57 protein-coding genes (1 of these 57 cut by a window edge) are annotated in these 55,213 nt (G+C 66.6%); 14 read left to right on the forward strand and 43 right to left on the reverse strand.

All coding sequences use genetic code 11. From position 1 onward, the window contains the following. Positions 1-185: 185 nt before the first annotated feature. Together F0L46_RS04820 and F0L46_RS04825 are read right to left on the reverse strand one after the other, a co-directional pair. A complete protein-coding gene (locus F0L46_RS04820) occupies positions 186-869 on the reverse strand; it encodes a DUF4336 domain-containing protein (protein ID WP_149815904.1) in 684 nt (227 codons plus the stop codon). 49 nt (positions 870-918) lie between these two features. Beyond that, the gene (locus F0L46_RS04825) at positions 919-1,101 is read right to left on the reverse strand and encodes a DUF7696 family protein (RefSeq protein ID WP_149815905.1); all 183 of its coding nucleotides are present in this window, start codon (positions 1,099-1,101) and stop codon (positions 919-921) included. Between the two features lie 243 nt (positions 1,102-1,344). On the opposite strand from F0L46_RS04825, the gene F0L46_RS04830 reads away from it, so the two are divergent. Beyond that, positions 1,345-1,875, forward strand: a complete 531-nt coding sequence (locus tag F0L46_RS04830; protein ID WP_149815906.1) for a hypothetical protein — start codon at positions 1,345-1,347, stop codon at positions 1,873-1,875. 958 nt (positions 1,876-2,833) lie between these two features. Here the strand turns inward: F0L46_RS04830 and F0L46_RS04835 are convergent. The 3 genes from F0L46_RS04835 to F0L46_RS04845 form a co-directional block, all read right to left on the reverse strand. After that, complete coding sequence (locus F0L46_RS04835; RefSeq protein ID WP_149815907.1) at positions 2,834-4,342, reverse strand: hypothetical protein; 1,509 nt, start codon at positions 4,340-4,342, stop codon at positions 2,834-2,836. A 264-nt stretch (positions 4,343-4,606) separates the two neighbouring features. Then, positions 4,607-4,843: a hypothetical protein gene (locus tag F0L46_RS04840; RefSeq protein ID WP_149815908.1), complete on the reverse strand. Its 237-nt coding sequence runs from the start codon at positions 4,841-4,843 to the stop codon at positions 4,607-4,609. A 423-nt stretch (positions 4,844-5,266) separates the two neighbouring features. After that, positions 5,267-5,644: a hypothetical protein gene (locus F0L46_RS04845; RefSeq protein ID WP_149815909.1), complete on the reverse strand. Its 378-nt coding sequence runs from the start codon at positions 5,642-5,644 to the stop codon at positions 5,267-5,269. Positions 5,645-5,747: 103 nt separating this feature from the next. Between F0L46_RS04845 and F0L46_RS04850 the strand changes: the two genes are divergently transcribed. Continuing rightward, entirely contained in the window at positions 5,748-6,143 is a 396-nt protein-coding gene (locus F0L46_RS04850) for a DUF2513 domain-containing protein (RefSeq protein WP_149815910.1), read from the forward strand. A 397-nt stretch (positions 6,144-6,540) separates the two neighbouring features. On the opposite strand, the gene F0L46_RS04855 is transcribed toward F0L46_RS04850, so the two are convergent. Together F0L46_RS04855 and F0L46_RS04865 are read right to left on the reverse strand one after the other, a co-directional pair. Further along, positions 6,541-7,233: a DUF3800 domain-containing protein gene (locus F0L46_RS04855; protein WP_188311859.1), complete on the reverse strand. Its 693-nt coding sequence runs from the start codon at positions 7,231-7,233 to the stop codon at positions 6,541-6,543. Positions 7,234-7,792: 559 nt separating this feature from the next. Further along, the gene (locus F0L46_RS04865) at positions 7,793-8,743 is read right to left on the reverse strand and encodes a hypothetical protein (protein WP_149815913.1); all 951 of its coding nucleotides are present in this window, start codon (positions 8,741-8,743) and stop codon (positions 7,793-7,795) included. Positions 8,744-9,251: 508 nt separating this feature from the next. Between F0L46_RS04865 and F0L46_RS04870 the strand changes: the two genes are divergently transcribed. After that, positions 9,252-9,602 carry a response regulator gene (locus F0L46_RS04870; protein WP_240539871.1) on the forward strand — a complete coding sequence of 117 codons (351 nt, stop codon included), beginning with the start codon at positions 9,252-9,254 and terminating at the stop codon, positions 9,600-9,602. A 158-nt stretch (positions 9,603-9,760) separates the two neighbouring features. Further along, on the forward strand, positions 9,761-10,165 hold the full coding sequence (locus F0L46_RS04875; RefSeq protein ID WP_149815915.1) for a response regulator: 405 nt from the start codon (positions 9,761-9,763) through the stop codon (positions 10,163-10,165). Between the two features lie 604 nt (positions 10,166-10,769). On the opposite strand, the gene F0L46_RS04885 is transcribed toward F0L46_RS04875, so the two are convergent. The 5 genes from F0L46_RS04885 to F0L46_RS04905 form a co-directional block, all read right to left on the reverse strand. Further along, on the reverse strand, positions 10,770-10,970 hold the full coding sequence (locus F0L46_RS04885; RefSeq protein ID WP_149815917.1) for a hypothetical protein: 201 nt from the start codon (positions 10,968-10,970) through the stop codon (positions 10,770-10,772). A gap of 121 nt (positions 10,971-11,091) precedes the next feature. After that, positions 11,092-11,568, reverse strand: a complete 477-nt coding sequence (locus F0L46_RS27580; RefSeq protein ID WP_149815918.1) for a DUF7696 family protein — start codon at positions 11,566-11,568, stop codon at positions 11,092-11,094. Between the two features lie 29 nt (positions 11,569-11,597). Then, positions 11,598-11,966: a hypothetical protein gene (locus F0L46_RS04895; RefSeq protein WP_149815919.1), complete on the reverse strand. Its 369-nt coding sequence runs from the start codon at positions 11,964-11,966 to the stop codon at positions 11,598-11,600. 44 nt (positions 11,967-12,010) lie between these two features. Further along, positions 12,011-12,340, reverse strand: a complete 330-nt coding sequence (locus F0L46_RS04900; protein WP_149815920.1) for a hypothetical protein — start codon at positions 12,338-12,340, stop codon at positions 12,011-12,013. Positions 12,341-12,405: 65 nt separating this feature from the next. Next, positions 12,406-14,091, reverse strand: a complete 1,686-nt coding sequence (locus F0L46_RS04905) for a methyl-accepting chemotaxis protein (protein ID WP_149815921.1) — start codon at positions 14,089-14,091, stop codon at positions 12,406-12,408. Between the two features lie 328 nt (positions 14,092-14,419). On the opposite strand from F0L46_RS04905, the gene F0L46_RS04910 reads away from it, so the two are divergent. Together F0L46_RS04910 and F0L46_RS04915 are read left to right on the forward strand one after the other, a co-directional pair. After that, entirely contained in the window at positions 14,420-15,190 is a 771-nt protein-coding gene (locus F0L46_RS04910) for a Crp/Fnr family transcriptional regulator (protein WP_149815922.1), read from the forward strand. Positions 15,191-15,947: 757 nt separating this feature from the next. Continuing rightward, complete coding sequence (locus F0L46_RS04915; protein ID WP_149815923.1) at positions 15,948-17,213, forward strand: TadE/TadG family type IV pilus assembly protein; 1,266 nt, start codon at positions 15,948-15,950, stop codon at positions 17,211-17,213. A gap of 137 nt (positions 17,214-17,350) precedes the next feature. Here F0L46_RS04915 and F0L46_RS04920 read toward each other — a convergent pair whose 3' ends face one another. The 20 genes from F0L46_RS04920 to F0L46_RS05015 all read right to left on the reverse strand — a co-directional run bounded on the left by F0L46_RS04920 (position 17,351) and on the right by F0L46_RS05015 (position 34,123). Beyond that, positions 17,351-17,806, reverse strand: a complete 456-nt coding sequence (locus tag F0L46_RS04920) for a hypothetical protein (RefSeq protein ID WP_149815924.1) — start codon at positions 17,804-17,806, stop codon at positions 17,351-17,353. A 2-nt stretch (positions 17,807-17,808) separates the two neighbouring features. After that, positions 17,809-19,029: a hypothetical protein gene (locus tag F0L46_RS04925; RefSeq protein WP_149815925.1), complete on the reverse strand. Its 1,221-nt coding sequence runs from the start codon at positions 19,027-19,029 to the stop codon at positions 17,809-17,811. A 149-nt stretch (positions 19,030-19,178) separates the two neighbouring features. Beyond that, positions 19,179-19,322 (reverse strand): hypothetical protein, encoded by a 144-nt coding sequence (locus tag F0L46_RS26040; protein WP_188311861.1) that lies wholly within the window; start codon positions 19,320-19,322, stop codon positions 19,179-19,181. Positions 19,323-19,324: 2 nt separating this feature from the next. Next, positions 19,325-19,540: a hypothetical protein gene (locus F0L46_RS04930; RefSeq protein WP_149815926.1), complete on the reverse strand. Its 216-nt coding sequence runs from the start codon at positions 19,538-19,540 to the stop codon at positions 19,325-19,327. A gap of 15 nt (positions 19,541-19,555) precedes the next feature. Continuing rightward, positions 19,556-19,834, reverse strand: coding sequence for a hypothetical protein (locus tag F0L46_RS04935; RefSeq protein WP_149815927.1), 279 nt, complete (start codon positions 19,832-19,834; stop codon positions 19,556-19,558). 936 nt (positions 19,835-20,770) lie between these two features. Further along, the gene (locus tag F0L46_RS04945; protein ID WP_149815928.1) at positions 20,771-21,040 is read right to left on the reverse strand and encodes a hypothetical protein; all 270 of its coding nucleotides are present in this window, start codon (positions 21,038-21,040) and stop codon (positions 20,771-20,773) included. Further along, positions 21,037-21,378 carry a hypothetical protein gene (locus F0L46_RS04950; RefSeq protein ID WP_149815929.1) on the reverse strand — a complete coding sequence of 114 codons (342 nt, stop codon included), beginning with the start codon at positions 21,376-21,378 and terminating at the stop codon, positions 21,037-21,039. Before F0L46_RS04950 ends, F0L46_RS04945 begins: the two co-directional genes overlap by 4 nt. A 180-nt stretch (positions 21,379-21,558) precedes the next feature. Beyond that, positions 21,559-21,981: a DUF5681 domain-containing protein gene (locus F0L46_RS04955; protein ID WP_149815930.1), complete on the reverse strand. Its 423-nt coding sequence runs from the start codon at positions 21,979-21,981 to the stop codon at positions 21,559-21,561. 399 nt (positions 21,982-22,380) lie between these two features. After that, a complete protein-coding gene (locus F0L46_RS04960; RefSeq protein ID WP_149815931.1) occupies positions 22,381-26,028 on the reverse strand; it encodes a hypothetical protein in 3,648 nt (1,215 codons plus the stop codon). After that, positions 26,025-28,517 carry a hypothetical protein gene (locus F0L46_RS04965; RefSeq protein WP_149815932.1) on the reverse strand — a complete coding sequence of 831 codons (2,493 nt, stop codon included), beginning with the start codon at positions 28,515-28,517 and terminating at the stop codon, positions 26,025-26,027. Before F0L46_RS04965 ends, F0L46_RS04960 begins: the two co-directional genes overlap by 4 nt. An 8-nt stretch (positions 28,518-28,525) precedes the next feature. Then, a complete protein-coding gene (locus tag F0L46_RS04970; RefSeq protein WP_149815933.1) occupies positions 28,526-29,317 on the reverse strand; it encodes a hypothetical protein in 792 nt (263 codons plus the stop codon). A 2-nt stretch (positions 29,318-29,319) separates the two neighbouring features. After that, positions 29,320-29,526 (reverse strand): hypothetical protein, encoded by a 207-nt coding sequence (locus F0L46_RS04975; protein WP_149815934.1) that lies wholly within the window; start codon positions 29,524-29,526, stop codon positions 29,320-29,322. Positions 29,527-29,617: 91 nt separating this feature from the next. Continuing rightward, positions 29,618-29,848, reverse strand: coding sequence for a hypothetical protein (locus tag F0L46_RS04980; RefSeq protein WP_149815935.1), 231 nt, complete (start codon positions 29,846-29,848; stop codon positions 29,618-29,620). Further along, on the reverse strand, positions 29,841-30,137 hold the full coding sequence (locus tag F0L46_RS04985; RefSeq protein ID WP_149815936.1) for a hypothetical protein: 297 nt from the start codon (positions 30,135-30,137) through the stop codon (positions 29,841-29,843). Before F0L46_RS04985 ends, F0L46_RS04980 begins: the two co-directional genes overlap by 8 nt. Beyond that, a complete protein-coding gene (locus F0L46_RS04990; protein ID WP_149815937.1) occupies positions 30,134-30,412 on the reverse strand; it encodes a hypothetical protein in 279 nt (92 codons plus the stop codon). The genes F0L46_RS04985 and F0L46_RS04990 overlap by 4 nt, the downstream gene beginning before the upstream one ends. 164 nt (positions 30,413-30,576) lie before the next feature. Beyond that, a complete protein-coding gene (locus F0L46_RS04995; protein ID WP_149815938.1) occupies positions 30,577-33,186 on the reverse strand; it encodes a DUF3987 domain-containing protein in 2,610 nt (869 codons plus the stop codon). Further along, positions 33,186-33,398 carry a hypothetical protein gene (locus F0L46_RS05000; RefSeq protein WP_149815939.1) on the reverse strand — a complete coding sequence of 71 codons (213 nt, stop codon included), beginning with the start codon at positions 33,396-33,398 and terminating at the stop codon, positions 33,186-33,188. Before F0L46_RS05000 ends, F0L46_RS04995 begins: the two co-directional genes overlap by 1 nt. Further along, a complete protein-coding gene (locus F0L46_RS05005) occupies positions 33,391-33,621 on the reverse strand; it encodes a hypothetical protein (RefSeq protein ID WP_149815940.1) in 231 nt (76 codons plus the stop codon). Before F0L46_RS05005 ends, F0L46_RS05000 begins: the two co-directional genes overlap by 8 nt. Next, entirely contained in the window at positions 33,614-33,847 is a 234-nt protein-coding gene (locus F0L46_RS05010) for a hypothetical protein (protein ID WP_149815941.1), read from the reverse strand. Before F0L46_RS05010 ends, F0L46_RS05005 begins: the two co-directional genes overlap by 8 nt. 72 nt (positions 33,848-33,919) lie before the next feature. Further along, on the reverse strand, positions 33,920-34,123 hold the full coding sequence (locus tag F0L46_RS05015) for a helix-turn-helix domain-containing protein (protein WP_149815942.1): 204 nt from the start codon (positions 34,121-34,123) through the stop codon (positions 33,920-33,922). Between the two features lie 333 nt (positions 34,124-34,456). On the opposite strand from F0L46_RS05015, the gene F0L46_RS05025 reads away from it, so the two are divergent. Next, the gene (locus F0L46_RS05025; RefSeq protein ID WP_149815944.1) at positions 34,457-35,122 is read left to right on the forward strand and encodes a hypothetical protein; all 666 of its coding nucleotides are present in this window, start codon (positions 34,457-34,459) and stop codon (positions 35,120-35,122) included. On the opposite strand, the gene F0L46_RS05030 is transcribed toward F0L46_RS05025, so the two are convergent. From F0L46_RS05030 to F0L46_RS05040, 3 genes are all read right to left on the reverse strand, one after another. Further along, on the reverse strand, positions 35,119-36,339 hold the full coding sequence (locus F0L46_RS05030; protein ID WP_149815945.1) for a tyrosine-type recombinase/integrase: 1,221 nt from the start codon (positions 36,337-36,339) through the stop codon (positions 35,119-35,121). The two genes, F0L46_RS05025 and F0L46_RS05030, sit on opposite strands and share 4 nt — an antisense overlap. A 232-nt stretch (positions 36,340-36,571) precedes the next feature. Beyond that, entirely contained in the window at positions 36,572-37,117 is a 546-nt protein-coding gene (locus tag F0L46_RS05035) for a hypothetical protein (protein ID WP_210247602.1), read from the reverse strand. 126 nt (positions 37,118-37,243) lie between these two features. Next, positions 37,244-37,453 carry a hypothetical protein gene (locus F0L46_RS05040; protein WP_149815947.1) on the reverse strand — a complete coding sequence of 70 codons (210 nt, stop codon included), beginning with the start codon at positions 37,451-37,453 and terminating at the stop codon, positions 37,244-37,246. A gap of 137 nt (positions 37,454-37,590) precedes the next feature. Between F0L46_RS05040 and F0L46_RS05045 the strand changes: the two genes are divergently transcribed. From F0L46_RS05045 to F0L46_RS05055, 3 genes are all read left to right on the forward strand, one after another. After that, on the forward strand, positions 37,591-37,944 hold the full coding sequence (locus F0L46_RS05045) for a hypothetical protein (RefSeq protein ID WP_149815948.1): 354 nt from the start codon (positions 37,591-37,593) through the stop codon (positions 37,942-37,944). 168 nt (positions 37,945-38,112) lie between these two features. After that, the gene (locus tag F0L46_RS05050; RefSeq protein ID WP_149815949.1) at positions 38,113-38,961 is read left to right on the forward strand and encodes an SDR family oxidoreductase; all 849 of its coding nucleotides are present in this window, start codon (positions 38,113-38,115) and stop codon (positions 38,959-38,961) included. 506 nt (positions 38,962-39,467) lie between these two features. Continuing rightward, positions 39,468-39,830 carry a VanZ family protein gene (locus F0L46_RS05055; RefSeq protein ID WP_149815950.1) on the forward strand — a complete coding sequence of 121 codons (363 nt, stop codon included), beginning with the start codon at positions 39,468-39,470 and terminating at the stop codon, positions 39,828-39,830. 22 nt (positions 39,831-39,852) lie between these two features. On the opposite strand, the gene F0L46_RS05060 is transcribed toward F0L46_RS05055, so the two are convergent. Genes F0L46_RS05060 through F0L46_RS05075 form a run of 4 tightly spaced genes read right to left on the reverse strand, consistent with a single transcriptional unit; the run spans position 39,853 to position 44,488 of the window. Continuing rightward, entirely contained in the window at positions 39,853-40,512 is a 660-nt protein-coding gene (locus F0L46_RS05060) for an ATP-binding cassette domain-containing protein (RefSeq protein WP_149815951.1), read from the reverse strand. Then, positions 40,509-42,191, reverse strand: a complete 1,683-nt coding sequence (locus F0L46_RS05065; RefSeq protein ID WP_149815952.1) for an ABC transporter permease — start codon at positions 42,189-42,191, stop codon at positions 40,509-40,511. The genes F0L46_RS05060 and F0L46_RS05065 overlap by 4 nt, the downstream gene beginning before the upstream one ends. A gap of 4 nt (positions 42,192-42,195) precedes the next feature. Next, positions 42,196-43,401, reverse strand: a complete 1,206-nt coding sequence (locus F0L46_RS05070; RefSeq protein WP_149815953.1) for an ABC transporter substrate-binding protein — start codon at positions 43,399-43,401, stop codon at positions 42,196-42,198. 16 nt (positions 43,402-43,417) lie between these two features. After that, positions 43,418-44,488: a radical SAM/SPASM domain-containing protein gene (locus F0L46_RS05075; protein WP_149815954.1), complete on the reverse strand. Its 1,071-nt coding sequence runs from the start codon at positions 44,486-44,488 to the stop codon at positions 43,418-43,420. A gap of 240 nt (positions 44,489-44,728) precedes the next feature. Here F0L46_RS05075 and F0L46_RS05080 point away from each other — a divergent pair, with 240 nt between their 5' ends. Together F0L46_RS05080 and F0L46_RS05085 are read left to right on the forward strand one after the other, a co-directional pair. Next, positions 44,729-45,970 (forward strand): metallophosphoesterase family protein, encoded by a 1,242-nt coding sequence (locus F0L46_RS05080; protein WP_149815955.1) that lies wholly within the window; start codon positions 44,729-44,731, stop codon positions 45,968-45,970. Beyond that, positions 45,967-49,554 carry a YhaN family protein gene (locus tag F0L46_RS05085; RefSeq protein ID WP_149815956.1) on the forward strand — a complete coding sequence of 1,196 codons (3,588 nt, stop codon included), beginning with the start codon at positions 45,967-45,969 and terminating at the stop codon, positions 49,552-49,554. The genes F0L46_RS05080 and F0L46_RS05085 overlap by 4 nt, the downstream gene beginning before the upstream one ends. 309 nt (positions 49,555-49,863) lie before the next feature. Here the strand turns inward: F0L46_RS05085 and F0L46_RS05090 are convergent, their stop codons facing one another. Then, a complete protein-coding gene (locus F0L46_RS05090) occupies positions 49,864-51,489 on the reverse strand; it encodes an alpha-D-glucose phosphate-specific phosphoglucomutase (RefSeq protein ID WP_240539872.1) in 1,626 nt (541 codons plus the stop codon). A 186-nt stretch (positions 51,490-51,675) separates the two neighbouring features. Between F0L46_RS05090 and F0L46_RS05095 the strand changes: the two genes are divergently transcribed. Next, complete coding sequence (locus tag F0L46_RS05095; RefSeq protein ID WP_149815958.1) at positions 51,676-52,323, forward strand: class I SAM-dependent methyltransferase; 648 nt, start codon at positions 51,676-51,678, stop codon at positions 52,321-52,323. Here the strand turns inward: F0L46_RS05095 and F0L46_RS05100 are convergent. Together F0L46_RS05100 and F0L46_RS05105 are read right to left on the reverse strand one after the other, a co-directional pair. Next, complete coding sequence (locus F0L46_RS05100; protein WP_438646661.1) at positions 52,320-52,784, reverse strand: DUF192 domain-containing protein; 465 nt, start codon at positions 52,782-52,784, stop codon at positions 52,320-52,322. The genes F0L46_RS05095 and F0L46_RS05100 overlap by 4 nt on opposite strands. Before the next feature lie 10 nt (positions 52,785-52,794). Next, complete coding sequence (locus tag F0L46_RS05105) at positions 52,795-53,400, reverse strand: cold-shock protein (RefSeq protein WP_149815960.1); 606 nt, start codon at positions 53,398-53,400, stop codon at positions 52,795-52,797. A 412-nt stretch (positions 53,401-53,812) separates the two neighbouring features. Between F0L46_RS05105 and F0L46_RS26045 the strand changes: the two genes are divergently transcribed. Next, positions 53,813-54,766, forward strand: coding sequence for a heparan-alpha-glucosaminide N-acetyltransferase (locus tag F0L46_RS26045; protein WP_188311862.1), 954 nt, complete (start codon positions 53,813-53,815; stop codon positions 54,764-54,766). A gap of 13 nt (positions 54,767-54,779) precedes the next feature. On the opposite strand, the gene F0L46_RS05115 is transcribed toward F0L46_RS26045, so the two are convergent. Then, positions 54,780-55,213: the 3' portion of a glycosyltransferase family 2 protein gene (locus tag F0L46_RS05115; protein WP_240539873.1), read on the reverse strand. The gene runs 367 nt beyond the window's last position; the window shows 434 of its 801 coding nt (coding positions 368-801); its start codon lies off the right edge, out of view; its stop codon occupies positions 54,780-54,782.

Consider the following 55,213-nt stretch of genomic DNA (forward strand, 5'->3'; position numbering starts at 1 on the left):
CCGCACCTTGCTATTGTTTCGCATCAAAAACTGCGGGACCGCCGGAAGGTATGACCATGACGGTTATACCCTAGGGGATATGCAGGCCGGGGTATGGCCATCATGGCTATGCAGGCGCTCCTGAACAAGGCTGCCAACCGGGCGGATAACGACGCCGCGCGGAGAACTTTCTTGGAAGGCGCGGATCAGATCAGTAACCAGCGGAAGACGCGCGAGATGAAGGCGCGGCCATCCCGCTCCACGGGGTCGGCGTGCGCCATCACGACCTTCTCGGCTGGCCAGGCAAGAATGCGCCTGAGCGAGTCGCGAGCGGCAGGCCGATCAACGAAGGCGAGGCGGAACTTTCGCGGGACCTCTGGCTCAGGGGCGGCCATCAGGTCGAGCCGAGCAACCAGAGCTCGCCACCCGATGAACCAGCCAGGCTTAAAGTGCTGGATCAGGTCGGTGAACAGCACGGTTCGGCTCGCACGGTGGAAGAACACCACCTCCGTGGCGATAAGGTTTGGAACGTGGACCTGATCAAGGTCGCCGGCCCACGCGGCGTCGGGCGCATCGCCCAGGTCGATGTCGAACCTCAGGTCCTTGCGCCGCCGCGGCAGCCCCGGCGGGGCGTAGAGCTTCGCGGTCGGATAGGCGCGCTGCCAGTCAGCAAGAAACAGGTGGTGGTGTGCGTTGGGCGCGATCAGGTGGCGCACCTCCCCGAGCGCATCGACCGCTTCCCGAAGCCGTTCCGAGAGCGCCACGGGCGACCAGATGAACAGCCCGCCGTCCATCAGCCGGATGACCGCCATGCGGGTCGGGTAGCGGAAACCCGCGACGTCCACAACGGGGCCGTCAGCTAGCCAGATGTTGTCAGCAAATGTCAGCATTGCAATGACCAGGGGTACACCGAGAGCGAGCGGTGGCCAAATGATTCCTTCAAGGCGCGCCCACGGCCGTGCCGGGGCGGCCCTCGCCGTCGGTCGAGCCGTCGAAGAATGACTTCCGCTGGGTCGGGCTCATGGCGAGCACGGCCGCGACCTCGCATTCGTGGCGCCATTCTTCGGACCAGGTGGAGACCTCGCGGCCGGCGAGGTGGGAATAAGCGGTAGGGTGGTTCATGCCCCAGAGCTAGGGCGGTCCATGCGCCAGGGCTATCGCGCCGCTGCAACAGATCCCCTCCATTCCGTGGAGGGGTGCACCATGCGGGACACTCCTCCCTCGCATTTCCGTCGCTAAAAAAAATAGCGGGACAGCGGGGATCCGGTGCCCTGCCGTTCGAGGAAGGCCATGGGTAGCGTCCGTTCAGCCGGAACGTGACGAGTGGGCGTTGATTGCCTATGTTGAGCCAGAGGTGCCGATCCGATGATTGCCGACCCGACGCTCATTGAGCTCATGAAACATCTCGCATGGACGCCGCCGGCGATCGTACGAGAAGCGGGCGATATGAATTTCGCGAGCGAGGCCGCGTCATACGAACGGCAAATCGCTGAGAGCGAGAAGGAGCTTCAGATCTGGATCGACACCGGTCGCCGGATCCGCGAAAGCCTCTGGAACATGGGTTTCGAAAGCTCTGACCGGGCCTCAACGGTGGAGTTCCTTACTAGCCTGATCGACACATTCGAGAAAGGCCGGAAGGCGGAATTCAGGTTACTTGAGCGCCTTCAAAAGCGAATGAGGCGCGTCGAGAAGACCTTCCCGCCTGCACTCCGCCCGCGTGTTAAAGCGCAGCACGACAGGATGTTCTCAATTGGGCGCCGCTTCTATGAGGAGGGGCTGGATTACGCTGCCTTCCTCAGGGCGGCACGAGCAGAGTTCGATCCGGCGTCGCGTAGTGGACCTACGTTCGACAACCCCGACGACCTCGAGCGGTATCTGACCCAAGCCATCGCATGAAGGTCCGTCTAACCCCTGCGGACACATTTACGAAGGCGCTGAAACGTCTGCCCCCGGATAGGCAGAAGGCCGCGATCCGAGCGCTTACGAAGTTTCAAACAGAGCCGGCCCTCCCGAGTTTAGACTTCCGGCCGCTGGCGGGGGCGCCTGGGTACTTCATTATTGATCCACAAGCAGGGGACCGGATCATCCTGCGGAAAGAGGCAGCCGACTTGTACGTAGCCGTCGACGTCGGGCCGCATGATAATGTCTACAGGCGTTGGGGCAGATAGGCCCCCTTCGCGCGGCCCTTTCCCTGGGCTCAGCAGATTGGCTTTCTGTCATCTCGCTCGTGAATGATCGGAGTCTGGTGTGGGCGGCGGAGGCGACGCAGCGAGGCTCTAGACTCAAACCACGCGCAGCAATCCATCATCAAACGCCAGGGCGAACACACCCACCACGCGCCCGACCAGCTTCTCGGACAGGCGCTCGGGCATGAGGAGGTCTTCGCTCGTCACCATGGGTCGGCGCGAGGCACGGGTGCCGCCAGGGTTTCACAGACGCCCCACACGGGGAGATCTAAACGGCTGGCACATGCACCATCCACCTGTATTTCACCTGTATTTTCAGGTGAGCGCGCGGTCGGGGGCACGTCGCGCTGACATGCTTCCCCCCTGCGAAACTACTAAGTGTGGGAGGCTGGCGACGGGCATCGATAGAAGCGCTTGCCGCGATCTCTCGCACCTAACGAGCGCTCCCCAAGTGGCTCTCGGAAGCGTGTCGTGCTAATCGAAGAACGGAAGGTCACCCGCGAGGGTATCCGTATGCTCTGGATCGCTCTTGGGCTCAGCCTGTTCATATGGGGCGCTTGGATGGGTGTCCGCCGCGGCACGGACTGGGACAGACGTTATGGCTCAGCGATCTGGGTCGTTGCCGTCGTGCTCGTCTATCTCGGGGTCACCTCGACTGACCAATGGTTCTAGGCATTGCCCGCCTGACGAGCGTCGAAGCGGAACTTCCCGACGAAAATGCGAAGCGGCTCGTGCGCTCGAAAAGAAAGCCAAGCCACCGCCGCGACGAACTGTGAACCGAAGAAGCTCCACCCCTCCAGAGCAAAACCGCCCACGCAGAAGATCAAGAACACTGCCAGAGTGAGCAGGCGCACCGGGCCGGGCCAGTGGTGACCGACATAGCGGTAGTTCAGATAGGGGACCCATCGGACCAGAGCGTGAGCGAGCAGCAGCTGCACACCGAGGAGGTTCAAGGGCACAAGCACGCCATAGCCGACGGTGCGAAATATCTGGAGCACAGGATACAGATACGTCCGTGGCTGCGTAGCAACCCTGTTGTAGACCCAGTATGCGGCCCGCGACGCCAGCAGGTATGCGCTCCAGATGGCGAATGCAGCCATGAAGGCGAGTGGCACGCTCTCAATATCGGACACGAGCGGCAGGGCTGATCTGTTCTCGACGATGAGGAGCAGGATCGCCGGCGCGGAGGCGAGCAGGGCCGTCAGCCAGGCCATGCCAGCATGCATGCGCTTGCCCTGCTCAGCCGCCGTCGGAGGTAGGTTCGGTTTCGCCTCGTACTTGGTCGAGACAAGATCGTTCTCGGCATAGCCGATCTCGTACACAAGCCAGAAGCAAAGATGGAGGATGAGAAGGCTGATCGCGCCAGGTAGCGGGTGCGGCATGAGCCAGGCCGACGCGATGCACAGCAGCGCCACGTCTTCGAGCACGACATGGCGCAGGATGTAGCGCTGGCCTGCCCGCTTGCCGAGTTCCGTATAGGCGAAGGGGAGGTATGAGTGGGAGAAGGCCGGTTTGAAGCGAGCCTCTGGCCATCGGATCAGAAACGGCTGGGCGCAAGCTGAAAGGAGAGGAGCATCTTCCTCGCTGTTCGTGATGACGATGGCACGGCTGATGCGCTCGGGTCCGACCGACGCCTGGGTGGCGTTGAACTTGCCGCCATCCCGGGCGCGCTGCACGGACCAGAGCCGGTCACAGGCGCCCAACCGTGCTGTTGGCAGGATCCTCCGCAACAGCGGATTGACGAGGCGGTCGAAGCCGAGCGTCACAACCTGGATGTCGAGATCGGCTCTCGTCGCAAGCGCCGCAACGAGCGTCCGGTTCGCCAAGGCAGCAGCACGCGTCCGGGCCGCGGAGCGCCAAAGCAGCAAGCTCCAGGGCAATAGGATGCTGGTCGTTGCGACGCGGATCCAATCGCGGTGGAGACGGCGCTTGTCGGCGCCGTGCATCATGAGCCATGGCCGGAGCAGGTCGATGATCCCGAGGATGAGCACGGCAAGAAGGCGCGGGCGCAGTGCCCTGAGGTACTCCTCTGTGGAGTTGCGCAGCCATAGGGTCTCATCGAAATTGACCAGGACCAGCGTCCCGGGCTCCGCTTGCGCCACGGCAGCCCTCACGGCGTCCTCGGGTCGAACCTCGCTCGACGGTGGACCGATCTCTCGGGAGAGGCTGGTTTGCATACTCACGTCCTAAGCTACAGAAAATCGTTGAAGCCGTGGGTCTAGGCCGGAATCAGCTTGTCCGCTTATGACATGCGTCTGCGTCATTCCGATGATGGATGACCAGCGAGCACATGGGCAGAGACTTTTTTGGGGCCAAGCGGCCGATGATGTGTGGAGATCGGATGAAAGAACGCTCTAGACGCCTCGATGGCGCTCCGACCTATCCAGCGCCAGGCCTCCCCCTACTATGGTTGTGATCTGATCCTATGGGCGGCCCTGGCCTCAATCAGCCTCGTTGCGCCCTTCGACCAGAATGCCGATCAGCCTCAGGAGCGCCTGCTGCTCCGGCGTATGGCCTGAGCGCGCAAGGAACGCTGCTACCTCGATGTGGGCCCTCCCGCCGCCAGACGCGGCGTTTGGAACATGCAGAACGTAGACCTGATGAGACGTGAGTTGGCGGGCGAGGTACCACCGGTCACCGTTCGGGCTGGCGTAAAGCTCTCGCGACTCGGTTGCCATGAACGCGCTCCTTGATGTGCGGGGAGCATATCGGCGGCCGTATGAACGTGCGAGAGGGTGAACCTCGGTCGGGATACAGACTAAGAGGCCGCACGCTGAACGCGCTCACTTCGCCCCCAGCGGTGTCCACAGGTCGACGTAGTAGGCCCCGCACAGGTCATAGAGCTCGACGGACTGGCCCTTGGTGCAGCTCGTGGCGAAGGGCTACGGACCGCCCCTCCCCTATTGTTGTCTCGCAACGCCTCCAACGTGCCGAGCGGGAACGCGACCCATACGTGGTGAGCCCGAACTCGGAAGCCGCCTGCTCCTCAGACGAGACGCGGACATAGCCCACCGCCTTGGACGCGACGACGGCCCGGGCATCCTCGACCTTGCGGGCTTGGCGCTGGAGTCGCTGAACCTTCTTGAACCCGTTCCGCGTCCTCACTCGGGTTTTCCGTTCACGAGAAAGCCGACTGTTGCAGGCCTATCTCCTCGCTTCGGTAGGGCCGTGAGGGTGACGCTCAGTTGGCTGTGATGCTGCATCAGCTCGATCGCGTAGCCGTCTGCGTCGAGGCCCCGGAAGATGAGCATATCCGGATTGGAAAATGACACCTCCTCGACGTAGAAGGCGCCCCCTCCCCCACCTGCGATAATTCCGATGTCGCAGTCGTCCGACAATTGGAGGCGAAACAGCTTGATCCGCTCCCGTAGGCGGTCAAACAAATACCCTGCCGGGTTCGCCTTCAGGTGCTGAATTTCGGCCATTCGCTCCATTGAAGCCATGGCGCTCATATTCAGTCGGTCGAGATCTGATGTCACCGCTGGCTCCTGACGGGGCTTCCTCCGTCCCTGTAAAACTCACGGGTGAAGCTATAAACGGGTCTGGGGTAGACTCGATGGGACATCATAGGACGCAGCCCGCATGAAGCGCGACAAGGATCTCATCAGGGCCCTCCTGATCAAGCTGGAGGATCTGAACGTCCCGCCGCTCGGGCTGGTCTCGTTCCCCTACGGTGACGAGGAGCTTGCCGTAGAAGGCTACACGGTTGAGCAGGTCCTCTATCACCTCGAGCTCATTGCCGAAGCTGGGCTCGTTGAAGTTCAGGGGAGCGGGTTTGGTGCGGACGGGACGTTCCTGTTTCGGCGCCTCACCTGGAACGGCCATGAGTTCCTCGACGCTGTCAGAGACCCCGAGATCTGGCGGGAAACGAAGGGGCGACTTTCCAAGGTTGGGGCTTGGAGCCTCGACGTGGTGGTGGGGGTCGCCAAGGCCCTTGCCAAGCAGAAGGCGAAGGAGTTGTTGGGGTTGGAGCTGTGACCATGGGTGGGTCAAAGCGCGTCCAGCATCTGCGCAGACGGGCCCGGAAATTTGAGGAGGCCTCAGTCGGCGGCGCCTAGAAATCGAGCGCGGCATGGAGGGTGCGTAACAGCACTACGGCAAGCAGCGCCTGCATCGTTACTTGGCTGCATTGATTTTCGCTATAACAATCGTTCTGCGCTCGGTGTTGAGGATGTGTAGCGTACTTGGAAAGCGCTTCGCGCCGTGATTGGCAATCGTCTAAAATACCGGGGAACCAACATCGGCGCGGCGCGTTGATGGGCTGAAGACTTGACAGTAGGCACTGCGGCGCCTATATTGAGCTTGCAGCGCTCGCGCCAGCGCAGGTTGGTAAGCGGCATTGCCTAGGCCCCGGGTTTCGCGACCCGGGGCCTCATCATGCATAGACAATTCCGAAACGGTCCTTCCTATTCGCGTCCTTCACCATGGCGCGCTCTAACAGGAGGAATGATTTATCGACCCCATATTTTGTGAGCTTCTCAGTCGGGTGCTTGAAACGCAGCAAAGAGAAAGCTGCCAGATCAGCAGCTTGAATGAAGTAAGAGGCTTCTGATTTTTTGTAAACGATGTCCTCGACAATCCGAGTAAGTGGCACATTCCGGGGCGCGCCATATCGTGAAGGTATGTAGTTGACGCGCCTAAGCTTGCGAAGCATTGAGTCGTAACTCTTTCCTTCGTCGCTGAATATAAGCGCTTGGCTACCAGCGTTTTCCATATTCTTTTGTATTCTATTCATCAGATACTCGAAAAGCTTTTCTTCCTTCTTCTTGTGTGCGTACCCGTTGAAGATCTGAACCCCGGGTATCCTTGTGATACCTGTGAGCGTGAAATCAAAGAGGCGGGCGCGCGCGCCCATAGGGATGAATGTCGGGGCAATGCGGCCACGCCCACCCAACCATTCCGTCGCGTGCATCTCCTTCGTCATATAGATTCCGTCTGACTTGTTCAGTTGGCGACGCACCCCAAGCATGTGGTCCAGTGCCTCTTGCCAGTGGAGTGCAGGAAAGCAGATCGCCGAGAAGCAAGCCTGCCGCTCGCCTTTCGAGTCATCAATGTAGACAAAGTGCATGATCGGACGAGAAAGCCGCCAGAGAAGCCCGGGGAGAAGTCCAAACGGTTCATCGATGCCTTGCGCGAGCTGGGCTGCGACGAATCAGAGGAGCGCTTTGATAGCGCACTACGAACGGTAGCAAAGCACAAGCCCGCCGATGCAGAGGGGCAGTTATCCCGCCCCTCTGCGGAGCGCGGTGTGTCAGAGAAGAAGACGTAGTAGGAGCGCGAGTCGGGCGAGCTCGTTCGCGATGCGAAGAGTAGCCATCAGCCTGCGCTCGAACCGACGCCATGCACGGATGCGCATGCCAACAGTTCCTGTTGCACAAAGGGTGATGGCAGTCGGCGACTCTGCCCACGGTGGACGAGCCGCATCTTACGCCGTACGTCCACCGACACGGTAACACACGGCTGGAGGGCGGAGAAGCCTCAGCCCGTCCCACTTGCTAAAGCTGCTAATCTGCTAAGGCCAAGGCAGATGGCAATGGTGCTGCCCCCCTTGGTTCGCGTGAACCCCACAATAGGTGTGGCCTCCCTGGACGCGACCATCTCGGATCCGCTCACGCGATCAAAGGCCGTTACAGCGCTTCGCTTTGCCCGCTCTGATCATGATCGCTCAATCGGTCATCGAGATCGCGTGGCACGTGCTCCAGTTCGCTGAACACGTCAGTCTCGATCCTGATCTTGTCGCTGACCCTGTGCGCGTTCTCGACCAAGAGCTTACGGACTGCCTCGACTGCCTCCTCGCGTGTCGTGCAAAGCACCTCGATGCAGTCGATCTCCCTAATCACGTGCTTGTCCTCTTCCTCCATGAAGAGCGTCAGACAGGCGTACCAGCGGCCTCGTCCGGTCCTACGCCGCGCTTTGATCTCGCGATACCGGTCAGCTTCACCGGCAACAACGGCCCATATGGGCCCGCCCTCGATGGGATACGCCGTTGCAAGCCTGCGAGCCTCAAAAGCCAGTCCCTTAAGTGCGTGCTCGGACAGATCCTCCAGGGAGCTGCCGATGTCGCTGATCTTGCCCATGATCTCCCGGATGGCATCTCGCGCGTCGTGGCTCAGGGCGGGTCTGCGAGGAGCCTTGCCCTTCACGACTGTCACCTCCGGTGAGTCGACCAGGTTGGGCCAGAGGTCGGCGGCGACGCGGTCGAGATCCTCAGAGCTCACTTCCCATCGGTGCTCGTTCTGGAACGCCTTACGCTTCAACTCTGGGCGCAGGTCGACAATCTTCCCACGCGATCCTTTCTCACCTTCGAAGGCGAACTGCATCGCGGCCCAAGCGGACTTCTCGAGGTCTTTATCGATGCATCCCCTGTGGTCGAACGTCCAGAAGCACCCCTTCGCATCAAGGATCCGAGCGGGTCGGCCGTCCTCGTTTTCGACGACGACCTCTATGACTCTCTGGCGCGTGCCCGCGTACTCGGGAATGGCATCATCTCCGAACACCAGCCCTTCGGAGATCCGACGCGGCACGCGCTTGAGCCGCCCACTGTCATCGAGAATGTATGTCCGGAACCGGATCGCCATGGGCTGTCCTCCATGCGCGAGTCTAGGCGGGTGTCACGGGCCACGCCTAGGGGAATGTGGCTGAGTTCATCCCAACCGCGCTCCATGGCACTCCGCCTACGGGTGTCGTCCCCCTAGGCCCTTCCCGCAGTTTTTCGCAGTCGTTTATTCGGGACGGGTGGGGGTGCTGCCATGAAGACAACAGCCTGGGGTGTGGCCACGACGGCCATACCTTCGAGGTGTGTGCATGACACCCACACCCTGGTAGGGCGCAAAGGGATGTCCACCATGGTTGCCCTACCGCACCCACACATCGCTTTTTGGATGGCGAAGTAGGGGGCACCATCCGCAGATCGGACCGAATCAATTAGGGCGCACCTACATTCCATGACATAGTCAAAGTCACTCTTGAGGACGACGCTCCTCATCGGCTTCTTGGCGCTTCAACGGTTGTCCCGCCCGGATATTTTCCAGCGCCTGGGGCAACCTAATGTCCAACCCAAATCTAGGCGATAGTTGTCTCGTCCTTTTGGCCGAAGACAACTTGATGGTTGGGATCACTCTTGAGGAGGATCTCACCAACGTCGGCTACACCGTCGCTGGTCCGTTTGCGAGCTGTTCGGCAGCGACTGCGTGGTTGAAGACCTCGACGCCCAACATCGCGATTCTTGACGTAAAGCTGAGTGACGGACCATGCATCGAGCTGGCCCATGAATTGAAGAAGCGCGGTGTGCCGTTCATCGTCTACTCGGGCGCAGACAGCACACACCGGGCACCCGAGTTCGCGCAGGCGACTTGGATCGCGAAGCCCTGCCATCACCACCTGATCCTTGACGCGGTTTCGGCGCTGCGGCCCGAGCCCAGACAGCGGCGTGGGTGACCAGGGGAAAGGCGAGCTGCCGGAGCGGCATCCGTAATTCCACGGTTCGCATATGTCATTTACTCGACTATGGTGATCTTTCGCCGCCTGCTGCCCGGCGATCCACAGCCCAGCCCTGAGCACACGGCTCCCGACTGCGCCGGTCGAGGAGACGGTCTATGTCGGACAATCAGAATGTGGTCGTCCTCCTGGTCGAGGACGAAACCCTCGTGCGCGTGTTCACGACCGAACTGCTGACTGACGACGGAGGCTTCAAGGTCGTCGGGGCGACGAACGCCGACGAGGCTCTGACCATACTGCGGGCGCGACGGGATGTGCGCGTGCTGTTCACCGACATCACCATGCCGGGCTCGATCGATGGGCTTCAACTCGCCCACGTCGTTCACACGCAATGGCCGGGCCTACCGATCATCGTCACGTCGGCACGCTGCCCAGACGGGCCCCTGCCTAATGGCGCACGCTTCCTGGCAAAGCCCTATTTGCCCCATGTTCTGATTGAAACCATTCGAGAATTTGTCAACGCGCCAGCGGGGCAGAGCGTCGTGAAGCTAGTCGTCGCTTGACCTGCTGCCGGCACAACACCTGCGGTCACCGCGCGTCGCCCCGACCCCTCGGGCTCAGCTCAGCGTTACCGAGCCACTCAACCAGTTCCTCAAGGGTCCGGAACTCGTGCTCGTCCTCGGTGAATGGCGGGGGCCGGGTCGCATCGGACGCGAGAAGCTCAGCGTGCCACCTCGCATGGTTATCCTGGCCGGAGCGGACCACGCTGCCGATCACCTCGTCTCCGAGCTCTAGGTCGTAGCTGCCAGGGGCCAGCCGTTTGACGCGGTACAAAGGCGTTTCCATCGTTGTCGATCCATCTGGCGGCCACTCACGGCGCTGGCGCGAACGGCGCAAAGCCACCCGCGATGACGAATGCGAGCAGGAGGAGGGCAGCCCCGGTCAGGACCGCGCTCAGTGTGGCGTTCGTACGCTGATCTGGCTTCACTGCCGCCCTACCCATTCCCCGCAAATCCGCCCTCTGTCTTCATACGCAATCGTTCGGCGTCAACGCGGGCCACCGTCGACTGTTCGACCATGGCAGTTCACCCCTTCCGGCTCACACCAGACGATGGCGCGCGACACGCCCTTTCTCGTGCCTGGGAAGCGGGGAAGCGCGCTGAGAGTTCAGTTGTTGCTCTCAGCGCTGAGCCCATCGGCGCTTAACGTCGGCTCGTCGGCTTTCACCTTCGGCTCACGCTCGATAGCGAGCTGTTCCCAGGTCTCGGCCATCTGGATGAGCGCAGCCCGGTGGTCCTCCCGGCTCGTCAAAGTGGCAAGTCGCCTGCACTCCCGCGCATGCCCCCGATAGTCGTTCAGCTTCTCCAACACGCGTCTCCAGATCGCCAGGACAGTGAGGCCAAGATAACGCTCAAGGGTCGCGAGCTGCCGCATGCCGACGCGGCAATTTCAGGTGCTCGATTGACCTCGCACCTGCCGTGATCGGGGCTCACCGCTTCGGCGCCCGCCGCAGCTCCTCAAGGCGGTACATGTCCTGCCTGATCTTCTCGGCCGCGTCGGCGCCCCGGATGTCGACCACCCCACGCTCCTTGCGCCCGTCCTCCATGGTTTTGCCCTCGAAGAACGACTTGCGCTGCGTTGGGCTCATGGCGAGCACGGCGGCCACCTCGCACTCATGACGCCACTCCTCAGACCAGTTGGAGACCTCGGCGCCAGCGAGGTGTGAGAAGGTGGTTCCATCGCGTATGTTGATACGCTGAAATAGGAAGCCCCACCGCGAAGGCCGGGACGCGGCGGGGCTCAGGGCCTGATACGCAACGAGGCCTTCACCGCCAGTAGCGCTCGAGAGTGTGAACGCCGGGTTACTCGCGTGAAAAGATGGCCCTGAACAACGCGATCTCGGATGCGCCGCGAAAGCATTGCGTTGACGATGGCGCGGACAACCAAGCCGCCGGAGTGGCGGCATCAAAGTGCGGACGCAACTTGATCGTGCTCTCACGGCCGGGAGGAGAGCAGGACCTCGTCATCCGACTTGAACGCCAAGAGGTGCTCCGCTCCGAGCACGTTCAACAGCGCAGCATTGATCATCTGGCTAGCGCGCGCCTGATCACCTCGCAAGTTGGCGAGAGCACCCTCATGATCGCAGCTCTGAGTGGAAACCGCTCTAGCCGCCGCAAGCTCACGCCCAAGGACAGCCGCCGTCGCTGCTGCAGCCTTGACCGCGGAAAGCGTGTCGGCGAGCCGGCAACGGGCGGTCCCGAGATCCTGGATCAGGGCGGCAGAAAGGTGCTCGAGCGAGGTCACCGAAGAACAGCCAGCCTCAATCGACTCCTCATCTATTGGAATGACGGCGTGCTTTGTCATGATGCGTTCCTGATCCGGGAAAAAGAAGAGTCTTCCGGCTGCTTTCAGTCACGCGTTGATGGCGTCATAGGAGGCAACGAGCGTCCGGTCTCGTCGGCTTGCGTGATTACGATGCAGCGCATTGCTTCCGCGAGCTCGACGGCGGCAGCATCGAGCCACTGATGCAAGCGGGCATAGTCCTGCCGAAGCGTTGTAAACGCGGCCTCTGCCGGACTTCGCAGCAGTGGTGTCGCACCGGACGCCTGAAGTCCCAGCCGCATGTCCTCACTTACCTCGGCGGCCCGCTCGACCGCCCGGCTCATCTCGTCCAAGCGGCCGCGTGCGGCCAGAAGGTCGTCGGCCTGCGCACTGAGGTGCTCGTACAGCAAGAACATGGGATCGCGCTCCACATCGCCAGATCTAGGCGGGGGTGACATGGGAAGGAACTGAGTGCTCACCGTCACGCAGCCCGGATCCCGCCTAGAAAGCCGGAGACCTCGCGGTTTAGATCAGCGGCGTTGCGGGATAGCTCCCCGGCGGCCGAAAGGACCTGCGCGGCGGCATTGCCAGCTTGCGACGCGGCCTGCTGCACCTGGCCGATGTTCTGCGTCACGCCCTCTGTACCCTGCGCCGCCCGCGAGACGTTGCGGGCGATCTCCTGCGTGGCAGCCTGCTGCTGCTCCACCGCAGCCGCCACGCTCACGGCCATGGTGTGCATGCTCTCGATGGCCGAACCGATGCTCCTGATCGCTTCAACCGCCTCGCTCGTCGCTCCTTGGATCTGGCTAATCTGCGCCGAGATCTCGTTGGTGGCCTTGGCGGTCTGGTCGGCTAGCGTCTTCACCTCCGCCGCGACCACCGCGAAGCCCTTGCCCGCCTCGCCGGCGCGGGCCGCCTCAATCGTCGCGTTGAGCGCCAACAGATTGGTCTGGCCAGCGATGTCGCTGATGAGCTTCACGACGTCGCCGATCTTCTGGGCACCCGCTGCGAGCGTCTGGACGGTCTGATTGGTGCGCCGCGCGTCGTCCATGGCCCGCGATGCCGCCTTGGCCGTCTGAGAGACCTGCCCACCCACTTCACTCGCTGACGACGCGAGTTCCTCCGTGGCCGTCGCCACAGCCTGAACATTCGCCGCCGTCTCCTCCGCGTTCGCCGCAACGATCCGGGATTGCTGGTTCGTCTGCTCGGCCGTGGACGACATCGACCGAGCTGTCGCTTCCATCTCGTTCGCCGCGGCCGAGAGGTGCTCGACAAGCCCGCCGACCTTCGCCTGGAAACTCTGGGCCAACTCGTTCATCAGGCGGCGCTTCTCCGCGGCGTCGCCCAGCTCCTTGGCTTTCGCCGCCTCTTCCAGTTGACGGCGCTCGATCAGCGCCTCCTTGAAGATCTGCACGACCGCCGCAATCGTCCCGATCTCGGTCTTTTGGCCCTGATGAGGAACGTCGACCTTGAGGTTTCCGCCAGCCAACGCCTGCATCGGCCCAACCACGGACGCGATGCCGGAGGCGACGCTGCGGACGATGAGATAGGCCATGGCAGCACTCATGAGAGCGGTTGCCGCAAGCGCTGTGATCACCAATGTCTGTGTCGAGGCGAAGACGCCTTCGCCCTTCTGAGTTGCCGCCTCGGCGTCGTGGTTGTTGATCTCCACCAAGCGCGCGAGAGACGCGTCCACCCGTTGCGCAAAGGGCAAGGCCTTGGCCATGTTGTGATCTCGCGCCTGCTCCGTCTGGTTCTTGCGCGAGAGTTCGATCACGATCCTGCTCTCAACGAGAAAGCTCTGCCAGCTGCGGACAAACTCGTCGTAGACGGAGCGCTCCTCCGGGGAGGCGGCCAGGCGCTCGACCGCTCGCTGCGCCTTCTCGAGCTCGGTCAGTACTTCGGCCATGCGATCCTCAATCGCCCGCCTAGCGCTAGGATCCGTGTTCAACACGTGTCGGAGCATGGCGAGGCGGTAGCTCTTCTGAAAGCCGTCCAGGGCCCCCGCCCAGCGTACACCCGGGAGGCTGGTACCGCTGATTTCGGTCTTCACCTCGTTCAGGCCTCGAAGACCATGGATGCTGAGCAGGCCGAGGCCGCACATCAGTGCGATCAGGATGGCGAAGGCGCCGATCAGTTTGGCACGGATCGAAAGAGACTGCAGCATGGCCCTACCCCCGAGGCAATATGTCGGGTAGCGTGCACATGATTTCCTTACGAGTGGTTAAGAACAGGTCAGTGAAGCTTAACCTTTGAGAGGAACAACGGGGACTTACTCTCGACGTAAAGCAAGCGCCTCAAAACTCCCCTGTCGCGCGAGGCGGGCGGCAATTCAACCCTTGCAGACCAAAGTAACATGGATTATTGTAACGCTTTCTTATACTCTACCCGGAGTGGCGAGGCCGGTGAAAGCGTCCGCTGGTCCTCAAGGAATCCGGCTTCGCCGCCGATGAGCGCAGCCGCGGTTGCAGGAACAACAACCAGGACATCCGGTAATGCTGACCGCCGCCGCGCTCCTAAAATTCCGGAGCAATCGTGTCCTGGCGCTCCTTTCTGACGGAGCACTTGCCTCGATTGCAAGCGAATGCGAGCTGCTTGATCTCGTCGTAGATGAAGTTCTGTACGACCGCGGCGATCTCCTCACCCATGCGATCTTCCCACTGACCGGCGTCATCTCCCTGGTCAATGTACTTGATGATGGGTGTCGTGCCGAGGTGGCGACCATCGGCAACGAGGGTCTTGTCGGGTGGGCGGCCTTGATGGGGCAATCAAGAGCTCTGGCACGGTCTCATGTTGCGGTCGCTGGGACCGCCTGGCGTGTTCGCATTGAGCGGCTCAATGCGCTGCTAGAGGGCTCCGAGGAGGCGAATGCGGCCCTTCTGTCGTACCTGAAAGCCATGCTCGCGCAGTCTCTTCAGAACACCGCGTGCAACAGTGTGCACTCGGCTCGTCAGAGGTGCTCCAGTTGGCTCCTCAAGGTGCACGACCGAGTGGAGGGAGAGACATTTTACCTTCGCCAGGACACGCTGGCAGAGGCCGTCAGCCTTCGTCGCCAAACGGTCAGCGAAGTCTGCGTAGCGCTCCAGGAGGTGAAAGCGATCCGATACAGTCGCGCATGCATCACGATCACGGACCGTACCCGGCTCGAAGCGGAAAGCTGCGAGTGCTATTTCAAGAACCGACAAGCGCTCTCGGTCTTCATGACCGCCAGAGAAGCACGCCCGGTGTGTCTCGATACTGATGCTGTCGTTCAGAGAGAACAATAGTGACCCGAACAGACGTTAATGCACCGCCCGGGGCTGCCCCAAACTCACGGGCCTGCGCAGGATGAACTTCGCCGACCTGAGCCTCCGAGCCCTGTCGATTGCTCGTCACCCAGATCAGCGTTGACCCAAAGCGAGCGTACGTGTGCCTGCCGTGCGAGGTGCTCGAGCAGGCGTGCTGCCTCGAATAACGTTGCGTCGGCCGCCTCGCCGATCCGACGCATTCTCGCAAGAAGCTGATCGGTCGGGGACGAATCAAAGGAGGGCTTTGGCACAGGGCGCCTGAACGGGACGACGTTGCTCATAGACACAGCGTCACGCGAACGGGTTAACAAACCCTTGCCGCGACAGGCACAGGTGATCGCCCAAACCGCTCCGGGCAGCCTCGGTGGAGGCGCAGTAGGCATCACAACATGCCTTTCTATCGGCATCGGTGCGCGCGAAGTGTCAACGCGCGATTGGGCCGGCTGGGCAATACAGTGTCTGCGTCGCTGGGAGCAGACGGCTACAATCACCTGTGCCGCCTTACTACAGAGCCGTGCCGGCAGGGCACATCTTACGTCATGGTGACCAGAGAATTGCTCCATTCTGAGCGGAACGCTCCACCCCATTGGGGGAATTCCGTGTCCCCTGCCTCACTCGCACTGCCGCCAGACATATTGCTTAGATTTGCAAGTTGAGTGCGTCACTTTCATCGAATGAATTCACAAATTGGCAGGATTTCGCGACACAGGTTCCGTTGCGTCAACGGGGTCTGATCATGAAGAACGGCACACATATCCGCTCTCTCCTGCAGCCTGCCGCACCCAAGCGGTTTCAGGCATTCGCCTCCGATCAGGCGGGCGCCACGGCCATCATATTCGGCTTGGCTAGCCTCGTGATGGTGACCGCCGGGGCTGCTGCGGTGGACTACACGTCCTTATCCCGCAAGCGTACTGAACTCCAGAGAACCGCCGATGCGGCCGCCCTGGCAGGGGCACGGGCGCTTGCCCTTAGTGCGGGGTGGACCAATAGCCAGCGGGAGCAGGCCGCCGTGCTGGACGCTGCAGGTGTTGTTCAGGGCCTCGCGAGCGGTGCCCAGAAGGTGATTACGCCTTCGCTCACCAGCCGCACGGTTCGTGTTGACGTCACCTCTGATCAGGTCCTCGCATTCGGCGGCGTTCTTGGGCGGCCCACCCAGGTGGTGGCTGTGACCGCGACCGCCACCTATGCCGATGTCAGCTCAGCCTGCATTCTGGCCCTGGCAGTCGGCCAGCCCACCGGTATCGCGACCTCAGGCGCCAGCTCACTTGAAGCGCCCAAGTGCACCGTCTGGTCCAATGCCACCAGCAGCACGTCCGTGAGCTTCCGGGGCAAGTCCGTTGTCGCACGCAGGATTTGCGCGGTCGGTGGTGCGAGTGGAAGCAGCCCCCCCTCTGCGCAGACGGGCTGCCAGAGCTACTCGGACCCGTTTGCCAGCCTCGACATCAGCTCGATCAGCACGACATGCCAATACCCCGCTCAGAGCGTGACCGGAGGTGCAACAGCGACATTCCAGCCGGGTGTCTACTGCGGGAGCATTCGGATCGCCGGCACCGCGACGTTCCAGCCCGGAATTTACGTGATCAAGGATGGTGTGTTCACGATTGATGGCAGCGCAAATGTGAGTGGCTCGGGCGTGTCGTTTCTGCTGATGGGGACCTCGTCTCTGGCGTGGACCGGCAAAGGGCGGATCAAGCTATCGCCGATGACCTCAGGGCCGCTCGCGGGTCTTGTGATCGCGTCGGATCCTACAGGCCCCAGCGTGACGTCCGAGCTGAGTGGCGACGGTGATCTGGCCACGCTGGAGATTGAGACTACAGGGTCGATTTACCTGCCCCGTCAGATGCTGCGGATCTGGGGCAATGGGTCGACGACCCTGAGCGGAGCGCAAGACAAGCTCGTGGTGCGTCAGATTGAAGTGGGAGGCAGCGCGAAGCTCGCCACGAGGGCAGACGATCTGGCCCAAATGAAAGCTGCAGAAAGCACTCTGCGGTTGTCTCATTAGAGTAACCTTCTTGCGCTGAACTGGCGGCCTCCGCGGAAGCGCCGTAGTGGGATCGGCGAGTAAGACAGCCCAAAGGGGCTCTTGCCTGTGACCGAGCGCGGTTCAAGGGGTTGAGCCGAGCCGGACCGAGAACTGCGTCATTCGGCTTCCGGGCCGACGCGCTTGAGCGAAGGGTCGAAGGCTGGAGCGAAGATCCCGGCCACCCGGCCCACTAGCTTCTCCGACAAGCGCTCAGGCCTAAACGGCCCCTCGCTCGTCACCATAGGACGCCCAGCCTCCCGCCACTCGGCGAGCTCCGCCAGCGATCGCGGCCGGTTGAACGGCGCCACCGCCCAAGGGATCGAGCCGTCAGCCCGAGGCGAGCGGCGCAGGAGATAGGTCTCCACAACCTCCCGGCGCCCGCTCGACCACTCGATGACGAACAGCTCCCCGACCGCCGGCACCCGATCGGCCGTGTCGATGACGGCGAACTCCCCGGGGCAGAGGTGAGGCCACGAGGCCCCGTCCGTGATCAGGTGCAGCGCGTGACCGGGCAGAAGGCTGTCCATCAGAGGCAGGGCGCGCAGGTCGGGCAGGGCAGGAACAGGAGCCATCGTCATACCTCCTGCCGGATGGAGGCAACCGAGGTGTTCAGCGTCTTGAGGAACGCGTTCAGCTCGTCACCATCGAAGTTGTGCTCGCTCACGTACTGAGTGGTCGGCAGGTAGGCCAGGAGCGCCGTGAGGCCGGCAAGCGTCGTCGGTGCCGTCGAGACCATCTCCCAGAGCGCGTCCTTTTCCGCGTCGTTCAGGTTGTTGGTCCGGGCGTGGGCGACCTTGCCGTCCGGGGTCTCCTCGCGAAGCGGGGACGAGATCGCGACCGCAGCAAGCCACTCCCGTTCCGCCGCCTTGTGCGCCTCAATGGCCGCAAAGATCGGATCAGGCTTGGGAGCTGCAGCGAGGCCCGCCCAGATCGCGTTATGCGTCTCGACGGCAGGCCGCTCGGGCTGCAGGCCGGCCCGCTCTGCCAGCCGCACGAGATCGCGGAGGATGGCGTGGGTCAGGCCCATGTCGCCACCCGGCGAGCCGACACCCAGGATCGTGCGGACCGCTTCCACATACTCGTCAGCCGCGCCGCCGTAGATGTGCACCACGGCACGGGCCTTCACCAACAGGCCGTCGAGCGTGCTGGCTTGAAGCGCGGAGATAGCGGCCCGCAGCGCCGTGGCCTCGTCCTCGAGGTCATTGGATAGGGTCTCGGCCTGCGTCAGGCCAAGAGCGTCCTCCAGGCGGCACTTATCAGCCTCGTACTGTTCCGACGCGGCAACGATCTCGTCAACGCGGGCCTGGGCCTCGGGCCAGGGCTCACGACCGACACGAGTGTGAGCGTCATGGGGGAGGTTACCGCGGTTCAGGTCGGTTATAGGCGTGCGCACATCCCGCGTGCGAGGGCTAGCCCGAAGCTTTCGCACCAACCCGGCATCATACCGGTCCGAGGTGACCTTCGGCAGGCCGAGCGCCACATCGTTCTCACGCGGCCGCAAGGCCTCTGGCACGACGAGCGCGGCATGCACCCGTTCGCAGGCTTCCCGGGCCATGTCGCTGGCCTTCCGGCATTTGCGCTCGTGCGCCTCATACACACGCCCGAGGGCGAGGAGAGCCGCGTCGGGGTGGGTGTCCCCCTCACCGTCCCCGAAGCCGGGAAGGTCCACGGGCGCCGGGACGATAGCCGCGCGGGGGAAATGCAGGATGCGCGCGGTGGCGGCCTTCGCGGCCTCCATGCGCTCGCGGAGGGTACGGCGGTGGCTGCGATCGAAACGGGGGAGACGGAGAGCCATAGCTTGCATCTTTCGTATGGCGCTAGCGACGTAGCGCCGAAGGGACGTTGCGAGGTGTCAGAGGACGGAGGCGGCGCCGACGAGCCAAGCGCCGCCGATGACGAGGGCGAGGCCGGTGGCGACCTCGAAGGCGAAGGAGAGAGCGCGGATCACGGGAGCCTCACGGGCGGGAGTTGACGAGCGAGGGCGAGCCAGAACCGGGCGCGCGCCTTGTGGGTGGGAGCGAGCACCGGGCAGGCCAGGGCCATGAGGCGGGCCTGCCGGGCAGTAGCGAGGTAGGTGAAGGCCTCCACGGTCAGCCCTCCACCCGGGCGAGGAGCTTGCGGGTGTCCTCGATGGCGGCCTCAAGCTCGCCCATGCCGAACCGGCAGCCCTGCGCCTTCATGGCGGCAAGGGTGCGCAGGAGGGTGGAGAGGTTCACGCGGTGGAGGCGGATTGCGTCGTCGGCAGCATCGGTGATGCGCTCGGCACGGTCCCAGGCGGCGGCGTAGAGAGCTTTGGTGAGGCCCATGGTGCGCTCCCCGGATCAGGCGGCCAGACGGCCGTCGGTGGCGCACTGAGCCCAGGCGCGCTGACCGGCAGCGAAGAGGATGGGGTCGGCGGCGCGCTCGGCCTCCTGCTTGGCGGCAACCCAGGCGAAGGCGAGAGCGGAGGCGAACGCTTTCCGGTAGTCGAAGCGGGCGAGGGCCTGTGCGGGCTCGGCGAAGCCCTTAGCGGCAAGGCTGGCGAGGAAGGCGCGGGAGGCGGCGACGCGGCTGTGCGCGGCCTTCATGACGGCGGAGCGGGAGAAAGTGGGGCGGGCCATTTGCTAGTTCCCTTGCCTAGTCCGATAGGTATGGAAACTAGCGAACCGGTTAGGGCTTGTCAACAGCCGTCTAGGTATGAAAAATAGTCTGGTAGTTCAGCGAGGGAATGGCGGTGCTTTCAACCGGAAACCAGCTCAAGGCAGCACGCGCGCTTATCGGCATGGATCAGAACGCCCTCGCCGATAGAGCGGGCGTCAACGTGAACACGATCAGGAATATGGAGGCCAGGGGCCCACAAGGCCTCACGAGCGGCCTCGACACCGTGCGGAAAGTGCAAGCTGCCCTAGAAGAGGTCGGTGTTGAGTTCCTGAACCACGGTAGACCCGGCGTGCGCCTGCGAGGCTTGCCCACGACTGAAATTGCATGAAGCGGCGGATCATCGAGGCCGCTGCGATCCTCGCCCTTGCCGGGTTGGGGCTCGTCGTCGCGGCTCCCCTCATCATGCGGATGTTCTAGGGTCGATCCGAAGCGTTCGGTGCGCCCCGGCAGGACCTCGCCGAGGCCTGAAAACGGCCACTCCCGGGCGTGTTTCACAGCCCGCCAGAGACGCCGATTTTTATCTATAGGAGTGGCGTGCCAAAACAGCCAAAACGGACATTACATCTCATATTGCGAGAATAACGCATCTATTCGACAACCAGGAGGGGTACGAGGCTGACCGGCGCGGCCACTCTGTTTCACGGCCTCACGCCGTCCGCCGCATTCGCCTTTCCAGGCGCTCCAGGACGATCACGGCAGTCATGAGCGCGGCGAAGCCCGCGCCCGCCACGAGCCGGCGTTGGGCAGGTCTCGCTGTATTTTCGCTGTATTAACAGCGGGGCGACCGGCATGGCGCCTCTGTCGCCCGAGGAGTCTAGGGCTGAAAGCCGGGACGGGAGGCGGCAGATCAATGCTCGTGAATGTTAGCATTTGTTAGCATCAGCCGACGTGACGGCTCATGGCACGAGCGCCGCGACACGCTGCCAGGCCGCCACGTCCGCACCGCCCCGCCGCTCCTGCGCCCACCAGCCGAGAAGGTGCGCCGCCTCCACGTCCCCAGCCTCGGCACAAGCCGCAGCAGCCGCCTCTAGGCTGCCGTGAGCAGCCGTCACGTCGGCCTCCATGCCGGCGAGCACCGCATCGAGCTCGTCGGCCGAGAAGGCGAGCGGACGCCCTCCCTGCCGGCGCTCCAGCTTCACCACGCGCGAGAGCGTTGCCCGGTTCATGCGACGGCATCCCGGAACGCGAGCGCCACAAGCGCCTCGTCGGAGAGCATCGCCAGCCGAGCCCGTGCCGCATCGCTAGTCCGCTCGGCGCGAAACGGCAGGCCGCGCCGCTCCACCTCCAGCGTGAGGGCGTCGAACTCGGCCAGGGAAAGCCCGCGGGGCTCCACCCACCGGGACGCAGGCGCGGCGCCTGGGCCGGGCCACGGGGCCCGAACCACAAGGGCGCCAGGCCCGACCGGAGGGGCCTCGGCATTGTCCCAAGCCATGAAGAACAGGCCGGCGCCGTGCCGAACCGCCTCCAGGCGGGCGAGGCGCTTATCGTTGATCCTGAGGGCCACAGAAGGTCTCCACCCATTCGCGTTCCGACATTGGCTCGTGTCGCATCGAGGGCCGCCCGTCGGCCGCAGCGTGCGCGCGATCGGCGCCGTCGTCAGGCGGGTAGTCGAGGACCACGGGTCGGGCCTGAGCCCCGCGCGTGCCGTCCTCGATGCGCTCCAGGCGCCTCAGGGTGCGGATGGTCACTGGTCCCCCTCCAGCCGGCGCAGGCGCGCGTCGATATCGTGCACGTGAATGGCCTGCGTGAACCCGTCCACAAGCTTTTGCAGCTCGGCGGCCTCGCTCGGAGTGAGATCCCCGCCGGCAACGGCCTCCAGCAGCGCAGCAGAGGCTTTCACGGCGTCGGCGGGGGTTTCCAGCTTCGGCAGCGTGAAGGCAACGGGGCGGTCTTTGCGAGGAGGGATCAGCCGTTCCAAGCACAAGCGGAGTGCAACCGTATCGCCGTCTTTTGCTAGCTCGATAGCTTTCTTGACGATCACCTCGCCCTCGCCATCGAGAAGCGCGTCGAGGGCGACCAGCGCCTTGTTGCGCGCACCCTTGGGCCGGCCGGACGGATTGCCACCTCGTCCTTTGGGAAATGCTTTGCCCCGAGGAGGTGTCGTCATGCTCTGGACTCCCCCGGACTGACGAGGGCGCCCGGTTGCGCTAAGATCCTCATGCGAGCGGTGGGGGCGACGGTGGAAACTTGGTTCGTCGGGATAGGGCTGGCCTTGATGGCGCTCGTCCCAGTCAAGATGGTCTGGAACGCCGTCCATGGCCGCGTGACGGGCCGCAGGATCGACAACAGCGCGTTCCTGGCCCAATACCGCCGACCCGAGGCGCCAGCCCTGCCGACGCGGCGCGGCGGCGCCTGGTGGCTTATCGCAGCCCTACAGGCCGCAGCGATCATCGGCATGACATACGGCATGGTAACGCAGCCCACGAGCGGGCCGCCCCCGCCCGTTGGTCCGCTCCTGTTCATGAACATTGTCGTCGTCGCGTTCGCCACGGCGCTTTTCACCAACCTAGCGGCCCGCCTGGCCCGCCGCGTTCGGCGAGTTGGCGGCGCGCTCCCCAAAGAAGGTCAGGCGCAGCGCGAGCCCCTGAGCCTTGGCGGACCCCACCGGGGCCCTAGACAGCTCCCGTAGCAGCCCCTCCGCGGCAGGGTTGGTGAAGATCTCCGCCAGCTTCGTCGTGTTCTGCCCGAGGCGCGCCTGCTCGTAGAAGTCGGATAACCGCCGACCCACCGTGGTCCCGCCCGAGCGGATGACGTTCCCCACCTCGGCCAGGGGGCTTCCCTGCTTTAGCTGCGTGCGAATGGCCTCGTTGGCCGAGGTCGAGGAGTTGGCCGGCAGCCGTTGGCCTGTGGCCTCCATCACGTCGAGGAAGCGCCGGAAGCCGTCCCAGCGGTTATGCCCGTTCGGGAGCGCCCGTACCGCGGCCTCGAGGTTGCGCGCCTGCTGCGGGTTGCCGACGATCGCCGCCGCGAACCCCGCCCCGCCGAACGCATTGGGGCCGCCCTGGAGGTTCTGCGTCGCCTCGTCAAAGACCGTCTTGGCGTAGATCCGGACGAGGTTCTGAGCTGCGTCCGGGTCCTTCGCCACCACTCGCCGCACCGTTTGGGACACCGTTCGGTCGATGCCCGCCGCCGGCTGGTTCGGCAGCAGCGCCCGGGCCTGCTTCAGCACCTCGTTCTGTGCCGCGACCTGCCCGAGCGGACCCGCCTCCACGGGCGCCAGCCCGCGCCGCGCCGTGGCGATCTCGTCCACCCGGCGCGTGACGCCCGGGAACTGCCGCACCACGTCCTCGCTGTCCCGCAGGGCCCGCATGAGGCCATCGGCCGAGATGTTGCCGCTCGCGTCCGTCGCCGCGTCGAGGATGCGCGTCGTCAGGTAGTTCTCGAACGACTGCCGGGCTGCCGGCGTCGCCACCTCGTTGAAGTCCCGTGCCGCGGACGCGCCGCCCCGCTCCAGGGCTTGCGGCGCTTGTTCTCGCGGCATGGTGAAGTCACGGCCGTACTGATCGCGCTGCACGATCTGCCCAGGCACGCGGCTTTCCCCGAACGGCTCCAGGGGGCGAGAGGCAGCCGCGAAGTTGCGGGAGGCTTGACCATAGGCCGGAACCGCCTCCAGGGCCGTATCGAGCTGCCCCAGCACGTCCCGGAGCTGCGTGACGGAGTTGCCGGCGCCCGCCTGCTTGGCCTGGCTGATGAGGTCGGTGATTGCCTCCCGCGAGGCATGGAGCCCGGCCACCGTGGTGTCGATCGAGCCATCCCCCCGCGCGAGCGCCTGGCGAGCCGCCTGGAGAGCCTGCCGCGGCGCACCCTTCGCTGTCTCCAAGATGCTGTCGATCGCGGCGACCACCGGCCGCGCATCAACCTGCCCGTATTGCGTCGGCCGCAGTCCCACCACCGGCATCCGTTCGGTTTGCACGTCCGGGATCATCCGCCCCGTGGTGGCCGGTGCCACGAACTCGTCAACCGGGCGAGCCATGACGGCGCGCTCAAATACGTCCATGTAATCCGGCCGCCCCGAGGCGAGGGCTTCCGCCGCCTGGTCCACCGCCCGTTGATCAATGCCCCTGGTGGAATAGCCCCCGTCCTCCAGCTCTTTCAGGAACGAGCGCCGGGCGTCGCCCAGGATCTCGGCATTGCGCGTCTCGACACGGGCAGCAGCCCGAGCATCCACCGATCCAGCCTCGCCCGCCGCATAAGTGCGAGGGCCGCCGGCCTGCTCCCGGCGCAGGAGGTCGATCACCTCATCCCGAACGTTGCGGGCGATCGAGCCGTCGGGGCCCGGCCGGAGGTAGCCCGCCTCGATCAGCTTTTCGCGCCAGAAGCCGTCGAGCGACTTTCCGTCAGGACGCGCTACCCGCCCAGCGAACGGCACCGAGAACTTGTCGAGGCCGGCATGGGCGAGGTCCGCATCGAGCTGGATGCCGCCGTTGCGGGCGATGAACTGCGACAGGGGCTCAGGGGCCGGGCCGGTCGGCCGACTGGGCGCGGCACCGGGCCCGGAGGTGTCGACCGTCGCAGCCGGCAACTCGGCCCTGCGAAGCTCGTAGAGCCGCCGCAGTTGAGCCGCTTCCGTCGCTGCCTCTTGTGCTGCGGTACGCAGGGCCGCCTCGGCCTCCGCAAAGCGCGGATTACTCGCAGGCAACCCCGGGCGCTGTCCGGCGCTCTGTTGCGCGGCACGCTCGGCCCGCTCGACGATCGTCAGGGCGATATCCTGCCGCCCGTTTTGCATGGCCCAAACGATGGACGAGGCGGCATCGTCTCCAACGGAACGGCTTGCCGCGCTCGCGGCGGAAAGGGCGCGATCAAGCGGGGTGGACGGGGCATTGTCTGCCGCGTTGACCCTCGCAAGTCGCTCGTCGGCGAGTCGGTCAATGCGCTCCTCAAAGGTGCTGGCAGAGCGGTTTGCCCGGGGTGGCGCCCCGGGGACCGGCACGGGGAAGTCCACGAACGGCTCGGGCCTCAGGCCGAAGCTCGTCACGTCCCGCACACCATAGCCGCCATCCAGGGGCACGTTGGCAGGAGCGTTCCGGGCCGCCGCATAGTCCCCATCGGCCAGCGCCGAGCGCATCCCCTCGCGGCGCTCATAGGCCTGCCGAAGCGCGGGTTGGATCACCGCGCCGGCATCGTCCGCCGTGGTGCGAGGAGCGTTCAGGGCCACCCGCTCGGCAAGGGCCACGCCCTCGGGCGTCTCGGCAATCGCAGCGCGGGCGGCGCTCTGCGTGCGAAAGCCCGTGGTCCCGGGGTCAAGGGCGAGATCTGACAACATGCCCGTGGCACGTTCGCCCGCAGCCTGCACCTGGCCCGCGCGCTGCGCCATGAACGGGCGCATCACCTCGCCGCCGCCGGCCGACTGCTCGACGACGCGCTGGAGGTCGGCAAGCCGCGTGGCGCCGCCCGTGGCCTGCTGGACCGCCTCCGGGACGGTCAGGCGCACGCCCTGCGCCGCTGCGTCGTCCATGAGGCGTTGCGCCCGCATGATCGCGGCGTCATCCACATTCCCCATGGCTTCACGGAAGATGCCTTGCGCCGTGGTCGGGCGCTGGAGTGCAGCGGTGCCGAACGCGCCGCCAAGGGCCCCGACCATGCGGGCCGGGCCCTCCAGGTCCGGCGAGATCCGGCGCGCGGCTTGCCCTGCCGTCTCGGAGGTCAGGGCAGGGATGACGACTTGCGCACCCCTTTGCAGCCAAGTTCCGGCCGTGAAGGGCAAGCCGGTGGCGAACTCGGTCAGGGTGCCGGCATACTCGCCCGCCGTGGTCTGGGGCTTATAGGCCATCCCCGGGGCGCGATTGATGACCGATTGCGCCGCCTCAACGTTGAATATGTCCGTTGGATCGGGGATTGGGCTCCTGTTCGGCATCCGCTCCGTTGCCAGCCGGCGCACATCGTCCGAGGTCATGGGGGTGGGGGAGCCAGTGGTGAGATAGTTTTCGGCACGACCAAGGGTCTGCCCTATCGCCCAATCAACGCCAGTCTGGAACGTCCCCGGCAAGCCCCAGAGGCCCGCGACACCCCGCCCGGCGCCCGACACGGACGAGCGCGCCACGTCCTCTACAACGCCCGGCTTCGAGGCAATCGGCACATCATCGAACAGGCCGCCCGACTTGGCCGGGGGCGCCTGCCGTCCATCGGCGAAGGGAACGTCGTCAAAGAGGCTCATCGGGGCAACACCTCGTCAGGGTTCAGGCCATAGGCGCCCAGGCGCCGGGCCACCTCGTTGCGGTCTCGGCCCGCCGCCACCGCGTCGCGCGCTTCCTTCACCACGCGACCCATGGAGTAGCCGTCAGGGAGCGGCGTCCGCTCCCCCAAGGGAGCCACCCGCACCCCGCCCGCGTCCGACCGCTTGGCGGCATCCCGCCCCTGCCGGATGGCGTCGCCCACGAGGTCGGGATTTTGCTTGCGGAACTCTCGGAAGGCCTGGAGCGGCGTCGGCAGGGCGCGGAGCTGCTTTTCCGCATCCGCGCGGGAGATCTCACCCGTCGCCAGCCGCGTGGCGATCTCACCGCGGGCGAGCTCGTTGCGCGAGGCTGCCTCGAAGGTGTCGAAGATCATTTCCCGCGCCGCGGGGCTGTTCGACAGCGGCCCGATCGAGGCGACGAAGCCCTTGTATTCGATGTCCGAGGTGGAGCCGGACCCGGGCGCCCGCATCTGCGGGGCCAGGCGCTTCACGAGGCTGTCGTAGAGCTGGATATCATCCAGGCCCTCCACCGGGATTTTCGCACTCTCGAGATAGGGGCCGACCAGCGCCTTGAAGTTGGCCGACGATCCCTGCGAGCCGGCCCGCCGCGAGGTCTCCCGCAGGGTCTCGATGTCCCCAAGCCGCGCCTGCGCCTCGTCGGCGGCGATGATGTAGCCGTTCCACCGCTCGGCCTGCTTCGCCGCCAGCGTCTCCTCGAACTTGCCCTGCCCGGGGATGTTGTTGATCGTCGTGGCGCCCGCGCGCTTGTTGCCCCGGTTCCACGTCGTGAAGTCCTCGGGCTCCTGTCCGCGAGCGCGCGCCTGTTCCTGGTACAGGCGGTACTCTTGAACGTCGCTCGTCCCCTTGTCGCCGGGACGGGCCACCGAGAGCTTGCCCGTCGCGTCCCGTTGCAGGATCTCGCCATTGGCCTGCGGCAGGTCGGTATAGGTCTGCGCCGTGCCAGCGATCGGGATCATTTCCCGGGTGCGCGGGTTGTAGTGCGCCCGCCCCTGGGGCCCGAGGTCCACGATGGACCAGCTTGGATCGGCCGCCTTGAGCGCCTGCCCGAGGAGGGTGTTGGCGACGTTGCGTTGCCCCTCCGGGAGAGCGGCGCTGCCGGCAGCCTGCGCCAGCATGGGGATGGCCTGGACGAGGCGCTGCGGATCAAACCCGCCGCGCTGCGGCTGAGGGCCCTGCCCGCCAGGGGCACCCTGAACCGGAGCGTCCACCTGGCGCGGCGTCGGTAGGACACCCCCACCACCCGGAACAGCGAAGCCCGAGGCCTGCGCCGGCGCCGAGCCCACCGCCGGCATGTCAGCAGCGCCAGGTGCAGACGGCCCGGAGGGGAGCGGCGTAGCCCCCGAGTTCGGCATGTCGGCCGTCAGGGAGGCATAGGCGCGCCGGTTCGGCGTCGCGCCGTTCGGCCCATATCGCGCATCGACATCGGCCCGAGAGGTCGGCGGGTTGCCGAGGTTCGCGAGCGACTGTATGGGGGCGCCCGATCCGGGTGTGTAGGGCGCGGAGATCTGCCCGGCTCCGGGACCGGCGACCCGTATCCCAGCCGCACCCTGCCCGCCGAGGGCGCCGGCCACCTCAGCCCAGGGCACGGACGCGCGGTTGCCGTTGAAGTTGTCGTAAGTGCCCGCGCCGCTCGCGTCCTTGGGCAAAGCGGCCCATTCCTGGCTGAGGTTGCGGGCGAAGGTGTCGGCCGGCATCCGCCCGGCCTGGTAGTCGTCAAAGCCGCGCATCCGCACGAGACGAGCCGCAAGGCGGTCCTGCACCTCAGGCGTAAAGCGCGTGGTGGCAGGGTCGAGCCCTTCCGCCTCAACGGCGCGCGCCAAGGTCGGGCTGATCATCTGATAAGCGCCGACCGCCGTAGAGGCGTGGCCTTGCGCCGGCATCTGCTTTTGGAACTCCATGACCTGAGCGATGGTCATGTTCCCAAGTTCGGCAGAGCCGCCGGGAGTGCCGTCCTGCTTGAAGGTCAAAGCTCCATAATCGTTGCCGCCATCGCGCCGAGCCAGGTTGAGGATGGGGCGGATACCCGGCCCAACCGGGTCCGCGTTGCGCGCCCGCAGGAAGTCGCCGGAGACGCCCTCGGGATCCGCTATGTCGGGGCCGATGCTCGAGACGCGGGAACCGGCGGGTGCCCGTGGAGGAGCCTGGAAGCCGCCGCCCCCACCGCCGCCACCCAGGAGGCCGCTCAGGGACTGCCCGAACGCCTGGCCGGCCTCTAGCTGCTGCTGGCGAAGGCGTTGATCCTCGCCCAGCTTGATCAGGCTGACACCGCCCCCAACTTCACCCTCCGCTATGAGCTGCCGCCCCGCCTCGGCATAGTTGCCGCCCGCGGCAAGGCCGCTCAGCGTCTGTCGCAGACGGTTTTCCCGAGCGCGCTTCTCACCCGCCGCATAGGAGGACGTGAAGGCGTCTCCCAAGCCCGCGATCATGCCGAAGATGGGATTGGAGTTCATGGCGGGCCTCAATAGATCGGGGAGCCGAAAGCGCGCTGCGCAAAGGCGGCGGGGCTGAGCGTGCGACTGTCACCAAGGCTGCTGAGCGTGCTGGCGCCTCCGAAGAAGCCGCTTCCCAGACCCGACCCGAGCGCAGACAACCCGAGCTGCCCGAGCCCCATGGCCGCGCCGAAGATGTTCTGGCTCGCCTGCTGGCTGGCCTGCGCCTGCTGCGCCTGCGTGTTTGAGTGAAGCTGCCCGATGCTCGAGAGGGCGTTGAACGAGTTCTGTCCCAGGTCGCGACCGCCCTGGTACTCCAGGTTTCCTAGGCTCGCGAGAAGCCCGGCCTGCCCCGTGCGAGCGCCGTAGAGCCGATCGTCGAGGCCTTGTAGCCGGTTCTGCCAGCCGCCGTATTCCTGGTTCGCGAGGCCCTGCGCCAGCTTCACGCTGTCGGCCGACGTGTTGCCGGATCCGAGCTGCCCCCGGGCCGCCTGGCGCCGGTCTAGCTGGTCTTGGCTCTGCTCCATGGCCCATTGATACCCAGGGCCCGCCTGGAACGCCCCGACCGCCCGCTGATTGCCCGCGGCGCCGTTCACGCCGAGGCTGTCCATGTAGAGGTTGGCACCGGGGAGATACCGATCGCCGAGCGCCTGAAGCGTCGAGCCGGCCTGCCCGTATTGTGACCGAGCGCGATCCAGGCCGGCGGTCAGGTCCCCTCGAAAGGCGTCCCGGCCGGCATTGATGTAGTCGGTGCCGATGTTGGCGGCCGACTGAAGCCGGTCCCGCTGCTTCTTCGAGGAGAAAACGTCGAACAGGCCCATGCTCAGCCCTCCACCCGGCGCTCGGGGCGGGCCTGCTCGTCCATGATGCGCGAGACGTGCGCCTCGACGGCCTGCCGGATCAACTCCGCCGCGGTGACGCCGGCAACCCGGGCCGCCTCGTGGACGCGGGGCCGAAGGTCGAGGGGAGCCCGGATGCCGATCCGGTCGCCGAACGCCTCCCGTTCGCGGTGGAATGAAAGATCGCCCATGTCGTCCTCCAGGATCACGGACGCAGGGTCCACGATCCCGTAAGGTTAGACAATCGACGCTCTTGTATCTTTTGGAGTTGTTGGAACGAAATTAGCCGCTGCCGTCACAATCTTGGATGTCCCGGTAACTGGCGATCTTCAGGTAAGCTGACCACAGCGCGTCTTGGGCGCCGTTCCAGACCACTTCCGATGTGTCCGCGATCCCCTGCTTTTGCTCAATGATCGTCCGCAGGGTCGAAAGCCAATCGGCGGCGTTGTCGAGGTCCGCGAGCGCACCGCGGCGCAACGCCTCCATAGGCGAGGCAGGGTGATGGTCAGCCATTTGCGCGCCCTCCTGTAAGGGGCACGAGCCCCGCCCGCTCGAAGTAGCCGCGAACGGCTGGCGAAGCTCGGTCACCGCCGACATAGGCGACGAGGGCGGCCCGATCGCGCTCAACGAACATGGCGAGGGCCGGGCGGCTCACCTTCCAGCGCCCGCCGACCATGCGACCGATGTGGTAGCGCAGGCACCAGAGGCGGACGGTTTCCTGATGCACGCCGATCGTCTCGGCGGCAGCCCGCAGGCTGACGAACTCGCGCTTGTCATAGGGAATAGGATCACAGCCGCTCACGAGCGCCCCCGTTCGATTGTGCGGCCGTCCGAGAGGCGGGCCGTCGTGGTGGTCAGGGTGGAGACAGAAGCGCCGTTGAGGGCCCAGGCGAGCGCGATCACGTCGGCGTCGGGCCAGCCCAGGCGTTCGGCCTCGTCACCCCGGGCGTCGAGCAGGAGGCCGGCGTCGTTGATGGCGCGATGCCAGTGGTCGAGATCCACGCCCGCCGGCTGGACCACCTGGAGCACCGCGAAGGCGCGGGCGTAGAGGGCGGGAACACCGCCCTCCAGGGCCATGGCCTCACGCTCGGCGAGGCTATCGGCATCGAAATCCGATTGGGTGCCAGTAGTTGCGTCATCTGAGGCGCTTTCAACCCTTGCGGGGTCTTGTGTCCGTTTTGACGCTTTTGGCACGCCACTCCTATAGAAATTTTCGGAGCGTGCCCGGGCGAACCATTTGCTCATGCCGCAGCCCTCCGCAGCACCAGCGGATTGACCTCGAAATCCAGCGGCGGACGGCCGTTCGTGCCCACCGGCTTGATCACTCGCCGGATCAATCCAGCCTCCACGAGCGCGTCGCACGCGGCCTTCATCTTCGCGGGATCGCGGAGCGCGGTGCCCATGGTCCGGCCCACCGTGCGGGCGTTGAAGGTCGGATGGCCGTCGCGCCGCAACTGACGAGCCAGAGCCATGGCGTGGCGTTCAGCTTCGGGGATCGCGGCATCGCCGAGCGCTCGCGCCGCCATGGGCAGGAAATACGCTTCCATCAGCCCGGCGGCCTCCATTACAGCGCGCGCCGAGATCTCGCGGGGCTCGCGATCCGTGGCGCCCGCCGCCCACCACAGGTGCTCCAGGATGCACGAGAGGCGAAGGACGTGGCCCCGAGCCTTGCCGAGCGCGCCGGCATAGAGGCCCGCCGCGTTCGCTGCGTCCGCCTGGGCATCGCGGGCGAACTCCTCCAGCGCGTCCTCAGCCGCCCGCTCCAGCGGCAGGCGGATGGGCTCGGGGCGGCCCATGTCGTCGGAGCCCATGGGGAGGTCGGCCAGGCGCCCGAACGCTTCCTGCGCGGCGCGATCGTCCCCCCGGTCGCGGGCGAGACGAAAGACGGGAGCGTCGTCGGGCCAGGACCATAGAAGGCGCGAGGCCATGCCGTCATCGGGACCGTCCGTGATGACGGACACCTTGTCGGGCTGGACGCCACCAAGCACGCCGACCGATAGATGCCGGATGCGGATGGGCTCGGGGTTCTTCATGCGATCGACCGTGAAGGAGCGGCCCCCGTACGCCTCCAGGCCGAACGCGCGATCCGCCCCGCCGCCGTTGTAGCGATTGAAGCTGCCGAACCAGCCGGACAGCTCGTCCCGCACGAGGAGCAGGCCCCGCGGCAGGCCGGCAGCCAACACCGCCAGCTTCTCCGTCGTGGCATCGCCGACCCGGACGCGCGGCCGCACGGGCGCTTCCGGCGTTCCAGCGTCGTCGGGCTTGGGCGGCGGGGGCACGCCGTTTTTGTCGGCCAGGGCGATCTCGGCTTTCCAGGCCTCGAACTTGACCTTCGCCACCTCGCACTTGGTCTCGTGATCCCGCAGCGCGGCCTCGAACCCGGCGGCAAGGCGATCCTCGGCGTGGCCGACGATACGAAGCACCGCGTCGATGGCCGGGCTCTTGCTCGCACCCGGGGGACCTACCTCCGCCATCCACAAGACGGGGGGCTCGGACCACCCGGCGCCGGCCACGGGCCAGCGGACGTTCGCGATCAGGGCCCCGGCGCTCGTGAGGAGGGCGGTCGCCACATAGTCGACCGGAGCGGAGGCAGCGTGCGCCCGCTGCGTCGACCATTCCGCCCAGAACGGGCCCAGCGCCTCCAGGGGGAAGGGCGGCGCTGCTCGGCGCCCCGAACCGAGGAGCGAGAGGTCGGCAGGCCCCCAATCGACCGACCGGGGCGCCTCACGCCGAGACTGCGCCCGGTTGTCGTCCTCATCTACGGGTCGCGTGCCAGAAGTGCCATTAGGGCCAAAACCTTCCCGCTTGGCCTGGCCGACGTGGGATAGGTCGCGGGGTCTGCTGTCCCGCTGCGCCCGCTCCCACTTCGCCAAGAAATCCTGTTTGGTCCAAGGCCGCTTGCCGGCGCCGTTCGGGAGAGAGCGGCAGGCATCAAGGTAGGCGGCGCGGATCTCGCCAGAACGGGCCTCCAGACCAGCGCTCTTTATCAGGCACCAGACCGAGAACGCCGTGGCGTTCATGGTCTCGTCCTGCGCGCCCGGCATCGTGCCCGACAGTTTTTCCAACTCACCGTCGATGGCGACCAAAGCATAACGCTCCCGCGCCGAGCCTTCAGCCTCGAATGCGAAACCGTTTCGCTTTTGGCCCGCCCGCTCCCGGTTCGCATCGGCTAGGAGGCGAGCCGCTTGGTCGGGCCAATCGGACGGGGGCAACCCCGAGAAGCCGTCCGGCCCGGTAATGCCCAGCCCGGCAAGGGCCTCACGTACCCGCTTATTGAAGGTGCAGAGAAACACCAGCCACAAGGGGGCGGACGCTGCCTTGGAGAAGTCGGTCGTGGAGCTCAGCCAGGTGTAGAACCCACCCGAGAGATGGCGGCTCGGCGGCACCACGATGTAGCCCGCGGGCGTGCCGTCCTCACGCACACCTCGCGTATCAAGTCCGGGGCCGAGATCACGCGCTCGGCTGCGGATGCGCTCTCCCGACCACTTGAATAGGAGCTGCCGACCGCCGCCGCCGGTCCGCTGCTCAATGGTGGCTGGCAGAGAGCCATGACGCTCCACCAGCGCAGCAAGGGTCTGCTCACCCGCAGGGATGACTCCGCCCGTGGTCGGGTCGATCTTCTCGCGGTCGATGTCCAAGGACCAAACGCCAGAGAGTGGTCCCATCGGAATGCCAACGCCCGCTGCACCGGGTGCGCCGAACAGGGCGCGCACGGCAGAGGGCTCGGTCTCGGCAATGTGAAAACCACGCTTATGCAGCGGGGTCTTGTCGAGGGCGACCGGGAACACCGGGATCCCCGCGCCGGCATAAGACAGGGCGGCGTCGAGGAGCGGAGTAGCGTGCGAGTTCATCAGGCCACCTCGTCCGGAGTGCTAGAGACGATGGGATCACCGACGCGTCGGCCGCCGCGCTGAAGCACGAGGCGGAGGCGGGACATAGCCACGTCCATGCGCGTGACGATCTCGGCGATGTCGGCAACAGACACGTCCACGTCGTTGGCGACCGCCTCGGCGATGCGATCGACCGACGACAGAATGGAGCGAGCGAGACGGGAGTTAGCCATTGTTCACCCTCCGGTCGGGGGACAGGGTGGCCGCGATGGTACGCAGCCAGTTGAATTGGCGGGGTGTGGGGGTCCGCCCCCGCCGCATGGGCAGGGGCTGAGCCATGTCGTTGACGAACCGGCGTTCCTCGGGCGTGAGGCGCCCGCCGTCGTTGTCGCGGAGCCATTTGGCGAGGTCGTACCACTCGCCGAAGGGGACCAGCCGCGGGGACGGATTACCCATGGTGCGTGTCCCTGGTGAGCCCGGCGAGTTCGGCAATGAGCATGGCGTGTGCCGGCGTCAGGCCAGAGCGGCGGGCGAGCTGCCGGACGACGTAGGAGCCGACAGGAGTGAGCGACTTAGCGCCCGCCAGGTTGTCGTTCATCGGGGTCGCGATTTTGCGCGGGGCGCCGACCGTGATAGAGATTGCGAGCATGAAACGTGACTTTCCTTCGGCCTCGCGCGGCATCCCCGTGTCGAGGCCGTTCTTTTGCGGCCTTCGGGACAGGGCGCGCCGCTTTGAAGCGGCTGCGGACGGGGCTTAGGCGGCGCGAGCCGGCAAGCTCGCGACATAGCGATCAAGCTCCTCGGCGGGGACGCGAGTGGCGGCGCCGAGCTTCACGACGCGCAAGCGCCCGGCCTTCACCTCGGCCCAGAACTTCGTCCGGCCGATGCGCAGGCTCGCCCTCGCCTCGTCAGGGGTGAACAGCATGGGCGAGCGCCCTGCGTGGACTGGAGGATTCATCAAGCCGCCTCCTGCCCGTCGATGCCTAGCATCTTGCGCAGAGGCGCCGTGGGCACCGTGATGCGGCGAGCCCCATACCTTCGCCCGGGGATCTCACCACGCGCGAAGGCCGCATACGCCGCATTCCTTCCGAGCCCGAGCGCACGAGCGGCGGTCGGCCATAACGGGACGCTCAGCTTCGTATGGAGGTCCCGGGTGATCTCATCGTCCATGAGCACGCTCCGAGTTTATGCCTTGAAATCCAGGCATCAAACTATGAGCACACGCACTCCCTCTGTTCAAGCGTTTTTTTCCGTGATATCCAGGCACAAACTAGCGTGAGGAGGACGGATCGTGAGCGCGGAACACGAAAAGAGGGGCCCAGGGAGGCCGAGGAAGCACCCGGTCGAGGCTGCGCGGCGCAACATCACGAACCGGGTGAGCGATGAGGTTTACCAGTCCATAGTTGCCGCTTCTAAGATTTCTGGACGCTCGCTGAGCGAAGAGGTTGAAGCTCGTCTCGAAAAGAGCATTCAACGCGACATCATTCTGGCGGATCAGCTCACGACTGAGCTGCACACTTCAATTGCCGAAACTATCGCCAGAATTCGGCGCACCGCTGAGAAGGTTGGATGGACGGAGGATCAAGCACGAACGGCGCTGAGAACCGCTCTCAATCACATAGTCCAGATTTACACCTGGGATGGCGAAAGCGACATCAGCACTCCCGGTGCAGGCTCCTCCACCGCTGGTCAGGGAGATAAGGGACGCTCACCGGAGATGTTCGGCTTCTGGACCGCCGACGATGCGATGGTCTGGAACAACGACATCATGCATGAGGAGTTTTCGTTGCACGTCAGCAATCGCTGGACTGGAGACGGTAGCGAGAGCCGATATGTTGGGCCGGCTCCAAACCCGGAAGGCACTCCGCCAGGCACGAAGCCCCTCAGCGAAATCATGGCGAGTGAACGGAAGACAGACCAATCGATCAACCCGAAGCGCCGATCAAAGGCAGACTAGGCCGACCCACGCCGCCGATCGTTCAAGGTCACGACATCGGGCGCCCCTCCCCCGACGAAACCCGCCCACGCCGCCATGAGGCGGCGTCGCTTTTCCAGAGCATCCGAACGCCTGTAGGCGCGCTCCGTCTCATCACCAACCACATGGGCAAGAGCCGCCTCTGCCACGTCGCGCGGGAAACTGGTGCTCTCTCCCGCCCAATCCCGGAACGACGACCGGAACCCGTGGACCGTTGCGTTCTCGATCTTCATGCGCCGTAGCAGCATCTCCATAGCCATGGTCGAAAGGGGCCGGCCCTTCCGCTGTCCCGGGAAAACGTAGTCGCTCGTTCGGATGGTCTCGACCGCGGCGAGGATCTCAAGGGCACGATCGGTAAGCGGCACGCGATGCTCCCTGCCCCCTTTCATTCGCTCGGCCGGAATGGTCCACACCTTCGCCTTCCGATCAATCTCGGACCAGCGGGCACCGAACACCTCGCCAGAGCGCGCGGCAGTCAGGATGCAGAACTCAAGTGCGAGCGAGGCGACGCCCTCACGCTCGCGAAGGCCTCTCACGAAAGCCGGAACCTCCCTGAACGGCATCGCAGCATGATGTCCCCGCGTGAGCTTTTTCCGCCGAGGAAGCAGTTGGTCCAAGTGACCGCGCCACCGAGCCGGGTTCTCTCCCGACCTCAGGCCACGCGCCCGGGCCGCATCCAGAACCCGTTCGATCCGTCCACGCAGGCGGGAAGCCGTCTCGGGGCGCTTGGTCCACAGCGGCGCGAGGACGGCAAGCACATCGTCGGTGCTGATCCCATCCACCGTTTTGGCGCGCAGAGGGGCTGCATATTCCTTGAGCGTCATTCGCCACTGAGCCAGGTGCTTGGCGTTCCTGAACCCGGGGGCGAGCTCGTCCACGAGAGCGTCAGCGAACGCACCAAAGGTGAGCTGGGCATCCTTCGCGGCCTTCTGCGCCCGGCGAGCCGCAATCGGGTCGAGCCCTGACGCGCGCTGCTTCCGGCACTCGGCGGCTTTCGCACGAGCCTCCGCGAGGCTCACAGCGTTCGTGCTGCCGAGACCCATCTCCTTGAGCCGGCCATTCTGGCGGTACAGGAACACCCAACGCCGAGCCCCGCCGGCATCTACAACGAGGTACAGGCCATCGCCGTCAGCATGGCGCCCAGGCTCCGTTTTCGTGGCTACGTCCCGGGCGGAGAGACGCTTAGTCAACCGTGCCATGGGCGCTCACCCTAACTTTCACCCCAACGGAGAGCGCGGATTGTAGCGGACTGCGGCGAACTGGCGAGAACAAAGTGGCTGGAAAGCCCAGGGATTTCAGAGCCCGCGCGACCCGGAGAGAACTGCTGCGAACGCTAGTACGGCGGACACCCCTTCCGCCACCGCCCCGGCGGGTGTGGCAACCCGGACAATATCAGGGCAAGAGGGCAGGCGCGCGACCGGGGCTCAAGCCCTATCGCACGGCTTCGATGACATAGGTCCTAGTGACCGCATTTCCCGATGGGAAGATCACCCGCGTCGAGACGGTGTCCGATCCGGCCCTCGATGCCACGTACCAGACCTGGGTCGCGCTCGCGCGCTTCGCGTTGCAGACGTGACGAGCATTAGACGCCGGAAACAGCGAGAAATCGGCCGCCTTCCTGGTTGAAACCGTCCCGATGCTGCCGGGCTTGATGATCCGGGCTTCCGGATAGCCCATGCTGGTGCAGTCCGGGTTCAGGCTCATGTGATGATCCAGCTTGAGCGGCTTGCCGACGACGGCGGTGCGCTGAGCCGTGCGTGAGGCGCTGAGGCGCCCTTCAGTCCCACCGGCCGGCCCGCCCCGCCGTATACACTGGTCCTGCAGCCGCGTGACCAGCTCGACGGGTTGCACACCTCCTCCGACCTGTCTGAACGCCTCCAGACGGCATCGTTGCGCGAGGGCATTGCCATCCTGCGCGCGAACAGCTGCCGGAAGCACGAGCAGGCCTCCCATCACGGATACAATCAGCCGCAACATCGAGAGAGCCCTCATGCCAACCCGCTCAGGAGCTTAAGCTTAGCCGCGATTCGGCGCGCTGCAAGCCCTGGTCGCAATGAGTTGCGGATAGCGATCACCGCGAAGGTCCGCGAAGCCTGCAATCGCTCATGGCCGGTCGGCCGTATCGAACAGGCCGAGCAGAACCTCGCCGCACCAAAGCTCGACACGGTACCAGGCGCCCGTCTCGCCGCTCAGCCCGTCGGCGGTCTCGACGGCCGCTGTGAATGCGTGCTCGGCCCTCTCACGCGTCCCGTGGCGCGAAGCCTCGGAGAGGACCCCCTCCTCATAGGCAAGAACTGCGAAAGTGTCCGACAAGCGCCCTGCTCCCACGCGGCGAGCCCCTGCTCACCGAACCTTAACCGCCTCACGCGAATTCTGGTTTCGGCACTGGCGCGGCCCGCGAAATCATGTAGCGGTGCAGCGGGGCCGTAGAGCCCTCTCTGGGGGCTTCCATGTTCAACCTGAAATCGCTCGCCGTGCCGTTCGTCTTCGCCGTGCTGCTGTCCGGCCCGGTGCACGCGCAGAGCCCCGACAAGGCCGCATTGCAGGATCTCATCCTTGATGCCGTCGCGATCGAGGTTGCCGAGTCGCTGTGCGACAACGTCGACATCGATGGCGACGAGCTCGTCGAGATCGGCGAGTCCAAGCACTTCCTGCGCGGCAAGGCCGGGCTCACGAAGGTGGAGATCGCGGCTGCCCGGGGCGCCCTCGAAGGCGAAGCCAAGAAGGACAAGGCCGCGTTCTGCGCCGGGCTGAAGAAGAACTACTCGGCCATGTACAAGAAGCTGCTCGCCGCGGCCGACTAACCCTGAAGCGGCCGTCCGCGACAGGAGGCGCACGGCCGTCCCCCCGGAGGACCGCCGCGTTCCGCCTCATCTTGCGATGAGCGGCGGCCTTCGGCGCGATCAGCTCCGCCCGCGGGAACCCTGCGGGCGCGGGGCGCTTCATACGGGCACGCCAGCAGGAGCGCCCGTATGAGCCCGTCGCATCAAGATCCCATCCAGCCGCCCGGCACCGAATCGGAGCTCACGCCGAAGGCCGATCACGGCGAGACGAGCTATCGTGGCGCCGAGAAGCTCGTCGGGCGCGTCGCGGTGATCACGGGCGGTGACAGCGGCATCGGACGAGCAGTGGCCATCGCCTATGCCCGCGAGGGAGCCGACGTGCTCGTCAGCTATCTGAGCCGGCAGGAGGACGAGGATGCCCGAGAGACCGCCCGCCATGTCGAGGCGGCGGGGCGTCGCTGCATCCTGGTGCCCGGCGATATCGCGAATCCTGAGCATTGCCGTGCCATCGTGGCCCGGGCCGTCCAGGAATTCGGGCGTATCGACATCCTCGTGAACAACGCCGCGTTCCAGCGCACCTACGATTCGATCGAGAACATCCCGGACGAGGAGTGGGAGTACACGTTCCGAACGAACATTTCCGCGATGTTCTACCTCGCCAAGGCGGCCGTTCCGCACATGAAGCCAGGCTCGTCCATCATCAACACGACATCCATCCAGTCGGACAAGCCCACTCCGATGCTGCTCGCCTACGCGTCGACGAAGGGCGCCATCTCGAACTTCACCGCCGGTCTTGCCCAGATGCTCGGCTCGAAGGGCATCCGGGTGAACGGGGTGGCTCCGGGACCGATCTGGACGCCCCTGATCCCGTCCACGATGCCGCCCGAGAAGGTGGCGAGCTTCGGTAAGGACACCCCGCTCGGCCGTCCCGGTCAGCCGCGGGAGCTCGCGGGGATCTATGTTCTGCTGGCCTGTGACGAGGGCAGCTACATGAGCGGGGGCATCTACACGGTGACCGGCGGATTGCCGTTTCTGTGAGCACAGGGGTGCCCGGAGCCTCGGCGGCGTGTGTCGTACGTTCGGGCGCTCCCGTCCTCTTGCGGGAGTCCGCGGGGGACAGGAACGAAGCTCGGCGGTAATGTCCCGCGGCGAATCCAGGATGATGCCCATGCTTCGTTCCATATCCGTGCCGCTGCTCCTCGTCGGATCGACCCTCGCCAACGCTCAGACGGTCCCGTCCCCAATGGTCAGCCCGCCGGCAGGCCCGCGGCCGACCGCCGGGCAAGCGGATCGGGCCAAGACGGTATCGGAGGTCGCGCCGGAAGCGATCAAGCGTCAGCAGACCCTTGAGGCCGCGTGGAACCGCAGGATCCGCTCTTCCCTGAACGGCGTCTGCCGCGGATGCTGACGGAGCGCCGCGGCATCACGGAGCCTGCGGTCGTGCCGGCGCTTCGATCGAAAACGCGGGCACCGTGCCCGTCGGCCGCGATATGGGTGCGTCCCGCGCCAGCCGGCGCGGCGCTCCTCATGCGAAGGTGGCCGACATGCGTGGCATGACGCTGTCGCGCCTCGCGCGATGGCTCGGCTGGGGCACGCTCCTCGTGATCGTGCTGGCGACCCTCTCGCCCCTTCATCTTCGCCCGACGGTCGCATCCGCAGCCGGCGTCGAACGCCTCCTCGCCTTCGCCGGCTGCGCGGCGGCGTTCTGGCTCGGCTATCCGCGGCATCGCCCCGCCATCGTCCTCGGCATCCTGCTTGCCGCCGGGTTGCTTGAGGTCACGCAAAATCTCCTGCCCGACCGGCATGGCCGCCTCGTGGACGCTCTGGTCAAGATGCTAGGTGCCGGAATGGGGTTCGTCGCCGGCTTTGCCGTCGAGCGTGTCCTACGGCCCGGCGCGAGCCGCTGACCCGCATCGTCGGCAGCCCCTATCAGCGCTCCACCAGGACCACCGGCCCGCCCGCCGCCCGGGCGTCCGCCTCGTCATGCGTGACGAGGAGGGTCGGGAGGCCGCGCGCCCGGGCGTGATCGAAGACGAAGGCGCGAACGTCCTCACGCAGAGCGGCATCGAGCTTTGAGAACGGCTCGTCGAGCAGGAGTGCCCGCGGCTCCGCGAGAAGGGTGCGCAACAACGCGACCCGTGCGCGCTGCCCGCCGGACAGGGTGGTGGGATCCCGGTCGGCATAGCCCTGCAGACCCGCCTGCCCCAGCGCGTCCTCGACGATGCGTCGCCGCTCGCTCCTGCCCCGTGCCCTCTGACGGGGCAAGCCGTAGAGAAGGTTTCCAGCGACCGACAGGTGCGGGAAAAGAAGCGGATCCTGGAGAAGCAGCCCCAGCCGTCGCCGCTCCGGCGGGAGCGCCTCGACGCGCTCCCCGCCGATCAGGACGGCCCCCTGAGCCGTGAAGGCTTCACGGTCGAGGGAGCCACCGCAGAAGGCGAGCAGGGTGGATTTGCCCGACCCGCTCGGGCCCATTAACGTCGTGACCCCTCCGGGGCCGACGGATAGGCCGAGTCCGTCGAATATGGCGACCCCGCTCCGGCGCAATCGGATCGTGACGTCCCGCAAGTCGAGGGTGCCGGCGTGCGTCACGGGCGGAGGCCTGCACGGTTGCGGTGCAGGGCCGCCGGCAGCGCGAGGGCTGCGCCGTAAACGATCAGCGGGAGCGCCGCCTGGAGGACGGCGTACACGCCGGTGATCCGCCGGTCGGCCCCGCTCGACAGGGTCACGGCATCTGTCGTGAGGGTCGCGATGCGCCCGGAACCGGGGAACAGCGTCGCGAGGTACTGCCCGACGCTCACTGCGAACCCGACGGCAGCCGAGATGAGCACCGGCCGCACCAGCATCGGCAGCTTGATCGTCACGAATACACGCCCCGGGTCCGCCCCAAGGGCGGCAGCGGTCGCCGCGTAGCGCGGATCGAGGGCGCGATATGGGTCGGCGAGGGAGAGGAACACGTAAGGGAGGACGAACACCAGATGGCTCCAGACCACCGCAGCTAGGGTGCCATCGAGGGAGAGGCGCACCAGCGCGACCTGGACGCCGAACAGGAACGCGATCTGCGGCACGAGAAGGGGAAGATAGACGAGCCACAGGGCGACGGCCGAGCCCCTTCGGCCCACCCTCCCCTCGTTCTCGAGGCATCCCAGCGTGAGAGCAAGGGCGAGCAGCGTCGAGGCAGCACCGACGAGGACGGTATTCGCCAGCAATGGCGCCACCGCCCCGGCCTGTGCCCGCCATGTCGTCAGAGCGAACGCGCCCGGCAGGGCATCCGGATAGCGCCACGCCACCGAGATGGACCACACGGCCATGAGCAGGATGGCCGCGAGCCCGAGCGCACCGACCGCGAGCGCGCCCGCACCCGCGACGCGTACCAATGAGGCGCTTAATGCGCCGCGCGAGCCCCGTTCGATCCAGAGCCGCCCGAGCCGGCCCGCCGGACGCTCGGCGAGATGCCAGCACAGGATCGCGGCGCCCACGATGGCCAGCTGGAGCACGGCGGCTGCGGCGGCGACGGGGTAGAGCGCCAGATCAGGGTCCGAGAACCAGCGCGTCGCCAGCACGGCCACAGGCGGCGGCTGCCCCGGCCCCAGGATGATCGCAATGTCGACGACGGACAGGGAGAACGCGAGCACTGCGTAGAGCGGCAGGCGTATCTGGGGATAAATTTGCGGCAGGACCACCTTCAGCCAAGCGGCCGGCCCACGCTGGCCCAGGGCGCGGGATACGGTGAGCGCCTGCCTCACGGGGACCTGGTTGGATGCGCCGATAACCATGAGCACGAGGTAAGGCACCTCCTTGAGGAGGAGCCCCCCCATCAGCGACAAACCGAACCGGTCGCCGACCGTGACCAGCCCGGCTGGCGGGCGGCTCCAACCGGTGAGCTCTGGAGAGACGAGCCGGACGAGCCAGCCGCTCGGGGCGATGAGGAAGGCAAAGCCGAGCGCGATGGCTGAATGGGGCGTCGACAGGAGCGGGCCAAGGAAGCGGGCCGCGCGGCGATAAAGGGTCGAGCCGCTCGCGAGGGCGCAGAAGGCCGACGCCAGCCCGAGCGACAGGATCGTCGCTCCAAGGCCTGCCGTGACCGTGACCTGCAGAGAGGCCGCGAGACCCGGCGTCGCCAGAAGCGCTCGCCACGGCTGAAGGGATGGACCCTGCACGCCGATCGCCGGGAGATGGCCGAAGGCCGGGAGCAGGGTCCAGGCAAGGCCCACCACGATGGGCCCGATCAGCAGGGCGAGCGTCACTGCGGGGGCGAGGCGGAGCCACATAGGGTCAGCGCGCGACGCGCCGTTCCCACTCCGCCGTGATCCGGGTCATCCAGGAGGGATGGGGCTCGGGCAGCGCGGTGCCGAGCTCCGCGTTCGTCGGCAGGCCTTTCGCGTCGGCCGGGCGGTCGAAGAGCCGGCGCTGCTCCGGCGTGAGCTTGTCGAGGTCCAGAACCGTGAAGTTTCCCATCTCCTTGGGGTCCTGGGCCCTGGCCTGGGTCGCGGGTTCGAGCAGGAAGTTCGCGACGACCATGGCGCCTTCCTTGTTGGCCGCGTTGTAGGGGATCGCCACGAAGCTCGTGTTGCCGATCGTTCCCTTGTCCAGGACGAGCACCCGCACCGTGTCCGGCAAGAGCCCGCCCGCGATCGCCACGGCGGCCTCCGAGGGATTGAAGGAGATCGCGAGATCGATCTCGTCGTCGGCGAGAAGCTGGCGCTGTGCCGGCCCGGACTCCGGGAAGGTGCGGCCCTGGCGCCAGAGATTGGGACGAAGGGCCTCGTACCAGGCCCATAGCCGCTCGGTCGCCGGCCCGAAGGTCTCGTCCGTCGCGGGCGACTGGAGCACCGCCGGATCGGGCGCGAGCTCGTAGAGGGCCTGCTTCAGGAAGGTCGCGCCGAGAAAATTGCGCACGTTCGGATGCGTGAGGCGGCCCGGGTTCTTCCGGGCCCAATCGAGCATGCCTGGTATGGAGCGAGGCAGCGTGTCGGCCGGCGTGCGGGCCGAATCGTATACGTAGACGATCTGCGCGATCCGCCAGGGCACGGCGTATCCGTCGATGGGGACCGTGAAGTCCACCACGTTGGAGGGTCGTTTCGCGGTATCGACCAGCCGGAAACTCGGCAATGCCCCGGTGACGGGCCCGTACAGAAGACCCCCGCTCTTCATGGACAGGAGGTTCGGCCCGTTGATCCAGATGAGATCGACGCCGCCGCCCTCGTCGCGTCCCGCCGTTCGCTCGGCCACGACCCGGGTCACGGCCTCCGCCGTGTCCTTCAGCTTCACGTGGTTGACGCGGACCCCGTAGCGCTTCTCCACCTGCGTGCCGACCCAGGTGATGAACGCGTTCGTCTGAGGATCGCCGGCCCAGGCGTTCCAGTTTACCGTCTGGCCGCGAGCCGCCCGGGTCACCTCGTCCCATGGCCGCGTTTCGGCCGCGGGCGCAGGCTGGACGAGAAGGCACAGAGCCGCGGAGAGGCAGGCGAGAAGGCGCATTGGTGGGTGTCCGGGATCAGGCGGGGGCGAGTGTGGCTCGGCGCGCGAACCGCCGTGCGCGAGCGCCTTCGAGAACGGGACCTAACACGTCCTCGTGGAACGCGTCGCAGCCGATGCAGAGGTTCTGGTAGGGGCGCCCGGCCGGCGTGAGAGTCTTCGAGCGCTCGACGAAGTCGGCTTCGCTCCAGCCATGGGCGAGACCCATGCGCGCGGGCGCCCCGGCATTGATGGCCTGGAAGGCCGGTTCGTCCTTCAGCGAATCCAGGATCTCGACGAGGCTCTCCTCGACGAGGTTGCCCAGAGGCCGCTTGGTCTTGATGCAGCAGGGGTAGACCGCCCCGTCCGGCTCGATCGAGACCTCGGAGCCGTTGAAGCCATGCTCCAGGAAGCCGAGCCCGCCCGACCAGCGATTGCAGAAATTGTCGTCGAGCGTCGCTTTCGAGAGATCGTTGAGCCACCCTCGCCCGCGCGGCCAGATCTTCCCGATCCAGCTCTCCGGACTCGCGCCGAAGAACGAGTAGAGCGGGCCATCCTCCTCGTGCCAGTTCCGCTTGGTGTGCGCGAGGCCGGAAGCGTGCATGCCGGCCGCCTCGAACATGCGGGTGAGGCGCTCCTTGAAGGCGGCCTGCTTTGCCTCGCCCTCCAGGCCCACATGAAAGTTGTCGAGGCTCGCGACCGAGATCATGTAGATGCCGCGGCTCAGGAGATCGTCGAGGATCCGCTCGGTGAGAAGGTCGCCCGTGGTCTGAACAATGATCTTGATGCCGCCGCGACCGGCATAGCGCGCCGCGAGCTGCTCGATCACCGGATACGTGACCTCCTGGCGCACGGGGTCGAGGAGCGCCTCCCCGCCCGAGAGGATAATGCGGCTCGTCTTCTCCGGCAGGGAACCGTCGGGCGCTGGATCGTTGCGATCGAGATAGGTCATGCGCTCGGGCAGATGATCGAACACCCGCGGGAAGTTCGCCTTGGCCTGCGCCAGCACGCCGGCGAGCTCATTCCTGACATAGGGCCTGAACCGATCCTCGTAGCAGTGCCGGCAGCGTCGGTGGCAGGCCCAGCACATGACGTAGTAGATCGATTCCATGAACCACCCTCGGTCACCACCGGACGGGGTGACGTTAGGGCATAGCAGATAGAGGGAGCGACGTAGGCGGCAAGTGACGATGAGGTGATCGCCCGTGGCGTCGCCCCGCGCGCCCTCCCGGAGATGACGTACTCACCGCAAGCCGGTCCATGCCGCTTCTGGTTGCCGCCGCGCAACACCCGGCATCGTTCCTGCTCCGTTCTGGCTGACACGGCACGGCTTGGCTGGCCAGCATCGGCGATGCGATTCATCCACGCCGCCGACCTCCACCTCGATAGTCCTCTCTCCGGCCTGCGCGACCGGGCCGGCGACCGGGCCGACGACATCGCGGGGGCCAGCCGCCGCGCTTTCGACAACCTCGTGGCGTTCGCCATCGCCGAGGCCGTGGACCTCGTGGTCATCGCGGGTGACGTCTTCGACGGTGACTGGGCCGACTACAATTCGGGCCTGTTTCTGGTGCGCGGTCTGGAGCGGCTGAATCGCGCGGGCATTCCCGTCGTGCTCATCCGCGGCAATCATGACGCGGCCAACCAGATGTCGCGCCGCCTGTCCTGGCCGCCGAACGTCCGGGAGCTCTCGTCGCGCGCTCCCGAGACCGTGCTCTACGAGCATCTCGGGATCGCCGTTCACGGTCAGAGCTTCCCGAACCGCGCCGTCGCCGAAAACCTCGTTCCGGCCTATCCGGCGCCCCAGGCCGGGCTGTTCAACATCGGTGTCCTGCATACCTCAGCCGACGGGCGGTCGGGTCACGACCCCTACGCGCCCTGCAGCCTGCGCGACCTCACCTTGAAGGGGTACGATTACTGGGCTCTTGGTCACGTCCACACGCGGGAGGTGCTGTCCACCGATCCCTGGATTGTCTTCCCCGGCAACCTTCAGGGCCGCCATGTGAACGAGCCGGGCGCAAAGGGCTTCACGCTCGTGACCGTCGCCGGTGGCCGTGTGTCGAGCGTCGAGCACGTCCCGGTGGACGTGGTTCGCTGGGCGACGTTGCGGATCGACGTGTCGGGATCACCGACCCTCGACGAGCTCTGTCCGCGCATCGGCGAGGCGATCGACGCTGCGGTCGCGGACGCGGAGGGGCGCACCCTCGCCGTCCGTCTCGTGCTCTCGGGCGCCTGCGCGGCGCATGTGTCGCTCGCCGGCGATCCCGAGCGTCTGGCGGCGGAGTGCGCGAGCCTTGCGCTTCGTGCTCGCGGCGACGTGTGGGTGGAGCGCGTCGAGGTTCAGACCCGCGCCGAGGCGGTCGGAGATGAGGGAGCGCTCGGCGATGTTCTGGCCCTCATCGAGCGTGTGCGAACGGATGCCGGAGAGATCGACGAGATCCGTGTCGCGGTCGAGCGCAGCCTCGACAAGGTGCCGGCGGCGATCCGCGAGGAGGCCGAGCTCGCCACGCTCTCGCCCGAACGCTGGGACCGCATCATGGCTGGGGCCGAGGCGATGATCCTCCACCGCCTGAGCGCCGGGAGCGTCCGCTCGTGAGGTTCGAAAGGCTTCTGCTCGAGCGTTACGGCGCCTTCGAGGACGCGGGTCTCGACTTCTCGGGGGCGGACACGCGTCTTCACGTGGTGTACGGGCCGAACGAGGCAGGCAAGTCAACCGTTCTTTCAGGGATCACCGATCTCCTGTTCGGCATCCCACACAAGTCCACCTACAATTTCCGGCACGATTACAATCGCCTGAGGCTCGGCGCCGAGGTCACGAACGCGGCGGGTCAAAGCCTCGCCTTCAAGCGGCGCAAGGCGAATAGCGGCACGCTGCTCTCGCTCGGCTCCGCCGAGACGGCCCTGCCTGACGGCGCGCTCGCGCCCTTTCTCGGCTCGCTCTCCCGCGAGCAGTTCACCCGGATGTTCGGGCTCGACCACCGCCGCTTGCGCGACGGCGGAGAGCAGATGCTGCGCTCAGGCGGCGATCTGGCCCGCAGCCTGTTCGAGGCCGGGAGCGGCCTGTCCGGCGTCGGAGCGGCCCTCCAGGCCATCGAGGCCGAGATCGAGGCGATCGGCAAGCTTGACGGCCGCGCCAGCAAGACAAAGCCGCTCTTCGCGGAGATCGACGCCTACACCGACGCAGTCCAGCGGGTTCGCCGCGACGGGCTGAAGGCCGACGAGTGGCGGCGCGCCGAGGAGGTACTCGGCCTCGCGACCTCGGCTCGCGAGGGCATCGACGTGGCGCTGACCCGTCTGCGTCAGCGCCGGGCAGGGCTGGAACGGATCCGGCGAGCCGCGCCGGTTCTCGCCGTGATCGATACGCTGACAGCCGAGCTCGCGTCCTTCGGTGACCTGCCCACATTGCCCAACGGGTTCGCGGAGGAATGGCGCGGGCTAGAGCGCCGCCTGCGCGATGCTCGCCTGCTCCTCCAAGCCGCCGAGGAAGACCTCGATCGCCGCACGAGCGAGCTGGCGCAGGCTCCCGTGGCGGCCACGATCCTTCGGCACGCCGACGCGATCACGGCGGCACACGAGCAGCTCGGCCGCTACCGCAAGGACGTCGCGGACGAGCCCAAGCTCCTGCGCGACATCGCCAACGACGAGGCGCTGATCCGCGCCAAGCTGAACGCTCTCGGGCTGTCCGCCGAGCCCGGCCCAGTCGCAGCCCTGGTGCCGCCGCAGACGGTGGAGGTCAGGGTTCGGGGCTTGATGCTCCAGGGCGAGGGCGCCGAGGCGGCTGCCGCGGCTGCCTCGGCGGCGCTCGCCAAGGTCAAGGCCGCTTACGCCCATGCGGGGGCGGCTTTAGCGGCTCTCCCCGACGCCGCGGAACCGAATGCGCCGGCAGCCCTCGTCGATGAGGCCGCCCGCCTGGGCGACGTCGCGGCTCGCCATGTCAAGGCCCTGTGCGATTTGGCCCAAGCCGAGCGCGACCTTGCCGAATCGCTCGGCCGCCTGCCCGGGTGGGCCGGATCGGCGGATGCCCTGGCGGCCTGCCCTCTCCCGGACGGAGACACCGTTCGCCTTCACGAAGAGAGCTTGCGCGATGCGGCGAACCGGGTCGTCGCGGTCGAGCGCCGGCTCGCCGCGAGCGGCGATGAGGCGCGGCGGATCGATGCGGAACTCGCCGGCCTGAAAGCGGCCGGCGAAGTGCCCTCCCCTGCCGCGGTCCAGGCGGCTCGCGACCTGCGGGATCGGGGCTGGCGGGTGATCCGCGCCCGTCATATCGAAGCGCGAGAACCTGCCGAGAGCGATCTTGCAGCGCTCGAGTGCGAGGGCGACCCGGCGGCTTTCTTCGAGAATGCGCTCCGCCGTGCCGACGAGCTCGTCGACCGCCGAGAGAGCGAGGCGCACCGCATCGCGCAATTCAGCCGTTTGGCGGCCGACCAGGCGCGCCTGTCGGCTCAAACCCAAGCCGACGAAGCAACCCTTGCAACGGAGCGCGCTGCTTTGGGCGCCGAGGAGGCGCGCTGGGAGGCGCTCTGGCGCGACTGCGGGGTACGGCCTGAGACACCCGGAACCATGCGGGCGTGGCTCTCCCGCAAGGACGAGACCCTGCGGCTGCTAGCTCGGGTCCGCGAAGCCCGATCCGAGCGCGACGACGCGGAAACGACCCGAGATCATGCCCGCCGCTGCCTTCGCCGCGCCGCGGAGGCACTGGGCCTTCGCCCATCGGACGAGGCGACGGCGGCCGACCTCGACCGCGAGGTTCGACAGGCTCTGGGCGAGGCCACGCGCGGTGTGCAGGAGCGCCAAGCGGCCGCACGCGCTTTAGCGGAGATCGCCGAGCGAATGCGGGGCCATGAGGCCGCCGCTGAAGCAGCGGAACGGGCGGTGGCCACCTGGCGCGAGCAATGGTCCGACGCGGCGGTCGCGCTCGGCCTTCAACCAAATGCCAGCCGGCCCGAGGCGGAGCTTGCCCTGTCGGCGTGGAGCGAAATCCGGCAACGCCACGCCAGCAAGGAGCAGTTCGTCCGTCGTCTGTCCGGCATCCGACGCGACAACGAGGCCTTCCGGGCCGAGCTCGCCCGCTTGGTCGACGCTCTCGGGCCTGAGGGGCCGAGCCCTACGCCTGGGACCGATCTGGAGGGCACGGTCCTGGCTCTCCTGGCCCGCCTAGCCGACGCGAGGCAGGCTGCTGCCACTCACGCCCGCTCGGTCGAGGATCGGAGGATCGCTGCGGACAAGCTCGACGCGGCTCGTCGAGAAGCCGAGCGGGCAGCGGAAGCGTGCGACGCCTTCCGGCAGGCGTTCGGGCTCTCATCCGATATGGATGTCCTTCCCTTCGCCGAGCGGGCCGGTGCGCGGGCGCGGGCCCTGCAGGGCTTGCAGGAGCGGCGGACCGCTCTCGCCGTGGCGTCGGACGGCATCGCGGAGGCGGCCATCCGAGCGGAGCTGTCCGAGACGACGCCGGATGCAGCCGCGGCAGAACTCGCCCTTCTCCAGGGCGAGGAGGATCGCCTCGTCGCGGAGGGCCAGGCGGCGGCGCAGCACGAGACCAGTGCCCGCCACGCGCTTGAGACGCTTGCCGGGCGGGAGAGCGTGGCGGCAGCGGCTCAGCGGGCTCGCCACCACGCCCAGGCGGCCGGCATGCACCTGGAGCGGTGGCTCCAGCTCGCCACCGCCAAGCGGCTTCTGGAGCGCGCGCTCGAGCGCTATCGGACCGAGAACCAGCATCCGCTGGTGCGGCGGGGCGGCGAGATCTTCGCCGCCCTGGCAGCGACCGGCGAGAACCCGATCGTTCGCCTCGATGTCGTCTACGGTGACGGAACCGATCCGACGCTCGTCGGCATCCGGCGGGATGGGAGCGAGTGCCGAGTGGAGGGGATGAGCGAGGGCACGCGGGATCAGCTCTATCTTGCGCTCCGGATGGCCGCCGTGGAGCAGCACGTCGCCGAGCACGAGCCGATGCCGTTCGTCGCCGACGACCTCTTCATCACGAGCGACGAGGACCGGGTCGCGGCGGGGCTTGCGGCTCTGGCCGCCTTGGGCTGCAAGACGCAGGTGATCCTCTTCACCCACCATCAGCACGTGGCCCGGCTGGCGAGCCTGCTGCCCGGAGGCGGGGTGCGGCTCCACCGTCTCCCGATCCCGCGTGCCCTGGAGGAAGGCGCGTCGCACGCCGATGCCCTGACGGGCTGACCGGCGAGCGGGCGCCGCGTCAGACGCCTGACCTCGGCGGGGCTCGTTCAGTGCAGAAGGACGAGCCAGGCCATCACCCCAAGAGGGGCGATGGCGCCGATCGCGAAGCGAAAGATGTTCCCAGCCATGACCGCGTATCCAAGTCTCTCCAAGGACAACGATCCAAGCATCGCATAGGTTCGTTGAAGGTCCGTTTGGGAGATGAGTGAACGCGGCGTGACCGAAATCCTCGAAAGTCCGTGGCGTCCAGCCGGAAGGGGACGCCGGTGCGACGGCGAGCGGGGATCCATCCCGCTCGCGTCACGGGAGTTACGCGATCACGGTCGGCCCGGCCCGCCCCGTCTTGCCCTGGATGTCCGCGATCTCGCGGGCGGCCGCCGCCACCGCGGCGAGAGCTTCGCCGGAGTCGAGGTTCTGCCGCGACGGATCCGCCTCGTAGCGCTCCAGATAGACCCGGATGGTCGCGCCGGATGTGCCCGTGCCCGACAGGCGGAAGACCGCCCGCGCGCCCTCCTCGAAGAAGATCCGGATCCCTTGGCGCTGGGAGACGCTGCCGTCGACCGGATCGGTATAGGCGAACTCGTCGGCCGCCGCGACGGTGAGCCCGCCCACCTTGCGCCCGGGCAGGCCCGGGAGGAGGCCGCGCAGGCCGTTGATGACGGCCTCGCCCGCCTCCGTGGGCACCTCCTCGTAGTCGTGCCGCGCGTAGTAGTCGCGCCCGAAGGTCGCCCAGTGCTGCCGCAGGATCTCGCCGACCGACTCGCCCCGCTCGGCGAGGATCGTCAGCCACATCAGCACCGCCCAGATGCCGTCCTTCTCGCGCACGTGGTTCGAACCCGTCCCGGCGCTCTCCTCGCCGCAGAGCGTGATCCGGTCGGCGTCGAGGAGATTGCCGAAGAACTTCCAGCCGGTGGGCGTCTCGTAGCTTCGAATGCCGAGGCGCTCGGCGACGCGGTCGACGGCACGGCTCGTCGGCATGGAACGCGCGACCCCGGCGAGCCCTCCGGCATAAGCCGGCGCCAGATGGGCGTTGGCGGCGATCACCGCGAGGCTGTCCGAGGGCGCGACCACGAGGCCGTTGCCGACGATGAGGTTGCGGTCGCCGTCGCCGTCCGAAGCCGCGCCGAACCCGGGCGCGCCGGGGCTCGCGAGCTCGCGAATCAGCTCCACGGCATGGACCGGGTTGGGATCCGGGTGGTGTCCGCCGAAATCGGGCAGGGGTTTGCCGTTGAGGACGGTACCCGCGGGCGCGCCCAGGCGATCTTCGAAGATCGCCTTCGCGTAGGGACCGGTGACGGCGCTCATTGCGTCGAAACGCATGCGAAAACCGCTCGCCAGGAAGGCCTTCAGTCGGCCGAAGTCGAACAGCGTCTCCATCAGGGCCACATAGGTCTCGACCGGGTCCACGACCTCGACCACGGTATCGGCGAGCTTGGTCTCGCCCAGGCGGGCGAGATCGAGGTCGGGGCCCTGGACGAGGCTGTAGCTCTCGATGGCGAGCGTGCGCTCGTAGATCGCCTGCATGACGCTCTCGGGCGCCGGCCCGCCGTTGGCGGCATTGTACTTGATCCCGAAGTCGCCCTCGGGTCCGCCGGGATTGTGGCTCGCCGACAGAACGATTCCGCCGGCCGCGCCGCGGGCGCGGATGACCGCCGAGACGGCGGGCGTGGAGAGAATGCCGTCGCGGCCGACCACGATCCGGGCGATCCCGGCCGCGGCCGCCATCTGCAGGATGATCTGGATCGCGTGATCGTTGAGGAAGCGCCCGTCGCCGCCCACGACGAGGGTCTTGCCACGCAGATCCGCCACGTCGAGGATCGCCTGGACGAAGTTCTCGATATAATGCGGCTGCTGGTAGACCGGGACCGCCTTGCGCAGGCCGGAGGTGCCCGGACGCTGGTCCTTGAACGGGGTTGTTGCGACTTTCGTGATCAAGAGACGCTCTCCTCGACGGACAAGACCTGCAGCTCCCGCGGCGCCGGCCCGGAGCGCGCGCGCTGCACCCTCGTGGGGCATGTGTACGCCGGGACTGCCGTTGTGCAAGCCCAAGCTGACGCGGGGGAATGCGTCAACCAGGGCCTTGGAGGGCCGCGGACCGGTGCGCTCGCAGGGTCGGCCCTAATGCCGCTTGGCCCCGCCTGTCCCGTCTGCACCGCACCGGCAGCCCGCGGCTTCCTCCACGTGGCGGCACGCGACTACTGGCGCTGCGAGCGCTGCCTCGCGACGTTCCTCGACCCCGCCCAGCGTCCACCGCCAGGGGCGGAGCGGGACCACTATCTGACCCACCGCAACGACCCCGACGACGAGGGCTACCGCGCCTTCCTGTCGCGCCTGGCAGCGCCGCTCCTGGAGCGGCTCGAGCCCGGGCGGGACGGCCTGGATTACGGCTGCGGCCCAGGCCCGGCCTTGGCCGCGATGCTGAGCGAGGCTGGCCACCGGATGAGCCTGTTCGATCCATTCTTCGCGCCGGACGAGGCGGTGCTTGGGCGAACATACGACTTCGTGACCTGTACCGAGGTGGCCGAGCACTTCCACGATCCCGCCGCCGAGTTCGAGCGCCTGGCCCGTCTGCTCCATCCGGGCGGCTGGCTCGCGGTGATGACGTGCTTCCAGACGGACGACGAGCGATTCGCCCGCTGGCGCTACAGAGCCGATCCGACGCATGTGGTCTTCTACCGCGAGGCGACCCTGCGCCTCGTGGCCGAGCGGTTCGGCTTGACTTGCGAGGTCCCGGTCAAGGATGTGGCTTTGATGCGAAAGCCAGTCTAGCGGCGCTGGAACATCGCGTGCTCCACGCGGTCGCCCGGCTTGAGCCCCAGCCGCTTCGCCGTCCCGGCATTCACCTCCAGCACCGCGAGCACCGGCTCGCCAGAGGGGATCGTGCGCTCGGAGAGGGGCTCAGCATTCTCGGCGATGCGCGCCACGGTTCCGTCCGGGCGGATGAAGAGCATGTCGAGCGAAATGTAGGTGTTGCGCATCCACATGGAGATGGGCTGCACCTTCTGGAAATCGAACAGCATGCCCCGGTCGGCCGCCATGGTGCGGCGGAACATGAGCCCTTGCGCCCGCTCGGCATCGTTTCGCGCCACCTCGACCTGGAAGGGGTGGCGCTTGTCGCCGCTCACGATCGTGAGCGGCTCGAACGCTTGCGCGTGCGCCTGGCCCGCGCCGGCGAGGGCCGGCCCGAGCGCCAGAAGCCCGAGCGCAAGGCGTCGCGTGAAGCCCGTCACGCCCACGGCCTTAGTGCGAGGACGGCAGAGCCGCCCCAGCCGGCCGCACCTCGGCGGCCATGAGCCCCTTCGGCCCGTCGCCGTAGCGGACGTAGACGGTCTCACCGGGGACGAGCTCCGCAATGCCATAGCGCCGGAGCGTCTCCATGTGCACGAAGATGTCGGGCGTGCCGTCCCCGCGCGTGAGGAAGCCGAAGCCGCGGAGGCGGTTGAACCACTTCACGGTGGCCGCCTCCAGACCGCTGGTCGGCGTCACCGACACGTGGGTGCGCGGCATCGGCAGCTCGGAGGGGTGCACAGCCGTCGACTCGTCGAGCGACACGACGCGGAACGCTTGGAAACCCCGCGTCCGGCGCACCGCCTCGACGACGATGCGGGCTCCTTCGTTCGCCGACTGGAACCCGTCCCGCCTCAGGCAGGTCACGTGCAGCAGCACGTCCGGCATTCCGTTGTCGGGGACGATGAAGCCGAAGCCCTTGGCCACGTCGAACCACTTGATGCGACCGCTGATCTCGATGAGATCCAGCGGCGCCTCCTGCCGCTGGTCCGTCGAGCCGCCTTCGCGCTCGGTCCGATCGAGGGATTGCTGCAATGGGAAAGCGCTTATCGCGCCCATACGAAAATCATCAGACATCAAGTTACACCAAGTCGAATCACGCCGCCTGATTCTCGAATCCAAGATATCATCGTCGCGAGTCGGGGGAAGCCCGAAAGCTCCGCAACCCCCAAGCTTCCGCAAGCGAGACCGTTCCCTTTGGGAGCCCATGGCACTCTCGCCGAATCGGTACGGGCGCCGTGCCGGGCCCGGATTCGTCCGGTCTTATCGTGACAGCCGAGGCGTAGGCCTTTGCTCTTGCCGGCTGTTTTCATCGGGGAACTCCGCACCCGCCTCGGCTAGCCGGACGGTCCTCGAACCATTCCTGCGGCGTAGGCGCGCAGGACGCGAGGTGACGCGGCCCGCCGCTCGCGCTAACGCTCCCGCCGGCCCGCGCGGGGTCGGGAAGGGGTCGACGAGAGTGGCGGCACGAATGGGACCGGGCGAGCGTTTCGAAGCCGTCGACGCGGCGCGCGGGGCGGCGATTGCCGCGATGATCGTCTTCCACGCATCGTGGGACCTGAGCTTCCTACGCCTGATCGCGACCCCGGTCGGGTCGGATCCGGCGTGGCAGGCCTTCGCCATGAGCATAGCCGGCTCATTCCTGGCGCTCGTCGGCGTTAGCCTCGTCCTGGGTCATGGAAGCGCCGTCCGCTGGCGCCGCTTCGGCCGTCGCCTCGGCATCCTGGCGCTCGCCGCGGCCGGGGTGACCGGAGCGACCTATCTGGCCTTCCCCGACAGCTTCGTCTTCTTCGGCATCCTCCACATGATCGCGGTGGGAAGCGTTCTTGCCCTGCCCTTCCTTCGCGCGCCTTTGGTTCTCGTCGCGGGCGCGGCAGCCCTGATCCTCGCCGCTCCCGCGGGGTTCCGGTCGCCCCTGTTCGATGAGCGCGCGCTCGCCTGGATCGGCTTCTCGGAGCGCATTCCGCCGAGCAACGACTTCGAGCCGGTCTTCCCGTGGCTCGCTCTGGTGCTGATCGGCGTCCTGCTGGCCCGCCTTGTCCTCGCCTCCCCTGTTCGCGAGCGGCTCGCCGGCTGGAGGGCGCGTGGTCCCCTTTCCCGCTTCCTCGTCCGGGCCGGACGCTGGAGCCTCGTGATCTATCTCCTGCACCAGCCGATCCTGCTCGGCGTTCTCTTCCCCCTGGCGCACGTGCTCGGCCCGAGCCCTGCCGCCGAAGCCGCCGCCTTCCTGCGGAGCTGCGAGGCGAGCTGCCGGGGTGGTGGGCGCATGGTGGAGACCTGCGCCCGCGCCTGCGGCTGCGTGCTCGACCGCGCCACGGCGCAGGATCTTCGCGGGCCGCTCCTGCGGGATGAGCTGATGCCCGAGCAACTCCTGGCGGTGCAGGAGACGGCGCAGGCCTGCTTCCGGGAGGCGGGCAGCCGGTGACGCCGGTTCGTACCTAGCGCAGGCCGTCGGAGGCCTTGCTCTTGGCGGCAGCGAGCGTGCGCCTGCGCTCGTAATATTTCGCGACCCGGAGGTGCCGAGCAATCGCGTAGTTCATCGCCGTGAGGAACCCGTAGGCTCCCCGCGCGAAGTGCCGCCGGCCGAAATAGGCCTTCAGGAAGGCTGCTGGGAACTCGAAGAAGATCCGCCAGACCGGTAGCCGGACGTCACGCTGCTCGAGATCGATGACCTGCTGGTCGGAATAGCGGTTGAGCTTGTCGATCTGGTCCCCGAGGGACCGCACCGAGAAATGATGGATCAGCCCCCGCAAGCGGCCGGGCTCGACCCCGGCCTGGAGCTCGACACGGTCGTGCACGAGGAGCAGGGGATAGCGGCCGCGGCTCCTGCGATAGAGCCGCACCGGCCAGAGCTTGTAGGCGAGCGGATGCG

This window comes from Salinarimonas soli, from assembly GCF_008386575.1.
Classification (GTDB): Bacteria; Pseudomonadota; Alphaproteobacteria; order Rhizobiales; family Beijerinckiaceae; genus Salinarimonas_A; species Salinarimonas_A soli.

Coding starts and splice junctions, on each gene's coding strand:
- F0L46_RS04955 (WP_149815930.1), bottom strand. CDS start 21,981: ATGACGACACCTCCTCGGGGCAAAGCATTTCCCAAAGGACGAGGTGGC.
- F0L46_RS04835 (WP_149815907.1), bottom strand. CDS start 4,342: ATGCAAACCAGCCTCTCCCGAGAGATCGGTCCACCGTCGAGCGAGGTT.
- F0L46_RS05065 (WP_149815952.1), bottom strand. CDS start 42,191: ATGTGGCTCCGCCTCGCCCCCGCAGTGACGCTCGCCCTGCTGATCGGG.
- F0L46_RS04965 (WP_149815932.1), bottom strand. CDS start 28,517: ATGAACTCCAATCCCATCTTCGGCATGATCGCGGGCTTGGGAGACGCC.
- F0L46_RS05050 (WP_149815949.1), top strand. CDS start 38,113: ATGAGCCCGTCGCATCAAGATCCCATCCAGCCGCCCGGCACCGAATCG.
- F0L46_RS04920 (WP_149815924.1), bottom strand. CDS start 17,806: ATGGCTCCTGTTCCTGCCCTGCCCGACCTGCGCGCCCTGCCTCTGATG.
- F0L46_RS04830 (WP_149815906.1), top strand. CDS start 1,345: ATGATTGCCGACCCGACGCTCATTGAGCTCATGAAACATCTCGCATGG.
- F0L46_RS04925 (WP_149815925.1), bottom strand. CDS start 19,029: ATGGCTCTCCGTCTCCCCCGTTTCGATCGCAGCCACCGCCGTACCCTC.
- F0L46_RS04865 (WP_149815913.1), bottom strand. CDS start 8,743: ATGGCGATCCGGTTCCGGACATACATTCTCGATGACAGTGGGCGGCTC.
- F0L46_RS04895 (WP_149815919.1), bottom strand. CDS start 11,966: ATGACAAAGCACGCCGTCATTCCAATAGATGAGGAGTCGATTGAGGCT.
- F0L46_RS05055 (WP_149815950.1), top strand. CDS start 39,468: ATGCGTGGCATGACGCTGTCGCGCCTCGCGCGATGGCTCGGCTGGGGC.
- F0L46_RS05010 (WP_149815941.1), bottom strand. CDS start 33,847: ATGCCGCGCGAGGCCGAAGGAAAGTCACGTTTCATGCTCGCAATCTCT.
- F0L46_RS04980 (WP_149815935.1), bottom strand. CDS start 29,848: ATGGCTGACCATCACCCTGCCTCGCCTATGGAGGCGTTGCGCCGCGGT.
- F0L46_RS05070 (WP_149815953.1), bottom strand. CDS start 43,401: ATGCGCCTTCTCGCCTGCCTCTCCGCGGCTCTGTGCCTTCTCGTCCAG.
- F0L46_RS05105 (WP_149815960.1), bottom strand. CDS start 53,400: ATGGGCGCGATAAGCGCTTTCCCATTGCAGCAATCCCTCGATCGGACC.
- F0L46_RS05080 (WP_149815955.1), top strand. CDS start 44,729: ATGCGATTCATCCACGCCGCCGACCTCCACCTCGATAGTCCTCTCTCC.
- F0L46_RS05030 (WP_149815945.1), bottom strand. CDS start 36,339: ATGGCACGGTTGACTAAGCGTCTCTCCGCCCGGGACGTAGCCACGAAA.
- F0L46_RS05035 (WP_210247602.1), bottom strand. CDS start 37,117: ATGTTGCGGCTGATTGTATCCGTGATGGGAGGCCTGCTCGTGCTTCCG.
- F0L46_RS04975 (WP_149815934.1), bottom strand. CDS start 29,526: ATGGGCGATCTTTCATTCCACCGCGAACGGGAGGCGTTCGGCGACCGG.
- F0L46_RS04945 (WP_149815928.1), bottom strand. CDS start 21,040: ATGAACCGGGCAACGCTCTCGCGCGTGGTGAAGCTGGAGCGCCGGCAG.
- F0L46_RS04935 (WP_149815927.1), bottom strand. CDS start 19,834: ATGGCCCGCCCCACTTTCTCCCGCTCCGCCGTCATGAAGGCCGCGCAC.
- F0L46_RS05005 (WP_149815940.1), bottom strand. CDS start 33,621: ATGGGTAATCCGTCCCCGCGGCTGGTCCCCTTCGGCGAGTGGTACGAC.
- F0L46_RS04995 (WP_149815938.1), bottom strand. CDS start 33,186: ATGAACTCGCACGCTACTCCGCTCCTCGACGCCGCCCTGTCTTATGCC.
- F0L46_RS04855 (WP_188311859.1), bottom strand. CDS start 7,233: ATGCACTTTGTCTACATTGATGACTCGAAAGGCGAGCGGCAGGCTTGC.
- F0L46_RS05015 (WP_149815942.1), bottom strand. CDS start 34,123: ATGAATCCTCCAGTCCACGCAGGGCGCTCGCCCATGCTGTTCACCCCT.
- F0L46_RS04875 (WP_149815915.1), top strand. CDS start 9,761: ATGTCGGACAATCAGAATGTGGTCGTCCTCCTGGTCGAGGACGAAACC.
- F0L46_RS27580 (WP_149815918.1), bottom strand. CDS start 11,568: ATGCCGCCACTCCGGCGGCTTGGTTGTCCGCGCCATCGTCAACGCAAT.
- F0L46_RS04930 (WP_149815926.1), bottom strand. CDS start 19,540: ATGGGCCTCACCAAAGCTCTCTACGCCGCCGCCTGGGACCGTGCCGAG.
- F0L46_RS04840 (WP_149815908.1), bottom strand. CDS start 4,843: ATGGCAACCGAGTCGCGAGAGCTTTACGCCAGCCCGAACGGTGACCGG.
- F0L46_RS05045 (WP_149815948.1), top strand. CDS start 37,591: ATGTTCAACCTGAAATCGCTCGCCGTGCCGTTCGTCTTCGCCGTGCTG.
- F0L46_RS04850 (WP_149815910.1), top strand. CDS start 5,748: ATGAAGCGCGACAAGGATCTCATCAGGGCCCTCCTGATCAAGCTGGAG.
- F0L46_RS04905 (WP_149815921.1), bottom strand. CDS start 14,091: ATGCTGCAGTCTCTTTCGATCCGTGCCAAACTGATCGGCGCCTTCGCC.
- F0L46_RS05000 (WP_149815939.1), bottom strand. CDS start 33,398: ATGGCTAACTCCCGTCTCGCTCGCTCCATTCTGTCGTCGGTCGATCGC.
- F0L46_RS04990 (WP_149815937.1), bottom strand. CDS start 30,412: ATGGCCCTGGAGGGCGGTGTTCCCGCCCTCTACGCCCGCGCCTTCGCG.
- F0L46_RS04825 (WP_149815905.1), bottom strand. CDS start 1,101: ATGAACCACCCTACCGCTTATTCCCACCTCGCCGGCCGCGAGGTCTCC.
- F0L46_RS26045 (WP_188311862.1), top strand. CDS start 53,813: ATGGGACCGGGCGAGCGTTTCGAAGCCGTCGACGCGGCGCGCGGGGCG.
- F0L46_RS04970 (WP_149815933.1), bottom strand. CDS start 29,317: ATGGGCCTGTTCGACGTTTTCTCCTCGAAGAAGCAGCGGGACCGGCTT.
- F0L46_RS04820 (WP_149815904.1), bottom strand. CDS start 869: ATGCTGACATTTGCTGACAACATCTGGCTAGCTGACGGCCCCGTTGTG.
- F0L46_RS05075 (WP_149815954.1), bottom strand. CDS start 44,488: ATGGAATCGATCTACTACGTCATGTGCTGGGCCTGCCACCGACGCTGC.
- F0L46_RS04915 (WP_149815923.1), top strand. CDS start 15,948: ATGAAGAACGGCACACATATCCGCTCTCTCCTGCAGCCTGCCGCACCC.
- F0L46_RS04900 (WP_149815920.1), bottom strand. CDS start 12,340: ATGTTCTTGCTGTACGAGCACCTCAGTGCGCAGGCCGACGACCTTCTG.
- F0L46_RS04960 (WP_149815931.1), bottom strand. CDS start 26,028: ATGAGCCTCTTTGACGACGTTCCCTTCGCCGATGGACGGCAGGCGCCC.
- F0L46_RS04910 (WP_149815922.1), top strand. CDS start 14,420: ATGCTGACCGCCGCCGCGCTCCTAAAATTCCGGAGCAATCGTGTCCTG.
- F0L46_RS05095 (WP_149815958.1), top strand. CDS start 51,676: ATGCCGCTTGGCCCCGCCTGTCCCGTCTGCACCGCACCGGCAGCCCGC.